Genomic DNA, 57,320 nt, shown 5'->3' on the forward strand with positions numbered 1-57,320 from the left:
GCAGTTCGGCTCCCGGGAGTGGGGGTACGGCCCGGACTTCGAGCGGCAGGCGGCGCAGATCGTCCGGCGGGCCGTCGAGCTGGGTGTGACGGTCTTCGACACCGCTGAGATCTACGGCTTCGGGCGCAGCGAACGCATCCTCGGCGCGGCCCTCGGCGACGACCGGCCGAAGGTCGTGATCGCCAGCAAGATCCTGCCGGTGCTGCCGGTGGCCGCTGTGGTGCAGCAGCGGGCGGTCGCCTCGGCGGCCCGGCTCGGCGTCACCAGCATCGACCTGTACCAGGTGCACCAGCACAACCCGCTGGTCGCCGACCACAACACGATGCGCGGCATGCGGACCCTTCAGGACGTCGGGCTGATCAGCGACGTCGGCGTGAGCAACTACGGGCTGCGCCGCTGGCAGATCGCCGAAGCCGCGCTCGGCCGGCGGGTGCTCAGCAACCAGGTCCGCTACAGCATGCTGGACCGCGCCCCCGAGCAGGACCTGCTGCCGTACGCGCGGCAGGCCGGCCGGGTGGTCATCGCGTACAGCCCACTGGCGCAGGGCTTCCTCTCCGGCCGCTACGACGCCAGGAACCCGCCGACCGGTGCGGTCCGGCGTGCCAACCCGTACTTCCTGCCGGAAAACCTTGAGCGCGGCGCAGCCCTGATCGACACGCTGCGTCAGGTCGCCGACGCCCACGACGCCACCCCCAGCCAGATCGCGCTGGCCTACCTGCTGCGCCACCCGAACGTGCTGGCCATCCCCGGGGCGTCCGGGGTCGAGCAGATGGAACGCAACGCCGCCGCCGCCGACATCGACCTCGCCGACGACGAGTACACGGCCCTGGCTGAGGCGGCGAAACGCTTCCGCCCGATCACCGGGCTCGCCGCGATGCCGGCGATGCTGCGTGCCCGGTTCGGCAACCCAACCGGAAAGTGAGCACAGTGGACGACATCACCGCACTGATCCTGGACGACCACGCCACTTTCCGGCGTGGCTTCGCCCGCCTCGACGACGCCCGCGACGAGCAGGAGATGCTCGCCATCTGGGACGCTCTCGCCCTGCACCTGGACATCCACGCCGAGGCGGAAGAGGCGATTCTCTACCCGCACCTGGTCAAGCACGGCGACGACGGCGAGGACGAGACCGCCGACGCGATCGGCGACCACAACAAGATCCGCGACGCCATCGCCGAGGCGAAACTGCACCCGGTCGGCTCGGACCAGTGGTGGGAGGCGGTCGGCAACGCCCGCCGGGAGAACAGCGAACACCTGGCCGAGGAAGAGGACGAGGCGCTGCCCGACTTCCGCCGGCACGCCAGCACCGAACTCCGCGCCGAGCTGGGCCAACGCTGGCTGACCTTCTACGGCGAGCACAAGAATGGCCGCAACCTGCCGTTCCGCGACAAGGATCCGCAGCAGTACGTCGCCGACCACCGCTGACATCTCCCCGACGCGGGGGAGTCGGCGGGACCCGTCCGGGCAGCAGAATGACGAGGTGACCCTCCGAGCGGCGCTGGCCCCGCTGGTCGCCGGCACCACCTGGCGACGCGGCGTGTTCCTGCTGCTCGGCGGCGTGCTGGCACTGCCGTACGGGCTGCTCGCGGTGACCTTCGCCCAACTGCTCGCCGACTCGGCGATCCCCCGTCCAATGGTCTACGTCCTGCTGGTCATCGCCGCACTGATCGCCGTCGTCCCGTTGCTGCTGGACGGCAGCCGGGCCTTGGAGATCGCCGCCGTCCGGGCCCTGCTCGGCGTCGACCTGCCCGACCCCGCGCCCGGGCACCACGGCGACCGGGAGACCCGGCTGCGCAGCGCGCTCTGGATCGCCACCCACCTCATCGTCGGCGCGCTGGTGATGATCGGGTTGTTCAGCGCCCTGCCGATGGCACTGGCGTTCATCGCCCAACAGTTCGGCATCGGCACCGAGGTGATCGGCCAGGAACAGTTCGGGCCACTGGACGGACAGGACAGCGGCTGGCTGACAGTGACCGGGGTGCTCCTGCTGGTCGTCCTCGGCTACGCCGTCGCCGGTCTCGGCGCGCTCGCCGGATCCATGGCACCGGTGCTGCTCGGCCCGGCCCAGGCGGAGCGGATCGCCGCCCTCGAAGCACGGGCCGCCCAGCTCGCCGAACGCAACCGGCTGGCCCGGGAGCTGCACGACTCCGTCGGCCACGCGCTGACAGTGGCCACCCTCCAGGCCGGGGCCGCCCGTGAGGTCCTCGACACCGACCCCGAGTTCGTCCGGCGGGCGCTCACCGCCATCGAGGACGTCGGGCGGACCGCGATGGACGACCTCGATCACGTTCTCGGGCTGCTCCGGGAGAACGGACGCGACCGGCCCGTGGTGGCGCCGCAGCGTACCCTCGCCGACCTGGACCGGCTGGTCACCGACGCGCGCGCGGCCGGCCTGGCCGTGCACGCGCAACGCGCCGGCGACCCGGCCCGGGTGCCCGCTGTGGTCTCCCGGGAGGGCTACCGGATCGTCCAGGAAGGACTGACCAACGCCGCCCGGCACGGCCGCGGGCCGGTGACGGTACGCCTGGACCTGCGCGGCGACGCGCTGGAGCTGGAGCTGACCAACGCGGTGCGCCACCCCGACCAGGGCCGGCCGGGGCGGGGCGGTCGAGGCCTGGACGGCATGCGGGAGCGGGTGCTGCTGCTCGGCGGCCGGCTGACCGTGGGCCCGGACGGCGACCAATGGCTGATCCGGGCCCGCCTGCCGTACGAGGAGACGACATGACCACCGGAGTGCTGATCGTCGACGACGACGAGCTGATCCGGGTGGGGCTGCGGGCCATCATCGACGCCCAACCCGACCTGCGCGTGCTCGCCGAAGCCGCCGACGGGGCCGAGGTGCCGCCGCTGGTCGCCCGGCACCGGCCCGACGTGGTGCTGATGGACGTACGGATGCCCGGCATCGACGGCATCCAGGCCACCCGGCACCTGATGGCCACCTCCGCCGACCCGCCCCGGGTGCTGGTGGTCACCACCTTCGCCAACGACGAGTACGTCTACGAGGCGCTACGCGCCGGCGCCTCGGGGTTCCTGCTCAAACGGGCCCGGCCCGCCGAGGTGGTCGAGGCGGTCCGGGTGGTCGCGGCCGGCGAGTCGCTGCTCTTCCCAGCCGCGATCCGCCAACTGGTCGGGGCGTACGGGCCGGCGGGCGGCGACCGGTTGAGCACCGCCCGGCTCACCGAACGGGAGGCCGAGGTGCTGCGGTTGATGACCACCGGCCGGTCCAACCCGGAGATCGCCGCGCACCTGGTGGTCGGGGTGGAGACGGTCAAGACGCACGTCGGCAACGTGCTGGCCAAGCTGGGGGTCCGCGACCGCACGCAGGCGGTCATCGCCGCCTACGAGTCCGGCTTCGTCACCCCGTCCGGCTGATCGGTCCCTCCACCGGGGGAGGGGGTTCACCGCCGGCCGGGAGGGAATCCGGCGGCTGCAAGTCGAGGCTGAGAGCATGACGACGATCACTGCCTCTCTGCCCCGTACCGACTCCCGCTGGCCGGATCGGCTGGCCCCACTGGCCGCCGGTTGGCTCGGCCTGTGGGGCGTGCTCGCCCTGCTCGGCACGCTCACCAACGCCGGCTACCCGTTCGGCCCGAACGACCCCCACGGCGGCGACGTGAGCCTGCTCCGCCTGGTGCCGGTGGAGGTGGCCACCCCGCTCTTCGCCGGTGTGCTGCTCACCGCCGCGGTGGCCGCCCTGGCCATGAGCCGCCTGGCGGCGCGATCACCCGGCCCGCTGCGGGCGCTGCTCGCCGGCTACGGCTGGGCGGTCGCGTTCGTCCTTGTCCTGGTCGTGCCGGACGTCCGAGTGCTGATCGTCCTCGGCTACCTGCCGATACTCATCGTCGGGGCGCCGTTCGGCTGGCCGCCGATCGACTACTCCGATGTCTTCAACTGGGCGCTGTTCGCCCGGTTCGCGGCGCTGGCCGGCGGGCTGCTGCTGGTCGGGGCGGTACTCGCCTGGCAGCGCCGTACCGCCGGGGCCTGCGTCGGCTGCGGCCGCGCCGACACCGGCAAGGGGTGGACCACCCCGGCCGCCGCCACCCGCTGGGGCCGGTGGGCCGCCGGCATCGCCGCGGTGATCCCCCTGACGTACGCGGTGACCCGGTTCGCCTGGGCGGCCGGCATCCCGCTCGGCATCTCCCGCGAGTTCCTGACCGAGATGCAGGACACCGGGCTGGTCTGGGCCGGGCTCGGGTTGGGCGCTTTCGCCAGCGTCGGCGCGATCCTCACCCTGGGACTGGTGCAGCGCTGGGGCGAGCGTTTCCCGCGCTGGATGCTCGGCCTGGCCGGCCGTCGGGTGCCGGTGAAGCTGGCCGTGGTGCCGGCCACCCTGGTCGCCATCTCCGTGACCGCGGCCTCGCTGGGGCTGCTCAGCAATCCCGAGTTCTGGCGGCTGACCGGCGGGTTCAGCATGACCGGGGCGCCGATGCTGCTCTGGCCGCTGTGGGGCGTGGCCCTCGGCGTCGCCACGTACGCCTACCACCTGCGCCGTCGCGGTGCCTGCCGGGGTTGCGACAGGGGCTGAGGGTGGGAGCGGGGGCCCCTGATGCCCGGGGCGCCCCCGCGAATGTGAGCTAGCGTGGGTCGGGTGACTGCGCCTACCCCGGTAATCCCGGTTCCACCGGCCGACCTGCCCGGCACGCTCGGCGCGCTACGGGCGGCCGGTCACCAGTACCGCACCGTCAAGCAGGAACTCCGCGACAATCTCCTCGCCCGGATGCGCTCCGGCGAGACCCGTTTCCCCGGCATCGTCGGCTACGACGACACAGTGCTGCCCGAGGTCGAGCGGGCCCTGCTCGCCGGGCACGACATGGTGCTGCTCGGTGAGCGCGGCCAGGGCAAGACCCGGCTGATCCGCTCACTGGGCGCGTTGCTCGACGAGTGGACCCCCGTTCTGCCCGGCTCGGTGCTCAACGAGCACCCGATGCACCCGCTCACCCCGGCGTCGGTCGCCCAGGTCGCCGAGGCCGGTGACGACCTGCCGATCGGCTGGCTGCACCGCTCGATGCGGTACGGCGAGAAGTTGGCCACCCCGGACACCAGCGTCGGGGACCTGATCGGCGACGTCGACCCGATCCGCATCGCCCAGGGTCGTACCCTCGGCGACCCGGAGACCATCCACTTCGGGTTGGTGCCGCGCACCAACCGGGGCATCTTCGCCGTCAACGAGCTGCCCGACCTGGCCGAGCGGATCCAGGTGGCCCTGCTCAACGTGCTGGAGGAGCGCGACATCCAGGTTCGCGGCTACCAGCTGCGCCTGCCGCTGGACCTGCTCCTGGTGGCGAGCGCCAACCCGGAGGACTACACCAACCGGGGCCGGATCATCACTCCCCTCAAGGACCGTTTCGGCGCGGAGATCCGCACCCACTACCCGGTCGAGCTGGAGCTGGAGCTGGCGCTGATCCGCCAGGAGGCCGACCTGTTCGCCGAGGTGCCGGAACACGTGCTGGAGGTGCTGGCCCGCTTCGCCCGCGCCGTCCGGGAGTCGCCGTCGGTGGACCCGCGCTCCGGTGTCTCCGCCCGCTTCGCCATCGCCGCCGCCGAGACGGTCGCCGGTGCCGCGCTGCGTCGCGCCGGTCTGCTCGCCGCCTCCGACACCCCGGACGGACGCCCCGAGGCCGCCGTCGCCCGCGTCGGTGACGCGGTGTCGGTGACGAGCACGCTGCGCGGCAAGGTCGAGTTCGAGAGCGGCGAGGAGGGCCGGGAGACCGAGATCCTCGCGCACCTGCTGCGTACGGCGACCGCCGAGACGTTCCGGGCCCGCCTGGCCGGGCTGGACCTGTCCGGGTTCACCGCCCTGGTCGAGGACGGCGCCGCGATCGAGACCGGCGAGTTGGTCAGCGCCGCCGAGCTGCTGCGCCAGGTCGGCACCGTACCCGGGCTGGCGAAGGTCATGGACCGGCTCGACCTGGGCGACGCGCCCACCTCGGAGGAGGCCGCTGCCGCCGTCGAGTTCGTGCTGGAGGGGCTGCACCTGACCCGCCGGCTCGGCAAGGACGTCACCGACTCGGGGCGCACCGTCTACGGCGGCCGGGGCTGACAGTGGCCGGCAACCGGTTCCGTTACGGGCAGTGGAACGGCGGGCCCGACCCGCTCGCACCCCCGTACGACGTGCGCGAGGCGGTGGACGCGGTCGGTGCCGAGGTGCTGGCCGGCGGCAGCCTGCGGGAGGCGCTGCGTGACCTGCTGCGCCGTGGCCCGCAGGGACGGGGTGGCCTGGACGACCTGGCCGCCCGGGCTCGGCGGCTACGCCGGGAGGCGTTGCGCAGGGGCGACCTGGACGGGGCGGTGACCCGGGCCCAGGCCCTGCTCGACCAGGCCCTCGCCGCCGAGCGGGACGAGCTGCGGGGTCGCGACGACGACGCCGCGCGGTTCGCCGAGGCGGTGCTGGACAATCTGCCGCGCTCGACGGCGCGGGCGGTGGAGGAGCTGTCCGGCTACCGGTGGGCCAGCGACGATGCCCGCCGCGCGTACCAGCAGATCCTCGACCAACTCCGCGACGACGTGCTCGGCCAGCGCTTCGCCGGGATGCGCGACGCGGTGCGCGCCTCCGCCGACCCGGCCGCCCAGCAGCGGCTCGCCGAGATGATGGGCGATCTGAACGACCTGCTGGCCCGGCACGGTCGCGCGGAGGACACCACCGACGCGTTCGCCGAGTTCATGCGCCGACATGGCGACTTCTTCCCGGAGAAGCCGGAGAACGTCGACGAGTTGATCGATGTGCTGGCCCGCCGGGCGGCGGCCGGTGAGCGGCTGATGAACTCGCTCTCCGAGCGGCAGCGCGCCGAGCTGGCTGGCCTCATGCAGCAGTCGCTCGGCGACCGCCTCGCGGGGGAGTTGTCAGCGCTCGACGCGAACCTGCGCGCGCTGCGACCCGATCTGCGCTGGGGGCGCGGCGAGCGGGTCCGTGGCGACCAGCCGCTGGACTACGCCGACGCGGCCGGCGCGCTGGGTGAGATCGGCGACCTGGACGACCTGCTGGACCAGCTCGACCAGGAACACCCGGGGGCGACCCTCGACGACGTGGACGTCGACGCGGTGGCGCGCACATTGGGCCGGGACGCGGCCGATGACGTTCGCCGTCTGCGTGACCTGGAGCGGGAGTTGCGCCGCCAGGGGTGGGTCAGCCGGGACGCGGAGGGGCTCACGCTGAGCCCGAAGGCGCTGCGCCGGCTCGGCGGGACCGCGCTGCGGCAGGTCTTCGCGGAGCTGACCGCCGGGCCGCGTGGCCAGCACGACCTGCGCTCGGCCGGTGCGGCGGGCGAGGTCAGCGGCGGGTCCAGGCCCTGGCAGTACGGCGACGAGCAACCGTTGGACGTGGTCCGCACGTTGACCCGGGCGGTCAGTCGGGCCGGGCCGACGGTCCCGGTGCAGCTCGCGGTGGACGACTTCGAGGTGGTGGAGACCGAGAGGCGCGCCTCGGCCGCTGTGGTGCTCTGCGTCGACCTGTCGTACTCGATGATCTCGCAGGGTCGTTGGGGGCCGATGAAGCAGACGGCGCTGGCGTTGGCGCACCTGATGGAGACGCGCTTCCCACAGGACGCTTTGCAGATCGTGGGCTTCGGCCGGGAGGCGATGACGCTCACCCAGCAGGAGTTGGCGGCCGTGGAGCCGGACATGGAGCAGGGCACCAACCTCCAGCACGCGCTGCGGTTGGCGGGCCGGCACCTGCGCCGGCACCCGGACGCCGAGCCGATCGTGCTGGTGGTCACCGACGGCGAGCCGACCGCGCACCTGGATCCGGACGACGGGGAGGCGCTGTTCCACTGGCCGCCGCTGCCGGAGACGATCGAGGCGACGGTCCGCGAGGTGGACCGGCTGAGCCGTTACGGTGCCACGCTCAACCTGTTCATGCTCGGTGACGATCCGGGCCTGCGACGCTTCGTCGACGCGGTGGCCCGCCGCAGCCGGGGTCGCATGTTCACGCCGGACACCGACGACCTGGGCGAGTACGTGGTCAGCGACTACCTCCGCTCCCGCCAATCCCGCCGCTAACTCCCGCCGCGGCGGGTTGACTGGGGGGATGGAGAGCGGGGGATTGCGGCGGGCTTACGGTGCCCTGTTCGCGGAGGTCGACGCTGGAGGGTTCGGTCCGGCTCCGGAGGGGCAGCTCAGTGCCGAGCAGATCGTCGCGCATCTGGTCGCCAACGACGAGCTGATGATCCACGCCACCGAGGCGTTGCTGGCCGGGTCGCCGTTCGCCTACTACGAGTTGGAGGAGGACGTGCACCGCCCGCAGCTCGACGCGCTCGCCGCCGAGCAGGGTGGCCTGCGTGGCCTGACCGCGCTGCTGCACGGCACCAGCGACCGGCTGTGCGGGCTGGTCGACCAGCTCGGCCTGGCAGCGGAGACGCCGGTCGAGACGCACCTCCGCGAGGGCTTCGACCTCGTCGTCGACGAGCCACTGCCCTGGTCCCGCACCCTGGACCTGCACACCCGGGTGCACCTGCCGAAGCACCAGTCCCAACTGCACCTGCTCCGGTCCTGAACGGCGGCGGCTGATCAGTGCGACCTGGCACGGGTGCCGTGGTCCGTTGAGCGTGATGTCTGTGGGTCATCTTCATGACCCACAGACATCACGCCCGCCCAGCCCTACCCGTCCCCTGCCCCCGGCTCCACGCGATCTTGCACTTTCTGTCCCAGCAATTAGGGCAAACCGTGCATACGGGCGACCGGAAGTGCAAGATCGCGGGGGCGCAGCGCGGGGGTGCGGGGGCGCGGTCAGGTTTTGATCAGTTCGGGGCGGGGGTGGAAGGTGCGGCGGTAGGTGGACGGGGCCACGCCGATGCGTTGGTGCAGTTGCTGGCGTAGGGCGGCGGTGGTGCCGAAACCGCAGCGGTGGGCGATCTGGTCGACGGTGAGGTCGGTCGTCTCCAGCAGCAGTCTCGCGTGGTCGGTGCGCTGGTGCAGCAGCCACTGCGCCGGGCTGAGGCCGGTCTCCGAACGGAAGCGTCGGGTGAAGGTGCGCACGCTCATCCGCGCCTGCTCGGCCAGGTCGCGCAGCGCGATCGGTTCGTGCAACCGCTGCCGCGCCCACTCCCGGGCTCCCGCCGTGCTGGTGTCGGTCGCCTTCGGCACCGGCTGCTCGATGTACTGCGCCTGACCGCCGTCGCGCCACGGCGGCATCACGCAGCGGCGGGCCGCCCGGTTGGCCACCTCGCTGCCGTGGTCGAGGCGGATGACGTGCAGGCAGAGGTCGATGCCGGCGGCGACTCCGGCCGAGGTGAGCACCCGGTCGTCGCCGATGAAGAGCACGCCCGGGTCGAGGTCCACCCGGTCGTGCAGGCGGCGGAACTGCTCGGCGTACGCCCAGTGGGTGGTCGCCCGCCGCCCGTCGAGGAGCCCGGCGGCGGCGAGCACGAACGCGCCGGTGCAGATCGACATGATCCGGGCACCCCGCTCGTACGCCGCGCGCAGCGCCTCGGTCACGTCCGGCTCGACGATGCCCGAGGACAGGACGGTGTCGTCGTGGATGCCGGGGACGATCACCGTGTCGGCGGTGTCGAGCAACTCCAGCCCGTGGTCGGGGAGCACCTGGAAGCCCGCGGTGCTACGGACCGGCTGCCCGCCGGGAGTGCACACCAGGACGTCGTAGTAGTGCGTCTCGTCGGTGGCGCGGGCGGTGCTGAAGACCTGGGCCGGGGTGCCGAGGTCCAGGCCGACCACGTGGTCGAGGGCGAGTACGGCGATGTTGTGCGGGCGTACGGACATGGCCCGATTATTGCGCACGATGGCTTTCCGGCCACTCGTCGCCGTCAACGGCCCCGCTCAGACTTGTCGCGTGACCAAGAACCGCCGTCTGCATCCCGCCTGGTTGGTCGCCGCCGTTGCCTTCGTGGCGCTGGTCGGCGCGGCCGGCTTCCGTGCCACCCCGTCGGTGCTGCTGCACCCGCTGCACGAGGAGTTCGGCTGGCCGCTGGCCACGATCTCCGCGGCCGTCTCGGTCAACCTGCTGCTCTACGGGCTCACCGCGCCGTTCGCGGCCGCCCTGATGGACCGGTTCGGCATCCGCCGGGTGGTCTCGGTGGCGTTGCTGCTGGTCGCCGCGGGCAGCGGTCTGACGGTCTTCATGACCGCCAGTTGGCAGCTCCTGCTCTGCTGGGGTGTGCTGGTGGGGCTGGGCACCGGCTCGATGGCGCTGGCGTTCGTGGCCACCGTCACCGGCCGTTGGTTCGTGCACCGGCGGGGCCTGGTCACCGGAGTGCTGACCGCCGGCGGGGCGGCCGGGCAACTGGTGTTCCTGCCACTGATCGCCATCCTGGTACGCGATCACGGCTGGCGTACCGCCGCACTCGTGGTGGCCGCGGCAGCGCTGGCGGTCGTACCCCTGGTGGTGTGGCTGCTGCGCGAGCACCCGGCGGATCTCGGCCTGCCCGCCTACGGGGCGACCGCTGTCGTCGCGGCGCCGCCGGCGACCGGCGGCGCGGCGGCCCGGGCGATCGGCGCGCTGGCCACCGCGGCCCGGACCCGACCGTTCTGGCTGCTGGCCGGAGGCTTCGCGATCTGCGGGGCGACCACGAACGGCCTGGTCGGTACCCATTTCGTGCCGGCCGCGCACGACCACGGCATGTCCCAGACCACGGCGGCCGGGTTGCTCGCCCTGGTGGGGCTCTTCGACATCGTCGGCACCATCGCCTCCGGCTGGCTCACCGACCGGGTGGACAGCCGGCTGCTGCTCGGCTTGTACTACGCGCTGCGCGGGTTGTCCCTGCTGGTGCTGCCGAGCCTCTTCTCCGGCACCGCCGAGCCGAGCATGCTGGTGTTCATCGTCTTCTACGGCCTCGACTGGGTGGCCACGGTGCCGCCGACGGTGGCGCTGTGCCGGGAGTATTTCGGTGGCGCCGGAGCTGTGGTGTTCGGCTGGGTGTTCGCCGCGCACCAACTGGGCGCGGCGGTCGCCGCCACCGGCGCGGGGCTGGTCCGGGACCGGCTGGGCGACTACGCGATGGCCTGGTACGTGGCGGGTGCGCTGTCGATCGGCGCCGCCGGGCTGTCGTTGCTGCTGCGCCGCCGACCGGGCCGAGCGGTGCCGGAGGCCGTGCTGGTCGCCGCGACCGCGCCCAGGGCGTGGAGGTTCCGGGGTTGAACCGCGCTGAACCTGACGGCCGCACGGGACGTGCGACGCGTCGGCCGGTCAGCTCACTGTCCACTGCTGGGCCGGCCAGCCGTCGCACTGTCGCTGCCGGATGTCATCGCCCGCCTCGACGGCGTCGTCGTCGGCCTGGGCGCACCTGTTGCTGTGCGCGGCGATGAGCAGGACCGCGCTGGTGTCGGTCCCGCCGAACCGCCACTGCTGGTTGGCCCCACCGTGGCAGGGGAACTGCAGCAACCGCGCGCCGTCGTCCTGACTGCCACCCTCGACGTCGAGGCACTGCCCGTACGCGGCGTTCGTCAACGACAGCACGCCCGCGCCGGCCGGCCTGACCACCCACTGCTGCTCCGGGGCGCCGGTGCACACGACCAACTCGGCCCCGGCCTCCTTGCCGTCACCGTCGAGCCCCAGGCAGAGGCCCGAGGTGGCGCGCAGCACCCGGGGCCCGGTGGGCGGGGCGGCCGGCGTGCTGGCTGACGGGGTCGGCGACGGCTCGGCCGGTGCGGTCGGGCTCGGCTCGCCGGTCGGCGCGCTGGGCTGCGCCGCGCTGGACGGTGAACCGACCGACGCCGGCACCGACGGCCCGCCGTCACCGTCGAGCAGCCCGGTGGCGAAGACGACCCCCAGGAGTACGCCGACGGCCCCGACCGCCACCGCGACCCGCAGCAACGGATCGGCCAGCGGGCCGGAGCGCGGTGCCCGGTGCCCGCCGTAGACGGTGCCGGCGGGATCGGGGCGTTCCTCGGGCGCTGACATACGCGCCATCCTCACCCACGACGTCGCGCCGGAGCCAGCCCGGCGGTGCGGGGGTCGGCGAGGCTCAGCGGGTGGGCTGCTCGTCGGTGACGTCGGCCACCGTGGCGTCGAGGGCGGCGATCGCGGCGTCGGCGTCGATCGCGATGGCGAGACCCCGCTCGCCGGCGCCAAGGGTGATCTCCCGGCCGCGCAGCCGCTCGTCGGCGACCACCGGCCAGGCGGTGCTCGCGCCGAACGGGGTGATGGTGCCGCGTTCGTAGCCGGTGGCGGCCAGTGCGCCCGCCGCGTCCGGCATGGAGAGCCGGTGCACCCCGAGCAGGGCGCGCAGCTTGGGCCAGGAGATGACCCGGTCGCCGGGGGTGAGCACGAACAGGTGATCGTCTTCGCCGCGCCGGACCACGATTGTCTTGACCACGTCGGGGACGGTCACGCCCCGGGCGGCGGCGGCCTCCGCGAGGCTGCCGACGGCACCGTGGCTGACCAGCCGATACGGCAGTTGGGCGGCGTCCAGGGCGGTGATCGCTGGCGATGGCATGCCCGCCACGGTAGCCGTCGGGCCTGCCAGCGGACGGGAAACTGCCACCGCCGACATCCCACGGTTTCCAAAAGGCGAGCGTAAGGTGATCACATGCGCGCTGAGCGTGTGGATCACCCAATTGACCATGATCAAGCGGTGGACACGCTGCGGCGGTCGTACGCCGCGGTGCCCACTGGCGAGCCTGTCCGGCTGGCCAAACGCACCTCCAACCTGTTCCGCCCCCGGTCCGCTCCCCGGACTCCGGGGCTCGACGTGAGTGGCCTGAACGGCGTGCTGTCGGTCGACCCGGCCGGCCGCACCGCCGACGTGCAGGGCATGTGCACCTACGAGGACCTGGTCGACGCGACGCTGCCGCACGGCCTGATGCCGCTCGTGGTGCCGCAGTTGCGCACCATCACGCTGGGCGGCGCGGTGACCGGCCTCGGGATCGAGTCGACCTCGTTCCGCAACGGACTGCCGCACGAGTCCGTCCAGGAGTTGGACGTGCTCACCGGCTCCGGCGAGATCATCACCGCCCGACCCGACGGCGAGCACGCCGACCTGTTCACCGCGTTCCCCAACTCGCTGGGCAGCCTCGGGTACGCCACCCGGCTGCGCATCGAGCTGCAACCGGTCGGCCGGTACGTGGCGTTGCGCAACGTCCGGTTCACCCAGCTGGAGGCGCTGACCGACGCGATCGCGGAGGTGACCGCCACCCGGTCCTGGGCCGGCGAACCGGTGGACGCGATGGACGGGGTGATGTTCAGCCCCGGCGAGGCGTACCTGGTCTTCGCCACGTTCACCGACGGGGCCGACCCGCCCAGCGACTACACCGGTCAGTCGATCTACTACCGGTCGCTGCGCCAGCGCACCCGCGACGTGCTCACCGCGTACGACTATCTGTGGCGCTGGGACACCGACTGGTTCTGGTGCTCGTCGGCGTTCGGCGCGCAGCACCCGGTCGTGCGCAGGCTCTGGCCGGCGCGTTACCGGCGCAGCGACTTCTACCACCGACTGGTCCGGTTGGAGCACCGCCACCAGGTGGCGGCCCGGATCGACCGGCTGCGCGGGCAGCCGGCCCGGGAGCGGGTCGTGCAGGACGTGGAGATCCCGCTGGACCGTACGGCCGACTTCCTGCGCTGGTTCGCAGGCAGGGTGGGAATGAACCCGGTGTGGCTGTGTCCGTTGCGACTGCGTGAGCCGGCGGGGCCCGGTTCGGCGCGGTCCTGGCCGCTGTATCCGCTGCGGCCCGGGCAGGACTACGTCAACATCGGGTTCTGGGGGAGCGTGCCGATCGCGCCGGGCGCCGCCGACGGCGACGTCAACCGCACGATCGAACGCAGGGTGTCGGAGTCGGGCGGGCACAAGTCGCTCTACTCCGATGCGTACTACGACCGGGACGCCTTCGATCGCCTCTACGGCGGCGACACGTGGCGCGCGGTGAAAGACCGCTACGACCCGGACCACCGGCTGACGGGACTGTACGAAAAGGCGGTAGCACGAGCATGAGCCTGACCGACAGAGATCAGGGGGCGGCGAGCGTTCCCGCCACCCCGCCGGCGGGGGGCCGGCAGACGGGTCCGACCGTCGCGGATGTCATCCGCGCGGTCACCACGGGGCCGTTGCCGGTGCGGATCACCGGGTACGACGGCAGCGCCGTCGGCCCGTCCGACGCCGGCATCACCCTGGCGATCCATTCCGAGCGTGGGCTTTCGTACCTGCTCACGGCGCCCGGCGACCTGGGCATGGCCCGTGCGTACGTCAGTGGTGACCTGGCGTTGCAGGGCGTGCACCCGGGTGACCCGTACGAGGCGTTGCGGGTGCTCAAGGACGAGCTGCGGTTACGCCCACCGTCGCTGGCCGAGGGGTTGGCGCTGGTCCGTGGGCTGGGCTGGGAGCGGCTGATGCCGCCGCCGGCACCGCCGCAGGAGGCGCAGCCCCGCTGGAAGCGGGTGATGAACGGGATGCGGCACTCGCGGGTGCGGGACAGCACAGCCATCTCGCACCACTACGACGTGTCGAACGCCTTCTACGAGAAGGTGCTGGGTCCGTCGATGACGTACACCTGCGCGGTGTTCCGGTCCCCGGATGACACGCTGGAGCAGGCCCAGGCGGCGAAGTACGACCTGGTCGCGGGCAAGCTGGCGCTGAAGAAGGGGATGCGGCTGCTGGATGTCGGGTGCGGCTGGGGTGGCATGGTGCGTCATGCGGCCCGCGAGTACGGCGTCAAGGCGCTCGGGGTGACCCTGTCGAAGGCGCAGGCGCAGTGGGCGCAGGCCGCGATCGAGCGGGAGGGGTTGACCGAGCTGGCGGAGGTGCGATACCTCGACTACCGGGACGCGCCGGCCGAGCAGTTCGACGCCATCTCCTCCATCGGGTTGACCGAGCACATCGGGGTGCGCAACTACCCGGCCTACTTCGGGTCGCTGCGCAGTCGGCTGCGGCAGGGCGGGCGACTGCTCAACCACTGCATCACCCGCGCTGACAACCGGGCGCCGCACCGCTCGGGCGCGTTCATCGACCGGTACGTCTTCCCGGACGGTGAGCTGGCCGGTCCGGGCCGGTTGATCAGTGAGGTGCACGATGCCGGGTTCGAGGTGCACCACGAGGAGAACCTGCGCCAGCACTACGCGCTGACGCTGGCCGCCTGGTGTCGCAACCTGGTCGAGCACTGGGACTTCTGCGTCTCGGAGGTGGGCGCGGGCACCGCCCGGGTGTGGGGGCTCTACATGGCCGGGTCGCGGATGGCGTTCGAGCGCAACGGCATTCAGCTGCACCAGGTGTTGGCCACCCACAACGGCCCGAACGGCGTGAGCGGCTACCCGCTGCGACCGGACTGGTTGCCCTGATCACCTGCTGACCGTCGCCTGAAGCCGCGTCGAAAGAAGTCGGCGCGGCTTCTCGCGAAGCGATTGACAAAGAAGTTTTGTACGTACAAACTGATTTTGCCATGAGAGATGTCCTGTACCTGGAGCAGATCGAGCAGGCCGAAGTCCTGCTCAAGCCGCATCGCGTCGAGGTGCTGCGGCAACTGGCCGAGCCGCGCACCTGCACCGAGGTCGCGGCCCGACTCGACCAGACGCCACAGCGCGTCTACTACCACGTCAAGCAGCTCGTCGCGGCTGGCCTCGTCGAGCTGGTCAACGAACGCAAGGTCCGCGGCATCACCGAAGGCATCTACCAGGCCGCCGCCCGCTCCTACTGGCTCTCCCCGCGACTCGTCGGCCGGATCGGCCTGCGACGGGCCCGCGACGAACTGAGCCTGGGCTACCTGCTCGACCTGATGGAGGAGGTCCAGGCCGACATCGCCGGCCTGGACCGGGCGGCACCAGAGCTGCCCTCGATCGGGGTCTCCGGCGAGATCCGGGTGCCGGCCGAGCAGCGTCAGCAGTTCCTGCACGACCTGCAAACCGCGCTTCAAGACCTGTTCACCCGCTACGGCGGCAGCGAAGGAGATGCCTTCAAGCTGGCCGTCGCCTGCTATCCGAAAGGGAACGACAATGAGTGAGCCGATGAAGGTCAAGGCCCGTCTCTCCGCGCCCGTCGGGCGCGTCCGCCAGGCCCTGACCGACCCGGCCGAGCTGCGTCTCTGGCTGGCCGAGCACGCCGAGGTCGAGCTGCCCCGGCGGTACGAGTTCTGGGGCCGTTACACGCCCGAGGGCGACGCCCCGCACCAGCGGCTGCTGCACGCCGACGACGACACGCTGCGCTTCGGCTGGCTGCTCGACGGCGTGGAGACCACCACCGAGTTCCAGTTGACCGCCGAGGGCGCCGACAGCACGGTGCTCACGCTGATCCAGAGCCACTTCGACTTCGCCGAGGCGATGAGCGGCTCCACCATCCGGGGCGTGCTCCAGACGTACTGGGCGCTGTCCATCGCCAACCTGGCCGCCCACCTGGAGGGCAAGCCACTGCTGCCCCGCACCGACTTCACCTCCGCCGACCTGCGGGGCGAGCTGGTCATCGCCGCCCCCGCCGACAAGGTGTGGGAGTCGCTGACCGACTCCGAGCAGGCCAGCGCCTGGTTCGGCTACCCGATCGGCATCGAGCCCTGGGTCGGCGGCCGGTACGCCATGGGCGGCTTCGAGACCGGTTACGCGGCCAAGGTCGTCGGCCTGGAGCCCGGCCGCCGGATGTCCGTCGACTGGGGTCCGACCGGCGTGACGAGCTGGGAGCTGGCCGAGTCCGGTGGCCGGACCACGCTGACCTTCGTGCAGAGCGGCTTCGACGAGGCCAACCCGCCGTACGGGGCCTGGAGCGGGTCGGTTGCCGGGCTGTTCGAGCTGCGCCGCTTCCACGAGATGCGGAACTGGCAGTCGATCTGGCTCTCCGAGGAGATCCCCGGCCTGGAGCCCGCGCCGGCAGGCTGACAGCCGCACGGTGGTCGCGTCACCGTGATCGTCATGCGTTGATCGCCTGCCTTGATCGTGCTCGATCAGGGATGTAGTGGCCTCGTTCGCCCCGGAGGCCACTACATCCAGGATCGAGCACGATCTTGTACGTCCGTCGCCCGGCTTTCCCTGATCTGCTGCCGGGATCTGGTGACTTTTCGCGGTTGGGTGGGTACTGGCTGGCGATGTTCTTCATCTTTGGTCTGCGTACCAAGGTCGACCGGTCCGGTGTCGTGCAGCAGGTCTGCCGCCACTGCGGCAACCAGGCCGCGCAGGTGATCACCCGCCGCTCGACGAAATTCACAGTCTTCTTCATTCCCCTCATCCCGATCCGCACCCGGTACGCGCAGCAGTGCACGTTCTGCGGGGCGGAGTACGAGGTTGCCAGGTCCGACGCCGAGCGCCTCCCGGTCGGCTGATCCGACGATGGAACGCTTCCTCTGCTGGCTGATCGGTCGACAGACGTCCTCGGTCGACGTGGCTGTGCACACCGTTGCCCGCCCGCCCTGCACCCCCGGCCGGCGTAGACGCCGCCGCGCACGCCGTCCGTTGGCCGGCACCGCCTTGCCCCGTTCACCCTGGAACCGATCTGCTGGCCGCTGACCGGAGGCCGGAGCCGCAGCGGGGTGAACGTTCGGCTCTGGCGGCCTTTCTGGGCGCTGGTTAGGCTTTCGGGGTTTGCCGTGGACCGGCGCCGCCGAGGGTGCACGCACGACGAAAGAGCCGGAGCGACCGTGTCCCGACAGGACGGAAAGCAGGCTGCGGGGACGCTGAACCCCGCCGGTGCTTTCGTCGCGGCTGCCGTCATCCTGCTGGAGGCGGGTTGGCTGTTTGCCGCGTTGCCCGGTGCCGCGCTGGTCAGTGACCTCGGTGGGATGCTGGTGGCCGGCTGGGCGACACTCGCGTGCGTCGGGGTGGCCCGTCGGCATCCTGCGCCGCTGCGCCGGTTCTGGACGCTGCTCGCTCTCACCATGGGGCTGGCCGCGATCGGTCGGGCGATCTGGACGGCGCAGCGGCTCGTCGGCGGTGACCTGCCGCACACGCCGGTGGTCGGGGTGGTCTTCACCGCCGGCATCCTCACCGGCACTGCCGCGCTGCTCAGCTCGCCGTCCGCACCGAGGACCGCGGTGGGGCGGGCCCGTACGTTGCTGGACGGGGTGATCGTCGCCCTGGCCCTGGTGCCGATCGGTTGGGTGCTGGTCTTCCGTGGGGTCGCCGCCGCCGAGCTGGCCGACCCGGCGCGCACGCTGGGGCTGCTCTACCCGATGTTCGACCTGATGCAGCTCACCATCCTGGTCGCGGTCTCCGGGCCGGCCCGGCCGATGTGGCGGCCGATGACGATCCTCGCGGCGAGCCTCACCCTGCGGGTCGTCGCCGACGTCGTCTACGTGTCGCTGGTCGCCCGCGCCGACTACACCGCCGGTCACCCGATCGACCTGTGCTGGCCGTTGAGCTACCTGCTGATCGGCCTGGCCACCCGGAACCCGCCGCCACCGGATTGCGACGGCACCGACGACACCGCCGAGTCGCCGCTGCCGCCCTGGTGGCGGGTGGCGCTGCCGTACCTGCCGGTGGGTGGGGCGATCTTCGCGGTGGTGCTGGCCCGTCGGCCCACCGGGCAGACCCCGCAGCTGGTGTTCGTGACCATGATGGTGTTGCTGGCCGCCCTCGCCGTCCGGCAGGGGCTGGCGGCCAACGAGAACCTGCGGTTGGTGGCCCGGCTGCGCCGGCTCGCGTACGGCGACCAGCTCACCGGGCTGCCCAACCGGCTGTTGTTCAACCGGCGGCTGCGCCTGGCCCTGCGCGACGGGCGACCGGTGGCGGTGCTGCTGCTCGACCTGGACGGGTTCAAGCAGGTCAACGACCGGTTCGGGCATGCCACCGGTGACACCCTGCTGACCGGGCTGGCGGCCCGGATGCACACTGCCGTGGACGGTGACGGCACCATCGCCCGGCTCGGTGGTGACGAGTTCGCCGTGCTTGTCGACGGCGACCGGCCGGTGTCACCCGAACGGCTCGCCGAGCGGCTGCTGGACGCGTTGCGGCCCTCCGACGACGAGGAGGACGTCGGGGTGCACCCGTCGGCGAGCATCGGTATCGCCGAGTACGGCCCGCAGCACGCCTCCCACAGCGACCTGCTGCGCGACGCCGACATCGCCATGTACGCGGCCAAGGCGGCCGGGAAGTCCGCGTACCGCACGTGCACGGCGGCGTTGCGCGAGTCGGCCGTCTCCCGCGCTGAGTTGATTGCCGACCTGCGCCGCGCTGTCGACGAGGACCAGTTGCACCTGGAGTTCCAACCCATCGTCGACCTGACCACCGGCGCGGTGCGCAGCGCCGAGGCGCTGGTGCGCTGGCGGCACCCCCGGCTGGGGATGTTGTCGCCGTCGAGGTTCCTGCCGCTGGCCGAGGAGACCGGGCTGATCCTGCCGATCGACCGTTGGGTGATCCACGAGGCGTGCCGGGCCGCCGCCACCTGGCGGGGCCGGATGCCGGAGGCGACGGTCGCGGTGAACATCGCCGCCGCGCACCTGCGCCGGCCGGATCTGATCGCCACGGTCACCGCGGCGACCAGCGCCGCCGGGTTGGCACCACGGGCGTTGACCCTGGAGTTGACCGAGTCGGCGTTGATCGAGGGCACCGAGGCGGTGCTGGAGCGGCTGCACCAACTGCGGGAGTTGGGCATCCGGATCGCCATCGACGACTTCGGCACCGGCTACTCGTCGTTGAGCTACCTGCACCGCATCCCGGCCACCGAGCTGAAGATCGACAGGTCGTTCGTGGCCCGACTGGGCACCGACGACCGGGCGTACGCGACGGTGGAGATGGTCACCCGCCTGGCCGGCGCGTTCGACCTGGCGGTGGTCGCCGAGGGGGTGGAGACCGAGCGTCAGCACGAGGCGGTCACCGCGATCGGCTGCCCGCGAGGCCAGGGCTATCTGTACGGGCGGCCGGACGGCCCCGCCATGGTGGGCCAGAATCAGAGTTGACTCTCACGTAGCGGCAGGCAGGAGCCTGGTTCCCGGAAGGGAGGGGGACCATGGCGTACACGGTGGGTCAGGTGGCGAAGGTGGCCGGCGTGACGGTGCGGACGCTGCACCACTACGACGAGATCGGGTTGCTCTCGCCCAGCGGGCGCACCTCGGCGGGTTACCGCCGCTACGACGACGCGGACCTGCAACGGCTGCAACTCGTCCTGTACTACCGGGAGCTTGGTTTCCCGCTTGAGGAGATCACCGCGATCATCGACGACCCGGCGGCCGATCCGGCCGCGCACCTGCGCCGGCAGCACGAACTGCTGACGGTACGGCTCAAACGGTTGCAGGAGATGGTCACGGCGATCGAGTTCGCGATGGAGGCGAGCAGGATGAACATTCAACTCACGCCGGAGGAGCGGTTCGAGGTCTTCGGGGACTTCGACCCGGAGGAGCACCGGGCCGAGGCGGAGCAGCGCTGGGGTGACACCGACGCGTACCGGGAGTCGAACCGGCGGGCCTCCCGCTACGGCAAGGAGGACTGGCTACGGATCAAGGCGGAGAACGAGGACTGGGGTCGACGGATCGTCGCGGTGATGGCCTCGGGTGCCCCGGCCGACGGCCCGGAGGCGATGGAGTTGGCCGAGGAGCACCGGCAGATCATCAGCCGCTGGTTCTACGAGTGCTCGTACGAGATGCAGACCGGGTTGGCCGACATGTACCTGGCCGACGAGCGGTTCACCGCGCACTACGAGAACATTTCGCCGGGGCTGGCCGCGTATCTGCACGAGGCCATCCACGCCAACGCGATCAGCCGGGCGTGACGACGGGCGGTCCGGCTAGTCTGGCCGGACCGCACCGCCCGGGGGAGATGACAGTGCCGAAACCGAAGCTGATCGCCGTTGTCGCAGTGCTCGTGGTGGCGGTCGGTGCCGGGGCGTGGGCGCTGGTCGCCGCCGGCGACGACGACCCGGGCCCGGGTCGTCCGGCGGCGTCGGCGAGCGCCGACCCGGTCGGTGTGTTGAAGGCCGCCGCCGCGAAGGCCGACGAGCAGCCGTACAAGCTGACGGTCGGCACCGGCGGCACGGACGGGGACGCGACTGTGCTGCTCTGGGACCCGAAGGCGAAGCGTGGTCTGGAGACCACCTCGCTGAAGGTGCCTACCGGTGTGGTGAAGATCGAGCGGTTGACCACCGGGCCGGACGTGTACGTGCGGGTCACCGCCCCGGACCGCCGCGTCCCGGTTTGGGACGGCAAGACCTGGTGGCACGTCGGCAGAGCGGGTGCCCCGGCGGCCAAGCAGGGCCTGGACAACACCCGGCTGGCCAGCACGCTGGACGCACCGACGGGGGTCCGGCTGACCGCCGAGCGGGAGTACGCGGGCACGCTGGACCTGCGCGAGAGCGGCGCGGTGCTGGGCAGCGGCGTCGGCAATGTGCTGGGTGACCGGGCGGGGGCGGTCCCGTTCACCGCCGCCGTGGACGAGCAGGGTCGGCTGGTCCGCTACCGCATCGAGTTGGCCAGCGAGCAGTCGCAGACCGCCCAGCTCGACCTGACGTACTCGGATTTCGGGCTGCCGGTGTCGGCGGACCCGCCGGCGGCCGACCTGGTGGGCGAGGACCCGCCGGCGAACATTCCCGGCGCCTGAGGGCGGCTCATTCCTCGACCGCCCCCTCGGTGGGGGTGACCAGGAAGTCGTAGACGGTGCGGGCCATCCGCCGGACCGTCTCGTCGCCGGTGGCCATAGGGCCGGCGGTGAGGAACGCGACGGCGGTCTCGGTGCCGGGGATCAGGTAGTAGCCGACGTCGTGTGAGGCGTCCGGCAGGTCACCGGTCTTGTGAGCCACCGGCACGCCGGGCGGCAACGCCGCCGGGATCTTCGTGTTCAGGGTCTGCTCCCGCATGAAGCCGATCATCAGGTCGCGGGAGGCGGGGGTGAGGATCTCGCCGTCCCAGACCGCGCCGAGCAGTGACACCACGTCGTCCGGGCTGGTGTAGTTCTCCTCGCCGCGTTGCGCCGCCGCGCTGTCGAGCATCCGCCGGGCCAGGATGGTGGACCGCTGGTTCATCGAGTCGATCAGCGCGTTGACCGGGGCGAACCCACCCAGGTAGGTGATCAGCACGTTCGCGGCCACGTTGTCGCTGTACTTGATCAGGTACTGGGCGAGCCGGTGCACTGTGACCACCTGCGGGAACGTCTCGAACTGCAGTTGGCCGGTTCCGCCGACCACGTCCTCCGGGGAGACCAGCACACCGTCGTCGAGGAATACCTGTCCACAGTCGACCCGACGTAGCAGCTCGACGAGGATCCACAGCTTGATGACGCTTGCCGCCTTGGGGCGCAGCGAGCCGTTGACGGCGATCTGCTGGTCGCCGTAGCGGCCGGACAGGTCGCGCACCGTGACCCCGGCCGGGTTGAGGCTCGCGTCGGCGACGACCCGGGCGAGCTGGCCGCTGAGCGGGAACAGCCGGGCCCCGGCGACCGGGTCGGTGGGTGGCTGCGGGCTGGTCACCACCACTCCGGTCAGCGTCGTCGGCGGGCGGTGCCGCTGGATCACCTCCAGCGTGCCCTCGCTGCGCCCAACCAGCGGCACCCGGTAGCGGTAGGCGGTGCCTCCGACGACGACAGCGCCGCTGGCCACCCCGGCGGCGACCCGCATGCCCGGGTCGGCGACCCGACCGGTGTCGCCGTCGCAGGCGCGGTAGCGCACCGTGTGCCCGAGCGAGTCCACTGCGAACACCCCGCCGGGAAACGACAGCCAGGACACCTCACTGGTCGGCGGGCGCTCCGGCGTCGGGTCCACCCCGGGTTCGTGGCTCTGACCGTCGCCGGGCTCCACCCCGTACCCCGGCTCGGTCGTCTGCGCGGGGTCCGCGACGGGCGCGCGGCCCGGGCCGTCCGCGGTGGCCGGCCCGGTCGTCGCGAGCACCGCGAGCGCGACCGCCGCCGTCAACACCTTCAGGGGTACGCGGGCAGAGTTCCCCAGCAGGGAAGATGAGCGCCTCTTGTCGCTTTTTCTCACGTTTGCACGATATGAAGCGCCGGGGGCGGGTGGGACCGGCGGGACCGGCGTCACCCGTCCGGGCGGCAATGTCCCCCTCCGCGGTGGCCCGCAGGTATAACTGTGACCCACAGGTAATCACCGCTTTGCTCTGCACCCGCCGATGCGCCGGTTGCGGACCGTGCCTGGCGCACGGGCGGGTGCAGAGCAAAGGTCAGCCACTCAGCCACTCACCCCGGAGGACCCGTGCTGATCATCGCCGGCAGCCTGACTGTCGAACCGGCCACCCGCGAGGCGTACCTGTCCGACTGCGAACAGGTCATCGCGCGGGCGCGCGCCACCGCCGGCTGCCTCGACTTCCTGCTGGCGGCCGACCCGTTGGAGCCCGGCCGGATCCACGTCTACGAACGCTGGGAGTCACCAGAGCAGTTGGCCGCGTTCCGGGGCTCCGGGCCGGACGACGCGCAGGAGGTCGCCATCCTCGACGCCGACGTGCGGCGCTACCTGATCTCCGGGGTCGAGGCGCCCTGACCCGGCACCCGGTCACGCCGACGGTTCGGGGCTGGTGGGCAGGCCGGGTGCCATCCGGCGGATCGAGGTGAAGGTCGGCGTGAGGGCCTCGTACAGCTCGGCGAAGAGCGGCAGCAGCGCCGCGTAGGTGGCCGCGGCGGCCGGGTCGGGGCGGACCGTCTCCTCGATCCGCACCAGGTCGGCGGCGAGGTCGATGCTGGGGATCAGCCCGAGCGCCTCCATGCCGAGCAGCGCCGCTCCGAAGCTCGACCCCTCGTGCGCGGCCGGGAAGCTCACCGGCAGGCCGAGGGCGTCGGCCAGCATCTGCCGCCACAGGCCGCTGCGGGCGAAGCCGCCACCGGCCCGGACCTCCCGGACCTCGTTGCCGGCCGCGCGTACCGAGCTGAGCACCAGCGCGAGCTGTTGGCAGACGCCCTCCAACGCGGCCCGCACCAGGTGCTCGCGGCGGTGGGCGTGGGTCAGCCCCACGTACGCTCCGCGCGGCAGGGCGCTCCAGTGTGGTGCCCGTTCGCTGTGCAGGTACGGCAACATGATGAGCCCGCCCGAGCCGACCGGCGCGCGGGCCGCCAGGGCGACCAGGTCCTCCTCGGAGTGCTCGCCCAGGTCCGGGGCGAGCGCCGCGCCGGCCCACTTGAGCACGATGCCGCCGTTGTTGATCGCGCCACCGACCGCCCAGCGGTGCTCGGTCAGCGCGTAGCAGAACACCCCGCCGAGCGGGTCGACGCCGGGCCGCTCGACCATCACCCGCATCGCGCCGCTGGTGCCGATCGAACAGGCCACCATGCCGGGGTGCACGGCTCCCAGACCCAGGTTCGCCAGTGGCCCGTCGCCAGCGCCGACCACCACCGGGGTGCGCTGCGGCAGGCCGGTCTCGGCCGCGGCCTGCGGGGTGAGGTTCGGCAGCACGGCGGTGGTGGCGACGAGCTGCGGGAGCTGTTCCTGGGTGATGCCGGCGATGGTCAGCGCCTCGTGATCCCACTTCAGCTCGTGGATGTCGAGCAGGCCGGTGGCCGAGGCGATCGAGTGGTCGGTGACCAGCACGCCGCAGAGCCGCAGCAGCACCCACTCCTTGATGCCCACCCAGTGCGCCACCCGCTCGAAGAGTTTCGGCTCCTGCTCGGCGAACCAGAGCAGCTTGGGCAGCGGCGACATCGGATGCATCGGCGTGCCGGTGCGCCGGTGCAGGGCCAACCCCGACGGCACCGCCCGCAACCGCTCGGCCTGCCGGGTGGACCGCGAGTCGGCCCAGGTCACCGACGGGGTGAGCGGATTGCCGTCCCGGTCCAACCCGATCAGGCTGTGCATCGCGGAGCCGAACGACAGCCCGGCCACCGGCTGGACCAGCTCCGCCACGACCATGCTGATCGACTTGAGCACCGCGTCGAGGATGAGTTGTGGGTCCTGCTCGGCGTAGCCGGGTTGCGGGTTGTCCAGCGGGTAGCCGACCAGGTGACTGCCGAGCTGCCGCCCGTCGGTGTCGTACGCGACGGCCTTCGTGCTGGTGGTGCCGATGTCGACCCCGATCACGACCCCGGGCAGCGTGACTGCCGGCACGACCGTCACCCCCTCGGAGAACATGAACGTCGGCATCAGTATCCCCCTATCGTGCTGGTTGCTCCGCCGATCGGGTAGTTCGCCCGTTTCGGCGTTTCCGGGTGCCGCGCCGCACCTGTTAAACCGTGTGACACCCCAGATTGGTGGCCTGCGCGGCGAAGGAGTCGGCGTGGCGAAGACTGATTCGACGGGTTCCACTTGGCGGTACCGGTGGGCGCACCGGCAGAACGTGCGGCGGGTCAGCACGTACCGCGGCGCTGAGACGGCGTGGCGGCGACGCGACGACGAGTTACGGCGGCTACGCGCCCTGGCCGCCGACTTCCAGGGCTCGGCCGCCGCCGGCGCCGGGCTGGCATTGGAGTTGGCCGCCGACGAGGTGGTGCTCTGGGTGCTACCCGCGGCGCAACTGGTCGAGGTACGGCACACCGCGGTACTGCCCGCGCCGGACCTCACCGTCGCCCCGGGAACCGGGCCGCTGCGCCCGCGCCGCCCGGACGGCGTACGCGTCACCGACGCCGGCATGGCCGTGATCACCAGCCGTAGACTCGTGCTGCTCGGCGGGCGGGGCCGGCGCGACTGGGCGTACGGCCGGATAACCGGCCTGTCCCACGACCCGGCGGCCCCGGTCAGCCTGATCCAGGTGCTGGACCGGCGGCGTATCTCCGGGTTGTTGCTGCCCACCGACGCCGCGCCGGACTTCCGGTTCAAGCTCACCCTGGCCTTCGCCGACGCGATCGAACAGCGCGCGGCGGTGATCGCCCAACTCGACGAGTTGATCGCCGAGCACGCCCAGCTCAAGCCGTTCCGGCCGGCCGCGGCCACCCCCGGGCAGGCGCGACTGTCGTCGTTCGTGCCCGGCGGCCGCAGGAGCATCGCTGTGGCGGCGGCCATCGCGCTGCTGGTGCCGGCGGCACTCATCGAGTCGAACCCGTCCGACCCGAGAGGTGGCGCGGAGGTTGCCGCCGCAGCCACCCCGGCGCCCACCGTCAGCGCCGCACCCGCGCGGATCGGCCCGGCGCTCGCCCTGAAATCCCCGCCGCCGAAGCCGACAAAGTCACCACGCCCGTCGCCCAGCGCGACCCAGAGCTCCCGCTGCGGAGCACCGGAAAACCCGCTGGGGTACGACTTCTGCGGTGGCACGCGGATCCGCAAGCCGGCCGTCGAGGTGTGCGACTGGTTCGACTGCGTACCCCAGTTCTGGGCCGGACGCGGTTACCTCGTGCAGTGCCGCGACGGTTCGGTGAGCCTGGCCGGTGGCCGGTCCAACGCCTGCGCCGGGCACCAGGGCGTGCGGCGGACCATCACGAAGTGACCGATTCGGGGCCTGAAGTCCGCTTCGCTCGGCCAGAATGATCGAGTGGAGATCCGGTCTGACGATGGCGCTCGGGTGCGGGTACGCCCCGTGGGCTACCAGCCCGGCATCGACCCGCCCGACGACCTGGACGGGGCCACGCCCGGCTGGCACGACTGGCTGCTCATCGAGGTGGACGCCCGCACCGCCGACGGCCAGACCTGGTCACACCACTACCCGAGCCTCATGGTCGAGGAGGCCCGCGCGCTCGGCGGCTGGCTGCACGGGCAGGCCACCGCCGCCCTCGGGCTGAGCGCGCCACCGGCGACGGTCCGCTTCACCGAACCCAACCTGGCCCTGCGCAGCCGGGTGCTGCGCCGCCGCCGGCTGGAGCTGACAGTGGAGTTCTCCGCCGAGTCACTGCCACCGTGGATGCGCCGGCCGTCCAGCGCCATCTACCCGCTGATCCTCACCGTCTCCGCTGACGCCCTGGCCACCGCCGCCGAACACTGGGTCGAGCACTGCGAGGCGTACCCACCGCGTACCCAGTCGCGGTTCCCGACCCACGGCCCGCAGCCGTACCGCCGACGAGCCGGCTGATCACCGTCCGGTACGGTGATCGTCGTCAGCCACGAGAGGAGGTGAGCCCGGTGACCATCCACCGTCATTCCTGGGCGCTCCTCTCCGCCGTCCCCCTCAGCTGACCTCTCGCGTCGGGGAGCGCCCTCCTTTTCCGGAGGACCAATGTCTGTCTCTTCATTCCGCATCGACGTCTCCGATGCGGTTCTCGACGACCTGCGGGCTCGACTGGCCCGTACCCGCTTCACCGACCGCAGCGGCACCCAACCGTGGCAGGGCGGCGTCGATCCCGACTACCTGCGGGACCTGGTGTCCTACTGGCACGACGGCTTCGACTGGCGGGCTCGGGAAGCCGGGCTCAACGCGTACCCCCAGCACCTGGCCCTCGTCGGCGGCCGGAAGCTGCACTTCCTGCACGTCCGGGCCGCGCGCCCGGCCGGCGCGCCAGCGCCGTTGCCGTTGATCCTCAGCCACGGCTGGCCCAGCAGCTTCGTCGAGATGCTGCCGCTGGTCGATCGACTGACCGACCCCGACCGGCCCGGCGGCGCGTTCGACGTGGTGGTGCCCTCACTGCCCGGCTTCGGTTTCTCGGAGGCGCCGAACGAGCCGGTGACCCGGGCGCTGCTGGCTCGGACCCTGCACGAGTTGATGACCGACGTGCTCGGCTACCAGCGCTACGGTGCCTTCGGCGGCGACGTCGGTGGAGTGGTCACCGGCTGGCTCGGTGCCCTGTACCCGGAGCAGGTGGCCGGCATCCACATGATCCATCCACCGTTCCCGGCCAGCTTCGACGCCCGTCCGTTGTCGCCGGCCGAGCAGGCGTTCCTGGACGCCGAAGCCGCGTACGACGAGACCGACGGCGGCTACAGCGCCATCATGGGCACCCGCCCGGACACCCTGGCGGCGGCGCTGGCCGACTCGCCCGCCGGGCTGGCCGCGTGGATCGTCGACAAGTACCGGGACTGGAGCGACAACCACGGCGACCTGGCAAACAGCATCGACCGGGACACCCTGCTCACCATCATCACGCTGTACTGGGTGTCGGGCACCGTCGGCTCGTCGTTCCGGCAGTACGCCGACTTCGACCACAACACACCACGACCCGACATCACCGTGCCCGCCGCGTTCACGGTGAGCACCGAACCCGCGCAGGCAAACTTCCCCCGCTCGATCGCGGAGCGGGCCTGCACCGACATCCGGCACTGGAGCGAACCGGGCCGGGGCGGGCACTTCATGCCGTTGGAGGAGCCGGATCTGCTCGCCGGTGAGCTGAGGGAGTTCTTCACCTCGCTGCGCCCGTAGTCATCGCCCCGGCCTCGTAGCGTCCGGCCTGGCCGGCGGCTGTTCGGGTGCCCACCCGGACAGCCGTCGGCACGGACTACGCGCCGATCGACGCCTTGGCGGCGTCGATGGCGTCGGACAACTCCTCGGTGTACGAAAAGCCGTCCTCGACGATGGCCATGTCGACCCCGCACTCGCGCTGCCGCGCTCGCAGTAGCGTCTCCTCCAGCGGGGCCACCGGGAAGGCCAGCGGGTCGAGGTCGGGAGCGGAGTCCAGGTCGCGGACCAGGAGCCACTTGCTCTGCTCGTCGTAGACGACCACCCCGGCGGCGATTCCCCTGGTCCATTGTTCGAAGAGGGTGGCCAGGCTGGTGGCGGCGCGAACCGAGTCCCAGGCGTCGGGTGAGATCTCGTAGCGCCAGATCTCACCCTCGTGGTCGCCGGCCAGCACGAACGTGTAGAGAACGACATCGAAGAAGAACAATGGCAGTTGGTGCCGCCAGGGAAACGGCGTGCCGATCGACAACCCCAGATAGTGGAGCGCGTCCCCGTCCTCCGGCCATGGCATCAGCCACCCCACGTCGGGCAGCACCTGCCGGTCGGGCCAGCGCTGCGCGTGCAACCAGGTCAACTGCTCCGCGATATGATCCACGCCGAAAATCCGCGTGACCTGCGCCGGTGGCTGCCCGGCGGGCGACTCGCCGTAGTCCGGCCAGTCGAGGCCGGCAGCCGTCGCCGCCAGGCGATAGTCGCGTACCGCCGCCCGCAGCACGCGCATGTCATCGAGCACCAGGAAGCTCCTCCGCTGTTAGGGATCACGCGCAGGCTAGCCCGGCAACGGGGGCTTCGGTGCCCGTCAATTCTCTCCTTTCGGGCGCAACGGGATGCATCGATCCCGGTCGCGTTGCCTGTCACGTACGTGAGCGGTTGTACCGCGTGTGACCGTGACCTCTGTGGCCCACGCCCCCTGGCGGATCGCCTGGGCCGAGCGCGAGAACGAGCGCCGGCAGCGCGCGTACCGCGACGCCACCGACGCCTGGCGGCACCGCGGCGACCACCTGGCGCGGCTCCGCATCGAAGCCGCCAGCTTCCTCGGGTGTACGCAGCCCCGCACCGGCCTACCGGTGGAGCTCGACGACGACGAACTCGTCTTCCGCGTCCTCCCCGTCGCCACGCTGGTAGAGGCGGAGGCACGGCACGTCCCCGGCCTGCCCAGGCCGGGCGGCTCCTGTTCCTTCGCTGAGCCCTCTTCCGAGGACCTGCCGCCGGGACTGCGGATCGTCGACAGCGGCATGGCCGTGGTGACCAGTCGACGCGTCGCCTTCGGCGGCCGGGAGCACCGGCGCGAATGGCGGTACGCCGATTTGATCGGCCCCGCCCACCACCCCGATGTGCCGGTCACCCTGCTGCCGGACCGCTGTCGACTTGACGGGCTGCTGGTCCCGGCCGGTGCCGTGGTGAACTTCCGCTTCTATCTCACCCTCGCGGCTGCCAACGATCGCGCTGCCGTCATCGCGCAGATGGACGCGCTGCTGGCCGCGCACCGGGCGGCTCCGCCCGCGCCTCCTCTGCTGGTGGACCCCGACGACGCGCCGCTGACGGCGGTACGCCCCGACCGGCGGGCGCTCGGCGCTGCCGCCGTCGCCGCCGTGGTGGTCGTGACGCTCGGCCCGGGTGCTCTGGGGCCCAATGCTCTGGGGCCTGGCGCATGGGGTCCTCGCGGGCCGGTGCCCTCGGCGGAGATCATCGCCTTGGACGTGCCGACGGCTGGGACGGTTCTTGTTCCGACCGGTCCGGTGGCACCCAGGTCGAGGGTCGGTTCGGCCGACAGCGCCGTGTGGAACCCGCAGTCCGTCCCGGCTGTCCGGCCGTCTGCCCCGGCAGAGGTCTCCACAGTGCCGTCACCGGTGGTGGCGGTGGCCCTGCCGCCGGCCGCTACGCCGTCCGTCGTGCCGACCCCGTCGGCCACTTCGGTGCCGACGACAGCCCCGCCCGTTTCGGCTCCTCCTACGCCGCCCGTCGCGTCGGCCTCGCCGGTGCCAACTGCGACCGCAACGCCGACGGCTACGCCTACGCCCTCGCCGGATCCGGGATTGCTGGCTATCTGCCTGGACCCTGTTCAGCTACCGGTGCTGGACCCGCTGCTCTGCCCGTCTCCGGCGCCCTGATCGACGTCTCCGCCTCCCGTCTGCTCAGTTCGTGGCGCTGAAGTCGGGGACGGTGAGGGAGCCGTCCTCCGCGAGGGTGAAGCCGGGGTTCCAGGCGATCTCCCAGAGGTGGCCGTCCGGGTCGGCGAAGTAGCCGGCGTAGCCGCCGTAGAAGGTCTCCCGAGCTGGCTTGGTCACCGTCGCGCCGGCCTTGGTCGCCGTGGCGATCACCTCGTCGACCTCTGCTTGGGAGCGGACGTTCTGGGCGAGGGTCATCGCGCCGGTGCCCGGACCTTCGATGCCCGCGTCCTCGGCTAGCTTGTCGCGGCCCCAGAGGACGAGAGCCAGGCCGCCGGCCTGGAAGAAGACCGTCTCCTCGACCTCCTGGCCTCGCCAGCCGAGCTGCTCGTAGAAGGCTTTCGCGCGGGCCACGTCCGCGACTCCCAGGGTGATCAGGCTGATCCGCTGCTCCATGGTCTTCAACCTAACGCCCAGCCGTTCAGGGACGTGGTAGGCGGCCTCGACGTCGTTGCCGCCTCAGGCGCGGCAAGAGCACCGCCGAAGTCATCGCCGACACGCGTTCGATGAAGTTCGGTGGGAACGATCCAACCCATAGCATCGTTGCTATGGGTTGGGGTAGCGTGGAGCTGGAACCAGAGGTTCGAGACTGGCTGGAGGAACTGCCAACTGCCGACTTCGCCCGAGCGGCGTTCTACATCGATCTATTGGCTGGCCGAGGTGTGTTGCTCGGAGAGCCGCACAGCAGACAGCTCGACGGCAAGTTGCGTGAGCTGCGGTTTTATCTAGAGCGCGACGCGGTCCGCGTGACGTACTGGATAGCCTCTGACCGGAGAATCATCCTGCTCACGGTGTTCCGCAAGACGCGAATGCGGGAGGACCGGGAAGTCGAGCGGGCTCGCCGCGCATTCGAGCGGTGCGTGGCAGAGCGGCACATCGTGAACGAGGGGGCAGAGCGATGAGTGATCGCCTGGACTGGAACGACCTGCGTGAGCGCCGGATGGCGGAGCCAGGGGCGGCCGAGACCTACGAGGCCACCCGGATCGCCTTCGAGCTCGGGCAGGAGGTGCGCCACCTGCGCGAAGGGCACGGCTGGAGTCAGAGCCAGTTGGCCCGCGCCGCCGGCATGACTCAGTCCGCGGTGGCTCGCTTCGAGGCAGGCGGGACCGTACCGACCTTGCCGGTCCTGGAGCGCTTGGCCCGTGCCCTGGATCGGAGGCTGGACGTCAGGTTCGCCTCGAACGCGGATGCGGCTTGACCACATCCGATGCCTGTCCCGATCAACGGGAGACGTGTTCGCGCAACGGTAGCCGGCGGTCGTTGATCTAGGATGCCAGGTCATGCGGGAGTTCTTCGCGGTCGGCGGTCGGAGGCTCTCGTATCTGGACTTTGGCGGTCCGGGTCAGCCCCTTCTGGCTCTGCACGGGCACTACAACGAAGCTTCGACGTTCGCGCCGCTGGCCGATGCGTTGGCACCGCAATGGCGGGTGATCGCGCTCGACCAGCGTGGGCATGGCGAGTCCGACCGTGCCGAAAGCTATGAGCGGGACGACAACGTTGCCGACGTCGCCGCGCTCCACCAGCATCTGAAGGCTGGTCCCGCTGCGGGCTGGGGCACACACTAGGCGGGGCGAACGCCTACCAGTACTCCAGCCGGCATGCAAACCGGGTCACCGCGCTGATCGTCGAGGACATCGGCGCGGTGGTGGACTGCGACTGGTCGTTCACCACAAGCCTCCCTCGCCGCGCGCCAACCCGCGACGCGCTGGCCTCGGCTCTGGGTGTGGCGGCTCCCTATCTCGAGTGCTCCTTTCGTCAGTCGGAAGACGGCTGGGGCTTCTCGTTCGACATCGATGACACGGTGGCGTCCCAGAAAACGCTCAACGGCGACCACTGGACGGACTGCGTCGCGGTGTCCTGCCCCACCCTTCTGATCCGTGGTACGCGCAGCGACTAGTTGGCGGCCGATCACGCTCGCGAGATGATCGCCCGTCGCCCCGGCCCGGCTTGTCGAGCTGCAGCAGGTCACTTGTGCATCACGATGCCGAAGCGCAGTTCGCCGCTGCGGTCAGCGCCTTTCTGTCCGAGTCGGGTCGGCAACCGTAGACGTCTTCGATCTCCGGACCTGTCTCGGCCGGAACTCGGCCGCTCAACCACTTATTCGACTGCCGGTAGCGCCTTTCCAGCACTCGCTCCCTGGTGGTTCCAGAGATCTGTGGCCCATCTCAGATGAGCCAACAAATACTCCTTACGTGGACGGACCTGAGGCGGGATGGCTAGTTGCCTTCCACCGAGCTGAGCCAGATCTGGAAACGCGTCGAGAGAAGGGCTCAGACGCACAGTCCAATTCGAGGGATCGATGGCGAGAAGAAGGCAGTCGTAGAGCGAGTGAAGATCTCGGCGGAGGAGGACGCCGCCGGCGATATCATGCTTCGGCGTGTCGCAGTAGCGGTATAGGTGAGCCGCTTCGATGGCTTGCGGGGGTTGCGGTCCGGTTATGAGACAGCGGTCCCCGAATCGTTGGCGCAGTACCTGACGAAACTGAGCTTGACCGATGCGAACCTGGCCCAGCCGGGATCGATGTCCAGCCGGTAGCCGTGGGTCTGTGGCTTCGACCCACCATCGGAGGCCGGGGTCATAGGCCTTTTCGAGCAGCCGGGTGATCAGTTCGGGGTGCAGTGGCCGTATCGACTGCTGAGCCGATCGATTGAGATATGCAGACGCTATATCCATCACACGAAGGTCTGCTGTCGGCCTCCAAGTGCGAGTGTAGTCGCACACATGAACGGTGACATTTATCTGTTCCTGAGCGGGTTCGTCGAACAGATACTGGCAGGGTGAGCACTTGTAGCGTGGGGTCAACTCCTTTCGTGTCTTGAAGGCGGTGTTGCCGCAGCGGGGGCAGCGACGCCTTACCTTCGTAGCCGCCTCGGTCTGGATGTCGTCGATCCAGCCGACGCCGAGCACATGGCCACTGTTGCGCAGGACGGCCAAATCACCAGGTTGAACAGCGCGGTGGTTCGGGACCGTGCTGTCCCAAGCGTACGTGCTGCCGAGAACGTCGGTGTACCCAAGGTTTCCAGCGAACTGCCGCTCCGACTCGTCGATGGTCAGACTCCACGCACGGCTCATGGCAGAGGTTTCTACAGCAACCGCACCAGCGCCGCTGCCCCTCAATGCTGACTCACGGGGCGCTTCGGGCAGTCGATCGGCGACCCGGTGATTTCGGTGCACGTGCCCGAGGGCATCCGGCAGGACCTCACCACCTGTGGCGACGTCGAGGTCGCCCGAGGCCGAGGCTCTGGTCGCATGGGTTGCAGCGATCGTCACCGATTCCGCGTACGCCGGCCGGACCATCTGCGTGGTCAACCTGCTCAGCACCAGTGACAAACTCTCTACCTGCTCACCCGGATCCGCGAGACCGTCAGCGAGGAGGAGATGAAACGCAGCCGGCTGCGCGTCGGTACTGCGAACGGGGTCGCGTGGATCTGCTAGCCGAGGCGGTGGTTCCACATCCGCAGTTCCGATCGCTCTTCACCGCCGAGGAATTGGCTGTTGCCAGCAGCCGGGTGGCAGATGCGTCTTCCAACCGCTTGTGACCGGGTGCCGAGGCGGCCGTCACCTCCACCCTTCGGATGGGGGTCACGGCCGCCTCGGTCGTCTCGAACATTCAGCGAACGGGCCGTCAGCGGCCCTTCACATCCTCGCTGTCAGCCCTCTGCCTCCGCAGTTACGCGCGCAGGAGTCGGGTCGTGCTCCTGTAACGTTCGGCCGCCGCGCTTCCCGGCCGGAAATACTCGACGAGGCCCGTGATCGTTTCATCAGGGCCGAGAATTGGCACCGAACGCTCCTCGACCGCCGCCTGGGTGATGCTGAACGCTTCATGCTCGCGGATCCAGCAGACGATCCGCTCCCCATGCGTCCGGGACCGGACCACCGTGACGTTCGCGCGGAACTTCGAGGCGTCAATAGAGCTGTCATCGACGTACCTGGCCCAGCCCGTGATTTTTTCGCCGTCGTGCACGGGAACATCGGCGTGCAGTTGGTAGGCCAGCACAGCCGCCTCCGCCTCGTGCGGCCGAACCCAACCGACACTGCGATAGCCCGTCGGCACCGGCACCCAGCCCACCAGGAGCTGATCGTCGTCCTGATCCGCGGATTCGCTCTCGGTCAGTTCGTCCGTGTCGGTACTGTTGTTGTCCAGGTCGTTATGGGCAGTTGTCTCGTTCTCGCTATCGGCCTCGCCGGGTTCGTTCTGCCCTGTCTCGGCAGCGATATGATCGACAACCTCCGCCTGGTTCACCCATTGATGCCGAGGGCGCGTCCACACCTGCTCCAGGAGCCCCGCGATGTCATCGTCCCCGCGCTGCCGATAGGCCGCGAGAATCTGCCGCGGCTTCGCATCGAGTGGAAGACCAACTGAATAGGCGAGCGCCATCGTCGCCTCTTCAGGGGTCCCGACCCCCTCGGCGCCGATTAAGGACACGGCCTGATCCAGCTGGTCCGCCTCCAGGGCGACCCGATCATCGATCGAGAGGTTGAACCGCCCGTACGGACCGAACTCGAGGAAGGCGGTCTGTCCCTCCCGGGCCTCAAGTCGATCCAGGAACCTCTTGATGGTGCCGCTCGCAGGCTGCAGTCCTGTCCATCGGATGCTCTGAGTGCCCAGATCCGACTCCAACTCGACCACCTCCCCTTGCGAGCATCCGACGAGGTTCGCTACGCCAGAGGGGACAGGGAAGCCCGAACCTCGGAGGTGATCGCGGGTGATGGTGATGCGGAATTTCCACCAGTCACCATGTCGGAAGAGGCGGCGGGTGGCGGTCGGGGCCTTGCGCGGTGCCACCGGCGATTCTCGACGTCGCACGACGCCCTGCGCGATCTCGTAGTCGCCGTTGCCGGCATAGGCCTGGACACTGCTGGACGACACGTCGAAACGGCTGGTGATGGAATCGATCAGCCGGGCGATTTCAATCTGGCCTCCCGCTGCGGCAAGTTCCAAGCCGATCTGCTGCCGGATGGACGTGTACTCCTCCATCTTCCAGCTGGCTAGCCCCCACGTCGCCCGGTCGGTCCTGACGAAGCGCTCATCCTCGCCGAGTTGGTTGGCGAGGCTACGGATGCTGTTGTCGCGGCCCATCTGCAGCTGCAGCTCGTCGATGTGGAGGGGCTCGCCCGTCGCTGCCAGTAACCCTGCCGCGTGATCGCTGAGCGATCGGATGCGGGTCAGGACCTGGTTGTTGTGAAGCGTATAGCCGCACCAGGTCAACCATTCGAGCAATTCGGTCCTGGGCATGGCGGTGGCTGCGGTGACCGCGGCGAGGTCAACAAGACCGTGCTCAGTCGCGAAGTCCTCAAGAAGCGTTCGCGTCTGCTCGCGGGCTGCATTCACGTCAGGCGCCGCAGCCCACCCGTCGGTGACCTCGAAGTAGTCGTCGAGGCGGTCGAGCACCAGCCACAGCGGCACGTCGACGCCGGGAACGTCACGGGCGAGATCAGGATGCAGTGTGATCAGGCGGTTCAGCGCGGCGATCGGTTGGATCTCAGCTCGGAGACTGGCGAGGAGATTGCCGATGCTGGTGCCGAAGTGGAAGGTCCCGGCGAGCAGCTCCCTGATCTTGTTTTCGATCTGACGGACACGCTCGCGCGAAACATCGAACTCGTTCGCGAGTTGAGCAAGCTTCTTCGGAGGTCTGCCGAGGAACCTGTCCCGCAGAATGCGCAATTGTCGATCATCGAAATCGGACAAAAGTGCGGTGAATTCGAGGACGGGATCGGACGTAAGGATACTTCCGGCGATGTCTCCGGCGGTCAAGGAGTTCAGCCGGAGCGCCACCTCCTGGATCTGCTCGGGCGCTCCGTCGTCGATGACGACCTTGAGCAGAGGCTGCTCGCCGCGTTGTCGGATATGGCGCCACGCCGCCAGTTGCCCAAGGTCCTCCAACAACTGTGCCTGCGCCGGAGGCAGCGCTGCCGTCGACGCAGACTCCGCTAGATCTTCGCTGTCGGGGAAAAACCCGTCGTTCAGATCGCCGGGCCGCACGATGGCGGCGGACACGAGCGCGGAGATGACCTCCTCGACCGTGCCCTGCCCCGTGCCGCGCACGTCATACAGGTCCCTGACGGACATCGACTCAAGATCAGCTACGGTCTGCACCAGAAGCCTCTGGAACGCGGTCCTGGCGCGGGCTCCTGTCGAAAGGGTGGACAGGGGCAGGCTGCGGGAGACCGTCGGGAAACTGGGTCCGAAGGCATCCTCCGAGTGCCGCACCAGGAAGAGTCGGGCGAGGTGACGACAAAGAGCCTCGTGGTCGGCCGTCATCGTCGTGACCGCAGGGGACTCCGTGAGCCACCAGTCGGGCGATGGAGTGAGTTCGGTGAGTTCCCGTGCAGTTGCGGGAGTGTGATGAGTGAGCCAGGGCAGCACCTGGATCCAGGACGCGTCCTGATACGCCTCGGGAGGGAGATCCGCAAATACTGCGCTGGTCACACTGTTCCCTTCATGCTCGTGCGATGCGCCATCACATCAGGGCGCGCTCTTGAATCCGAGCCGCTGTGCCTCGGCCCTGACCCGCAGTGCCTGGGATGCCTGCTTTTCGACGATCGGCCAGTTGTTGTTGATGTAGCGGCCGACAGTCTCAGCGAGCTGTCGCTGCCAGGGTTGGAGGTTCCTCGTCTCCTTGGCCCATCTGGCCAGAGCAAACCATTCGAGGGCGGAAACGGCCATCACCAGAGCGACATCGCCTCCGGTGGTGTCATCCGGGTCCGGCGGAGCACTGTCATCGAGCGGCTGTTCCGTCAACTCCGTCAAGAGATCGTCGGGAACGGTCCACGGGATGGCGAGCACCGCCTCCCAGCAGTCCGGGCGCTTCGCCCACTCGCCGATGTTGGTCCCTCCCCTGGACGGATTGACGATCACCTCACGCACGGGTGCACACAGATCGTCGAGGGCGGCGGCGAGCGCAGGTGACAGGCCCTGTTCCCGCCATAGGCGGTCCAGGTCGACGCGCCGGTTGGTGGCCTCCGCCAGTCGGGCGATCGAGTACGAAGTGATGTTGATCTTGTATCCGCCGAAGTCCCTCGCCGCGACGATCTTGTCAGTGGCCTTGAACAAGATCGCCTTGCCGAGCAGACGTTGTGCGTAGCTGACGTTGACAGCTGGGGCATTCTCGCCCATCCGCATCATGAGCTCGCGGAAGTTCTTCTCGGCCCCTCGGCTTACCAGGTAGGGAAGACCGGCCCAGGAATGGATGAACTTGGCCGCGTCAGCCTTGGTGAACTTTTGGCCGGTCGGATGCAGGCTCTTGAACCTGCGCTGGTTCGCGGGGGTGCGTTCGCGGGCCAAGGCGTCGGTGTACTGCCCTCGGGCGCGCTCGTAGAACCACTTCGTCTCCTGGCCGCTTCCGTCCGCTGCCGGCGCCCAGAGCGATCGCGTGACCTGCTCGATGGCCACGTGGAACGGGTGGTTGGAGCTGAAGTCAACGACCGTGACCTTGTTCTGGGTGTTCGAGTACTTGGAGATCTCCGGAACGATCTCCGGCAGGCGATCGGGGGAGACCCGGGTCAGCTTCATCTGTACGTGGACGCGGCTGAGATCCGCCTTGTCACGCGTGTGCGCGTAGTGGATCGAGGCCGTGGTCTGACCGCCGTTGACAATCTGCAGATCGTGGATCTTGCTGATCGCCTGGCCGCCCTCGGGCAGTTCGGTGAAATCGACGGTCGAAGCAGTGGCGGTGATGCCGTTGTTGTAGGCCAGAAAACGGTCCGGGTTGTGCAGAAGTGTGTCCCGGATGCCCTTGTTGACCCCACCCTTGGTCTGCAGGAACGACCGGACATTCAGCTCCAGCAACCGTGTGCCGTGCCGGCCGTAAAGGTCAGCCAGATCCTGTCCTCGAATGATCGCCAGGAAGACCGAGTAGTTGCGGTCGGTTTCGGGCGTGGCGAGGCAGGGGAGCGGTGGATCGAATTCGACCGCGATCGGCTCGCTGAGCGTTCCCGAGGAAGCCAACCGGTGGAGCCGGGTGAGGTCCCAGACCTCATGGGTAACGGTGAGACCGTCCAGCTCGCCGGGTGGCAGCGTCGAGACTGCGCTTACGGTGTCCGTCAGGAGGAACAGTCGGATCCGTGGAGCATTGGGCAGAGCCTTCTCGACCGCGACGCACATGTCATGCACGTCCGACGACTCATCGATGTCCCTGGCTAGACCGTCACGGCACTTGCGCACGAAGGTCAGCAGCCGCTTGAAGTTCGCCTCGGCCTGGCTCCGAGTCAGGCGACCCTCCTCCGGCTGAAGGCTGAACTGGGTGATGAACAGATCCAGGGTCCCGAGGGACTCGTTCATGCCGTAGCCGTTGACCTCAAGACCGAGGGCCTTGTGGTACGCGGTGAAGGTGTTTTCCACCTCGCCGGCCTGCTCCAGCTCATCCAGCACCCGTCGGGTGAAGGTGTCCGGAGCGGTGGCGTTCTCTGCTTCCGCTGTGGCGAGCACGTCGGCGACGAGCTCCTGTGCGTAGGCCGACAGGCTGGTCTGGCTCATGCCTCCCCCTTGACAATGCTGGCTGTCCGCTCGGCGGAGAGACCGTACTGATCTAGGCCAATTGTGCTGATTCGGTAGCGGCAACCCCCTACCCCTGGCCGTAGGTCAGCCTCCGTGATGCGCGGGAAGTCGCCGGTGACGTGCCAGAAGTCCGTTCCCCGGACGGTGTAGCGGAGCTCGTCGTACAGATGCCGGTGTTCGGAGAGGTAGCCGGCACTGATGAGCAGATCATCCAGTTCTGCTCGCACCGCCGCTAGCGACGCCTCCCTCAGCGAGCCGACGATGGCGTTGAGCGACTCGCCCGAGCCGCCCCGACGCTCGTCCAGCGAGAGATGGGCCAGCAGCAGAAGATCGGTCCCGGTGTCATCGAGCTGACGCTCGCTCGCGATGACGATGCTCCGAGGGTTTCTTCCCGTCCCGGTCTTGACCTCGATGGCACAGGTCGCCAGTTCGAAGTCCTGATTCGCTCCCATCGGCCCGCGCCAGGCCGCCACCGCCTCCCGAGGCGGCAGGACCGGACAAAGGTGGTCGCGTAGGACGAGTAGTTCCCCGAAGAGACCTCGTCGTGCCTCTTCACTGAGCCCTGTGTCGCGGATGGACTGGAGGAGATGACGCCAGTGTTCGAACCGTTCGATGGCCGCAGTCAGAGCCTCAACGGGGCCCTCCGCTGCGGATGCGGTCGTGGCCACGTCGGCGATCAGCGGATTGAAGACCTCGCGCCGCTCGTCCGCAGTGAGGACGACCCGAAGCTCGGTGCTCCCGTCAGGAGCCGCCGCGAACTCGATCGCAAGACCTCGGGTGTTGGGCAACGATGGATACCGTTCGACGATCGCCTGACCGGCAGATGCCGGCACCCGCAGAAGGAGCACCCGCCTCCCCGTTGGCTGCTGAACCGCCAGAAACATGTCGTGCCGTGATCGCGGAAACAGGCGTCGAGCGACGATGCCGTACGAGTGATGCTCAGCCTCGAGAGACGCCCAGTCTTCTTCTCGGATCCTCACTCGTCCGGATCCTCGTCGTCGAAGAAATCGATCTCCAGCTGCCTCCAGACGTCATTGACCACGTACTCGGTCTCGGTCGGATGCTCCGAGAACGGGAAGCTGATCGCGAAGCCGACCAACGGAGGAGGGTTGGGGTCGTTTTCAGCCGCGGGGTGTTCGATCGGGTAGATCAGGAGTAGCGGCTCCTGCACGGGCCGGAACCTCCGGAGCGGCTGCCCGGTGGGGATGGTCGGCTCCTTGAACTCCTTACCCTTGCGGTCGGCTTCGAGCCGACGCGCTGCGCTCGTCGCTTCCAGCGCGCGTATCCGGAGTTCACCGGAGAGATCCCTGCTCTCGTCCGCTGGACTGAGCACGCGCTTGATGGTGTGCCGTCCTTCTTCCGGTTCCAAGCCGTCCGGACGGGAACGGGTCACGAGGCGAAGTCGCTGAGTGCCAATGTTGCGCGGCGTTCCGGTGGGCGTGCCCACCAGTCTCACCGTCCAACGCGACAGCTCGCCCACCGCGAGGCAGCCACGGATGTACTGCGCAATGAGCGCCGGGCGCACCCGATAGGAGCCGCGGTCGGAGATGTATCCGTCGAGAAAACCGTCGATGATCTCGGTTGGTGCCACACCTCGCCAGACCAGGCTGGTCCCGTCGATTAGAGGAGTACTGTGCTCGTCCAAGCCGGTGATGAAGCGTTCGAGGATGTCGAAGTTCCGCCGGACAGCCTCGGCATGCAGACTGAAGACAGTCGTCTCGGGAAGCTCGCCGGAGTAGCTGAGCCGCACCTTGACGCCGCGTCGCATCTTGTTGGCGGCGGTGACCGCCAGGCCGGCCGGAGAAGCGCGAACGCGCAGTCCGAAACTCTCCGGCGTCTGGCCCAGACGCGCCATCTCCGCGAAGTCCTGACGGAGCTCGTTGTCCGCTGCAGTGATCTCCCCGTAGGAGTTGAAGAGCTCCGTCGTCGTGTACAGCCGGCACAGGTCCTCGTAGCCAGGGCGGTAGCCGAACCAGCGGCCCATCTGCAGCAGCGTGTCGTACATACTCGACGCGCGCAGGTAGTAGCTGACGCTGAGGCCCTCCAGCGTCAGGCCGCGGGAAAGTTTGTCCGCACCCACGGCGATGACGGACAGACCGGCCTTGCGGTTCTCGTAGTACTCGAGCGCGTCGCGGGAGGTGCCGTTGACGGCCCGGACATCGATCTTCCGGAGAGCTGGTCGCAGTTCCTTCTCAACGTCGGTCCACTGGATCCGCGAGGCTTCCTCCGCCGAGAACGACGCGCTGGTGGTGGCGAAGTCCCTCTCCCACAGGAGCCGGAGTTGAGCGAGCACATGGGCGGCTTCGCTGCCCATGCCATCGCGGAGTCGGTCACGCGTCAGGCTGACGTACTCGTCGATCTGGTCACGGATCCGGTTCTGCACACTGACGAACCGTGTGACGTGGATGAGCATCGAGTTGTGCTGGGTGCCCTGTCCCCGCACTCGACGGGCAGCGCAGGTCAGGATGAAGGCATCGATCGCTTGGCGGAGCGACGGGGGAAGCTCCTCGGGCGGCACCCATTCCTTCTTGTGCCGCGGAGGCATCCAAGCCTCGTGGCCATGAACGGGGCGGAAGATCGGAAGAGCTCTGATGCCGTCGTCATCCGGGTCTGTCGCGTTCAGCCCGAACACGCGCTCCGGTCCAAGGTAGTTGGAAGGCGCAGGCAGACTCTCGATGAAGCTCTCGGGGAACAGGTCGAGCCCGAACGTGTCGTGGTCCGCCTTCGGCTTGATGTAGATGTTGGCGAAGGGGGTCGCGGTGTATCCGACGTACGCAGCTTTGTCGAAGCTGTTGAGCAGGTGTCTGATCGACCGGTTGATCGTCGAGGGGTCGGTGTCATCGTCCTTGGTCGTGTCCACGGATGCGTGATCCGCCTCATCGTCGATGACGAGGAGTGGAATGTCCCGCACAACCTTGGACTTACCGTTCCCGACGGGCACGCCCTCAACCTCGACGATCCACTTGCGTACGTTCTCGAGGATGCTCTTGTGCTTCTTGATCACGAGAACGACGGGGTAGTCACCGATCGGCAGGTTGAGGTTCCTGGCTATCTGCTGCTTGAAATCCCCGCCCTCCGCGCTGTTCGTCAATGATGCAATCTTCAGCCGCGTCACGCCGGGCATCACTCCGACGCCGATGCGTGCGGTGTTCGTGGTCTCGTCGTAGCGCTGCTGGTACTGCGTGTCGAAGCCGAGCAGGCCCTCATCCACCCGGAGCTGGGTCTGACTCCGGAGGCTGTTGTGGATGCCGGCCAGAATCACGATGAGCTTGTAACCGGCGTCGGCCGCCTTGCTGGCGAAGCCGATGTAGTTGCCGGTCTTGCCCGACTGCACCTGGCCGACCACGAGGCCGGTACGGCGCCATGCGCCTGGACGCCGCGGGTCCTCGATCTGGCGCAGGATGCGGTCTGTGCTCTGGTCCAGTCGGCGGACGACCCGCGGTGGCATCAGGCGGACATCCTCAAGATACCGACGGTAGCGGTCCCAGAAGTCCCAGCTGCGCTCCAGCTGAGCCTCGGTGAGCCATTCGATGTGGTTGCGATCGTCCCTCAGACCGACCGAGTCGTCCTGCCACACCGCAACCCGCGACTCGATCTCCTTGAGCAGGACTTTCCGGTCGAGCAATTGACCGCGGGACTGCTGCATAACCCAGATCGGATCGACGCTCTCCGCGATCTCGTCGTGCGTTGCCTGACGGTCCTGAGGAAGCAGTGCGAGCACGAGCCGGATCGCCTGCTGCATCGCGTCATGGTTGTCCTGCGTCTGCGCGGTCATGTGGCCCTCCCCGTTGATCTGATGTGCGGTCGGCGGCGGTAGGGCCGTCAGCGTTGTTGCCAGAAGCCATCGAACTGGTCGAAGGGCGGCATGAGCGCGAGGCGCTCCTTCGCCTCGCGAGGGGTGCGGCCCTGGGCGACGAACGCGGCGTAGATGCGGTTCGCCACGTCGCCTACTTCCTTGGGTGCCGCTCCGATAAAAGGCTCGGGATCGTCCGCCACGTCACCGTCGTGCATGACCCGCAGCGCGGCCACCGGAACGGTCTCTTCAAGCAGCCTGATCAGCGCACGGGCGTCGGCGGCCGAATCGGGGCCGCCCTGCATCACCTCCCGAACCAGCGGATGATCGCGGTTGATGCGGCACCGGATGCTGCCGTCGCGCTTGTCCACCCGCCAGGCATAGATGAACTCGGCGCCGTGCTCCCGGGCAGCGATCCGACCACGATGGCTGAGCACCTCGGCGGCCCTGCTGCGGGTCGCTGTGCCGATGCGCTGGAGATGGCGCCGAACACCTACCGGAGGCACTGCCGTCGACTTCCGCACGTCGATGGCCCATTCGGCGTCCGCCTCAGCCGGGACGTCCACCACGATCCGTGCCAGGTTGTACCGCTCGTCGCGTCGGAAACCGCGGATGCCGAGCCAATCGCCCGCGAGGATCAGCCGGTCTCTTCGGTAGACGTAGAACCCCTGCTGGTCGAGCCAGCCGGCTGGACCGGCGGCCTGTTCCTGCTGCTCGGAGTCGAGCTTCTTGGGATGGGGCAGGATGAACGGCTCGATGCGCACGGTGTGCGAACCGACGGGCAACTCCTCGGTGGGAAGTCGCTGAACCGAGGGATGGCCGCTCAGAAACGGATCCCACGCTTTTATCGGAGTGCCGTTGACCGTCATCGTGATCCGGTTCCGGCCGCTCAGGAAACGGGCGAAGACCATGCCGAGGTGCTCCTCGACGCGGGTTGCCTCCGTGTAGAACTGCTTCTGCGCTCGGGTGTCCTCCACCGCCAGGCCGTCGACGGCGAACCGGTGCAACCCTCGCCAAATCACGGTTGTGCCGACACCCCCGCCCCGTCGCAGCCGGGCCAGAATGTCAGCGGTTTCGTCATCGGTGCCGTGCAGCAGGCGCCACTCGCTGGTGGCGGACACGACCGCCAAATCCCAGGTGCGGACAGCCTCACCTGCGCCGGCCTCGGGGCTTGTCGCAACCGTGAGTCGGGCGGCCTGCGAGAACGATGCGCTCTTCAGGCCCATGCCGAACCGGCCCAGATCCTCAGATGCTCGTGCCTTGAAGGAGCCGCGGGCGGCGATCGTCATCGCGCTGACAAGGCCCTCGGTCGTCATGCCTCTGCCGTCATCCACGACCGCCACCCATGAGGCAGGGCCCGCCCAGGTGAAGTGGACGTCGATTCGTCGGGCGCCGGACGAGACACTGTTGTCGACGAGGTCTGCCACGGCGGCCTCGACGCTGTACCCGAAGGACCGCAGAGAGGTGATGGTTCCGGCGGGATCCGGGCTGGCGATGTCGTAACTCAAAGCAGGTCGCTCCAGTCGGGCACGCCGTACAGTTTGCGTTCGTTTCTGTCGGACCTGATCAGCGCACACCGATCTGGGTGCAACGTTGGATTCGGTGCGGACAGCGCGAGTATAGGGAGGTGACGCTCCTCTCACGCGATACGTCGAGATCGTTTATTGTGCTTGCGAGTGTTACATACCGTTTGTCCGCGATGCTTCCACCCGTACGGATGGTTGGTGGTCAGGTCAACGGGCGGGTTGACAGCAGGACGCATTGAGTAGCGGTGTGTCGGGATGGGCGATCGTCGACACAGGCGGCCTAGCGGTAACCTGCCTGATCGTGACCACTGAAGACCAGCCCACCATCGCCCCTGTTCGTCGCCGTGGGTACGGGGTCAAGCTGGTCCGCGGTCCTTTCCTTCGCCTCGCTCCTCACCCTGACGCCTGCTCTGAGCCCGAGGAGTTTGTCGCCTTGGCATCAAGGCTCCGGGCTGGCGGCGGCCGTTTGGCCGCCGACTTGTTCAGCGGTGCTGGCGGTCTCAGCCTGGGACTCGAAGCCGCTGGATACCAGGTCGTGATCGCGGTCGACCATGACGAGGAAGCAATCGAGACCCACCGACATCATCACGGCGGGATGAGCGTCAACTGGGACCTAGGGGATCCAGAGCGGGTTCGGCAGGTGGCTGAACTGATCAAGGCTGCGGGAGTGGAGCTCCTCGCTGGCGGTCCTCCCTGCCAGCCGTTTTCGAAGGCTGGACGCTCGAAGATCAGGCACCGGGTCCGTCACGGGCTGCGTGACCCGTACGACGAGCGGCGGGACCTGTGGCGTTCCTACCTTGAGATCGCCCGCATCGCACGTCCTCAGGCTGTTCTCATGGAGAACGTGCCGGACATGGCGCTGGACAAGGAGATGTTCATCCTCCGGACCATGGTCCATGAGCTGGAGTCGATCGGTTACTCGGTCGAGGAACGCTCGGTGGAAACCTTCCGCTACGGCGTTCCGCAGTTCCGGCAACGGCTCATCCTGGTAGCGCTCCGCGACGGCGCGGCCTTCACCTGGCCGCAGGAACAGCGCGAGCGGGTGACGGTCTGGAACGCCATCGGCGACCTGCCGGAAGTGGAAGGCGGATGGCGGCCGACAGGCGGCGCGGAAGGCTGGACCGACTACGACCGGCCGCAGAGCGAGTTCCAACGGCGTATGCGGAAGTCGGTGCCTGCGGACGACGCAAACAAGATCTTCGATCACATCACGCGGCCCGTCCGTGAAGATGACGCTCGCGCCTTCGAAGCGATGGACGCCACGACTCGGTACCGGGATCTGCCAGACGAGGTCAAGCGATACCGCGAGGACATCTTCGACGACAAGTACAAGCGGCTCGACGAAAACAATTTGTCTCGTACGATCACGGCACACATCGCCAAGGACGGCTACTGGTACATCCATCCGCGGCAGAACCGCACCATCACGGTTCGCGAGGCGGCGCGGCTTCAGACGTTCCCGGACTGGTTCCGCTTCGCCGGGCCACCATCTGCAGCGTTTCGCCAAATCGGTAACGCCGTTCCCCCGCTGTTGGGGGAGCATCTCGCTGGCGCGGTACGCGTGGCTCTGGACAATCCGCGACCGGTGCCTGCGACGACGCAGGACATCGCCGCGCTTCTCGCTGCCTGGTTCGACAGCGCGGCGGTCCGCGGCCTCCCGTGGCTGAGGGCGGAAACCCGCTGGCAGGTGATTCAGGCCGAAATGCTTCTGGACCGAGCGCCCGCCGATGTGGTGCGCTTTATCTGGCCACTACTGGCCCGCTGGCGTCAGCCGCAGGAGACTGTCCTCGCGGAGGCTGAGCTGCTGGAGATTAGTAAGTGGGCTGGGCGGCCTGGGCGAGCCGGGGCGATTCTTGAACTGGCCGGCCGGCTCGCCGACAACCCGGAGCTGCTCCACAACGACGACCAGCTCCGCCATGTCCCGGGGCTCACCGAAGCGGTGGCCGATCTCGCGATTCTCGTGGTGCCTGCACACAGCGAAGAGGAGTCCGAGGAGCCTGTTCTTGTGACAAAGGGCGTACTCCGGGTTGCCGCCCGTTTCAGCGGTGATCCTGTCGATCGTCGGAACCGGCTCACAGACGGCCGCTTGGAGATCGCCCGAATGATCGGCGGTGATTCGGACGCCCGGCGAGCCCACCTGGGTCTGGTCGAGCTGGCCAACAGCCTTTGCCGACCGATGGAACCGGAATGCAACGCCTGCCCGCTCCAGAAGCTCTGCTCGGAGTCGCGCGCGGACCCGCTACGGCTCTTCTGAGCCGGGTTCGTCAGCGGCTCAGGGCTCCAATCCCAACGACTGGGCGATCTCCGGGGCGTCCTTGCGCAGAGACGCGGCGATTCGTTGCCAGGCGGCCCACTCGCCGGACTGCATCGCCGCCGCTCGCAAGGCGAGGCCGGTGGTCGTCGCCGCCTGCGCGGCGGACCGGACGTCGGCGGAAGCGTTTAGGTCTTGCGGCAAGGGCTTTGCCTTCGCCCGGGCGCTCTTACGGTAGGCGTCGTTGGCGTAGCCGCACAGCTCGTTGACCGGCGCCTCGAGCATCTGACGCAACTGGGCCGGTAGCGACACCCGCATCTTCGCGACGTTGATATTGAAGGCGGAGTCGAGGTCCGTGCTGAAGTCGAGCGAAGCCCGGGCCATCTTGGTGTGCTCGTCGATCCCGCGGATGGCACTCCAGCCGCCCCACTGAACCAGTCGGTCGGCCCGGTAGACGTAGAGACCCTGTTGTCGGTTCCAGTTCAACGGTCCCGACATTCGCTCGAACTCGCTCGGACTTGAGAATCTGTCACGGGACGGCAGGATGAAACGGCGAAGGTCAACATGGCCCGAGACATCACCGGCGGCGATCTCAAAGCGCTGCGCGGGCAGTTCGGAAAGGCCGCCCTCCTCGGGAGCGAACGGGTTCCATGCCCGCACCTTTTGACCATTGACAGTGATGACAAGCGGAGTGCGCCCGCCGACGCCTTCGAGGAATCGATGAAATACGATTCCAAGGTGTTCCGCCGTCTTTGTTGCCAGCGCTTCCAGCCGCCGGCGTGCCCAACCCCCCTCGGGGCGCTTATCGGGAAGCACCCGGTCGAGGCTGCGCCAGAGGACGACAGTCCCAGTGCTCTCGGCCAGCCACTGACGGGCTCTGGCGATATCCGGATCCGTGCCGGGATCAATCACGATCCACTGATCCCATTCCTCGACCACGTCAAGGTCGAGGACTCGGGCTGAGGTCCGCACAACGTCGGGGGTGCTGCGGGAAATCACTGCAACCGAACGGCACTGCGACAGCGACGCGGTCTTGAGACCCAACCCGTAGCGGCCGAGATCCCCTGTCTTGTAGGAGCGACGTGTGCCAAGTCGGAGCCCCTCGAGCAGCGCACCGGGAGACATGCCGCGTCCGTCGTCGGCGATGTAGACCCGGGTCTTCGACCCGGCAAATTCGATCATCACCTCCACCCGTGACGCGCCGGCGGCGACGCTGTTGTCCACGATGTCGGCCACTGCGGTCGGGAAGTCATAACCGATGTCACGAAGCGAGTTGGTCAAGCGTGCAGCCGAGGGTGCGACGTCGAACCACGCCTTGCCGGGCATCTGCCCACCTCCGTCAGCTCGTCCCTGATGACGACCAGGATGTCACAACCTATGTCGTGATCTTGAAACAGGCGCCGGCGGTGTCCGTAGAAGTCGCCATGCCCGCTCCACCTCATCGGCCACGGCCACCGGGTCCTCGTGTTCCCAGAAATGCCGAACCTGCCAACCCAGCGTCGTCAGTGCAGCGTCCTTCTCTCTGTCCCGTTCGACGTTCCGACGCAGCTTTGCCTGCCACCACTCACGGTTGTTTTTCGGCATCACCCCGTGCTTCGGGCACTGGTGCCAGAAGCACCCGTCAACAAAGACGGCCAGACGTGCTCTGGTGAAGGCGATGTCAGGTCGTCCCGGCAGTTCGGGGTGGTTGATCCGGAACCTCAGGCCGCGGTGGTGCAGTTCTCGGCGGATAAGTAGTTCGGGCTTAGTGGAGGACCGGCGCATGCGCTTCATCTGGTTGGAGACCGCGTCACTCAACGGAGCTGGCCGAGGAACTGCCGGCCCCCCAGAGCTTCCGGTCATCGCCGTGCCCCCTCGCGCCCCGTCACAGCTGCCAGACTGTCAGTGCGCCACCCGACTGCCTGCCGCCGTGCAACCTCACCCTTCGCCTGCCGCCGGGCGGACAGCCCAACCTCTATCTGAGTGCCTCATCACCCCGGCCTACGACGGTCACTGGCGAAGATCACGTTGGCGCGGTGGCCAACAGTCGAGCTGCCTTGCCTCAAAATCTGTAGCCAATCGGATGAGGGCGGGTCTCTGCAGTGCGCAGCAGCACATCGAAGACTGGAGCATTCTCCCAGATCGGTCGCAGCTTGGTGACCTTGCTCCAGCCCCAAGAGCGGTATGCCGTTTGAGCAGCAACATTGTCGGGGTAGACCAAGAGCGTGGCTCGCGGCTCAGCCCGGCCCGCGACCAACTCGTCATGCAGCGCCGCCGCGATGCCCTGACGTCGCCAGGCGGGGTGTACCAGCAGCTCGCTGAGCGCGAAGGTGCGTTTGCCGTCCTCCTCCGTGAACCCTGGCGGCACGGGCTCGTGGATCCCATCCCACCATCGCGTCTGTCGGGGGAGTGGAAAGCCGTAGATGTAGCCGACCGAGGCTCCGTTGACGGTTGCGGTGACCAAATCCCACCCAACTCGCTGCATGTGTAGCTCGAGCTGGCGCCGGTAGCGGTCCTCGCTGTAGAACTCGCCGCCACCCGCGTAGACCTCCAGGTAGAGGTCCACGAGCTGATCGAGGATCGCCTTGGCCTCGTCAGCGCTGTAATGGCGAAGCTGCAAACCCTCGATCACAAGCTCACCGCCTGGTCGTAGGCGTCGACGAACTGACGGGTTGTCGTGGTCGCTTGCCGGGGCGCGGCCAAGCTTCCGCGCACCTGCGCGAGATGCTGACTTACCCGCTTCGAGTTGATCTGGCGCACGGCAGGCAGGACGTCCAGAGCGATACGTGCCGCCTCGTTGATGTCGCCCTGCTGGTACAGGGCCTCGGAGAGCCGCACGGTGTAGTAGACCTGGTTGCGTCGATGACCAGGCGAGGGGTTGGCAGTGATCGAGCGCAATGACTGAACAGCGCGCTCAGATCTGCCAAGGGCAAGGTAGGAGAGCCCTTCGATCCCGTTCAGCTCCTGGGCATTCACGAAGTGCACGAAACTCTGGTCATCCTCGTGAGGGCCGCGGTCCAACTCACGGCGGGCCTTGGTGATCTCGCGACTGAATCCGCTGGCATCTCCGAGGACGGCGTAGGCAGGTGCCCTGCGTAGGTGCAGCAACGTGGTGAGTCGAGGTGTGGCCCACCCGGCGGAGATCCGTAGGGCTGCTTCGGCGCAGTGCAGCGACTCGCCAGGCTGACTCTCGCGGATCAGCAGGGACAGGTGCGTGAGGGCGCGAACTTCCGCCTGTAGGTCGTCGGCGATTCGGGCACGGGTGATCGCCTCATGCAGGTACGGCCGCGCCTCAGACCGGCGATCTGCGTCGATGGCGAGCCAGGCGGCCTCGATGGACAGATCGGCCAGGGCGCTTTGAAGCGCGTCACCGACCTCACGGCTGTAGCTTGCCCGCGCTGCCCAGGCTGACAGCCTGCTGTGCGCTTGCATGGCGACGTCGCAGAGCAGGTCGGCCCCGACGGCCGCATCAACCCGTCGGAGATCGTCGACCAGGGAACTGGCGAGCCGTACCTGCTCCATGCCGATGCTTCCCGGCACCTCCGCAGACGGTCCGGGGAGCAGGTATGTGTGACCGCCTGCGGCGAGTCCCGCGAGTGCGGCCAGGACGTTGAAGCGTCGGCGGTCCGTAACGCCACCCCCTTGGCTCGATGCCTGCTCCACGTTAACCGCCACGGCTGCCGGATCGCCTTGCTCGACCACCTGATCCTCGCCATATGCACCACTTGTTTCGCCACCCATAGGGCTTTCATCGGCCCAGCGGTGCTGGCCAGGAAGGCGGAACCAGAGGCAGGAAGCGGGTATCCCGAGAAGCTGCGCCCAGTGCGCCAGGCGGTCCAGGTGCACCAGCGGCGGGCCGTTCTCCACCCGACTCAACTGCGCCTGCGTGATCCCCAACCACCCCGCCACCACGGACTGCGGCAGGGCAACCCGCCCGTGATACGGATGGCACCGGTACGCCCGGATCACCCGCCCCAGATGCCGCTCGGCCAGCGCGAGTCGCACCGGCTCGTGCTCCCAGAAGCTCGCCGGCACCTTCGGTGGGGCGCTCAACCGGTCACGCTCGGCGGCCTGGCACGGCGTACACCGTCCGCTGTCGTTGTCCCGGGCCAGCCGTCCGCCGCACCGAGGGCAGTTCGCGTGGGTCACCGGCGGCTCCGTCCATCTCGCCTCATCGAGCCTGTCCATTGAACACGCTGCGTGGAGCACTGGTATACGCGCGACGCATATCGTCAAAGGACCGCGAAATAAGCAGCGACCGTTCAGGACGGGCGCGCCGTCCGCAGCGCCTCGATGACCACGCCCCAACGCCCCGGCCCGTTCATCGAGTCCAGCGGCTTTCCGTCGGCCACGACCACGCCGGCAGCACGCAGCACCTCCAGGTGGCCCGCATAGGCGGGATGCGCAGCCAATTCCGCCTTGGTGTGCGGGAACGCGATGATCGGCAGCCCAGCCCCCAGCGACTCGTTGAGGACGCCGAGCGCCAGCGTGTCGTTGATGCCCAGCGCCCACTTCGTCACCGTGTTGAACGTGACCGGGGCGGCCACCACCACATCGGCGGGTGGGTGCGGCTCGGGGTCGCCGGGCATCCGCCACTCCACGCGTACCAGATAGCCGGTCTTGTCGTGTAACGCTGCCCGGTCGAGCCACGGCGCGGCGGTGGGGCTGACGATCATGCAGACCCGCCACCCGTCGGCGATCAGGAGGTCGACCAGCTCGTCGATGTGTTCCGCCGGTCCCGCGGCGCAGACGACCAGATACAGCACCGGGCGTTCCGTCATGCCCGCAGTCTGCCCGATGCGATCGTCGCGGCGTGGAGCGCATACCGATCGTGTATGCCGCCAACGATCACCGCGACATGCCGTTGTGCCTGTTCAGCCGCGACAGTCGACGCATGGCCCGGGGCGGGTGTTCGGCCTCGGAGTTGCGCCGGCCCTCAACGGCGCAGCGCCTCCCGCCCCGGTGCCAGCCAACGAGTCGACTTGGAGCCGGGATGCCCACCGTGAACGACGACCACCCGGCTCGCGTGGGCCTGGCCGCCGCCTGGGAGTCGATCGACGTGCGGGCCGCGGCTGACTTCTGGTGCACTGTCGAGGACCGCCGGGCGGGGCTGCTCCCGCAGCGCGACGCGCCGCTGTTCTTCACCGCGCTGGGCCGCCTCCTGGTCGACGGCGACCCGGCGAGTCGGGCGGCGCTGCTGCGGGTGCTCGGCCGCGCGTACCGTCACTTCGACCTGCTCCCGCACGCCACCACCATCGGCGACGCGTTGCTCGCCACCGTCGCCCGCCACGCGCGACCACTGTGGACGCCGCAGCTCACCGTCACCGCCGAGCGCGCCCTGCACCGCGCCGCGCACGCCATCCGCCGCGCCGCCGCCGAGGCCGGCGACGGCCGGGCCTGGTGGCACGTCGAGGTCATCGGCCATGACCGGCCGTCGCCCGACATCGCCATCCTGACGGTACGTCCCTGGCGGCGACTGCCCTTCCAGCCAGGTCAGGCCGTGCCGGTCTGCACACCGCACCTGCCGGGTCACTGGCGCTGGCTCTCGCCGGCCAACGCCCCACGCGCGGACGGCACCGTCGAGCTGCACGTCCGCGCCGTACCCGCCGGCACCGTCTCCCACCGCCTGGTCCATCGGGTACGCCCCGGCGAGCTGCTCTGGCTCGGCCCACCCGTCGACACCGGCCTGAGCCTCGACCAGGCGAGCACGAACGATCTGCTGCTCGTCGCCGGTGGCACCGGCCTGGCGCCGCTGCGCGCCCTGGTCGAACAGGTCGCCGCCGGACCGGACGGCCGGCGGGTGACGCTGATTGTCGGCGCGCGCACCTTCACCGACCTGTACGACCCGATCGCCCTCGACAAGTTGCAGTGCGCCCACGACTGGCTGACCGTCGTGCCGGCCCTCTCCGGCGACCCCTGCGCCAACCCGGCCGAGCGGGGCGACGCCCTGACCATCGCCCTCGACCATCACCAGCCGGATCAGGACATCTATCTCTGCGGCCCACCCGCGATGCTGGCCGACGCGCGATCACGGCTGCGCGCCCTCGGCATCCCCGCCGCGCGCATCCACCTGCCCAGGGGCTTCACCTGCTGATGGTGTGCCTACCGGCTGAACTCTGATCGGCCCTCGTACGCCCGTCGATCACCAGTTGGCACTGAGCTGCGTGACGGCCTGGCGGAAGCGCCGCGGCGGCAGGACGGCCCGGAGCTTGTCGGCAGCGTCAGCGAAGTCCGAGATCGTGGTGACGCAGCCGTGGCCGAGGTGGGCGAGCCGGATGACGCCGAACCTCTCCACCACGAGTGCCTGGGACAGCGGGACGGTGTGCACGTTCCCGTCGCCATCCACTGTCGAAATCGCGTCGATGCCGAGGACCAGCTTGGCCTTGTTGTGGATCCGCTTGGAGAGCGGCGGCCTGACAACCTCACCTGCCGGCACGAAACGGGTGGTCCGGCAGGAGTCCTCGGTGGCGCGAGGAAGGTTGGGTTTCGACCCGTACGGTACGACGATCATGGCGCTTGAGAGCCAGCCCGACACGATGTCCCGCGTCGCGTGCGGAGTAAGCCCAGTCAGCTCATCGAGTGATTCCGAGCCGTAGATCTCAGCCGTGCCGAGCAGCTCCTGGTGGGTCAAGGGTTGAAGGTCGCTGATCGACTGCATCCATTCGATGTCGCCCTCCATGGCCATGCGTCCCGTTGGCACCCGGTCAGCGAGCTCCTCTCGATCAATCCCATCGGCGGCAAGCCGTTGCAGCTCGGCCCAGAGCAGCTCCGCCGCGACGGTGGCGTCGAACTTCTTGGCTTTCTTGCCGAAGTCTGGCGTGACCCTCAACCCGAGCTCGTGCCGCGTACTGTCGACGACCTCGCACATGAATTCCGCACCAATGGCCACCCCGGCCTCGTCTACCGCCTCAGCGACTCGCGACCGCAGTGCCCACATCAGATCGACCGCTTCCGCGCTGGGTTCGACACCGACCATCAGCGCGACACCACGGACCTCGTCGGCGTACCAGATCGGTCCCATCTGGTTGTTGACGAGTGGCGTGCTGCGGGTGACTCGCGGGCCGGCGGGCAGCGGGAGTCGCATCGCCTGAGGCGGTTCGCCCGTCACTGTGAGAACCGCGTTTCCGCTGGTGAAGAACCTCTCGACGTACCGTCGGATCTCGTCCGCCGTGAAGAGCCGGTAGTCCACTGCGGGCCAGCGCGACAGGCCGTGTCCGTTCGGCCCGAAACGCCGCGACAGCAGCGCTCCCCACGGGTCGCGTAGCCCTTCTTCGATGTTCGACATGTACCGGCTGTCCGCATCGAGGCCCTCGACCGCGTCGGACAGATCCTCCGGCGGAAGATTGCTGATAGCCGAGCAGATGGTGGCGAAATGCCTCACGACCTGATCAGGTGGGCCGCCTGCGAGGAATGACGTGTCGTTCATCCATATGTTGTCCTGGTGGTTCTCCGCGACGTGGTCCTCGGTCCAGTCCACCAGGTGCTGGACGAGATGGGTCAGGCCGATGGAGTCGATCTCTTCGTCGCGGGCGCCGCACCCGAAGGTCAACGACGCGGCCAGGGTGCCAGGCACATTGCGTTGGATGACAGTAACTCCGTCTATCTCCTCACGCCGCATGAGCGGATCGTAAGGTGACCGGTCAAGCCACTGGCTGAGGCGTTCGACCGTCCGAGCAGGCGGTGCCGTTGGGTCAACTGTTGGTGTCGCCGAACTCGCGTACCCCGTCGACGTCCAGCGTGATCCGCCCGTTCTCGGTCCACTGGCCGGTAGCGGCGAGCCAGCTCGGGTCGTCGCGCTCGTCGATGGTGCTCCAACTGTGCCGGTGGTGCCGTAGCTGGATCGGCCCGGTCGACTGACCCGGCGCGAGCGTGCCGTCGGTGAAGGTCAGCTCCACCCAGCCGGGGACCGGCGTGCCCGGCGGGGGATAAGGCGGCGCCGGCGTCGACAACACGGACGGCCCACCCGGGGGTACGAAGAACTGCACGGTCTGCCGGACCCGGTCACAACCCAGCGCCGCCCAGTCGCAGTTCGGCACCAGCGAGGTGTTGCCGCCCTCGAAACGCAGGTGGTAGCGGAGCTGCACGGTGCTCAGGTCGAGCGGCCCGGTGCCGGTGTTGGTGACCTTCAAGAGGTGCTGGATCTGGTTGTTCGTCGGTGACCAGTCGAGGTTGAGGTAGCTGACCGTCGCGCGTCCGCTGGCAGTGCGCACAGTGGTGGCGGGTGAGGTGTCCGAGTAGCCGCCGAGCGCGCGGGCGGCAATCGCGATCCGGTACGTCGTGCCGGGTGCCAGGTCGGTCAGCGTGATCGTGGTGTCCGTGGTGGAGCCGAGGAAACGGTACGTGTTCGGCCCCAGCGGCACCTGCACCTCGTAGTTGATCGGCTGCTCCGCACCGGGCTCGACCCAGGCGGAGGGCGTCCAGGTGAGCGTGAGCTGATGTGGTTCGTTGGCGACCACGGTCGGGGTGCCCGGGGTGCTGATCGCTGGGCCGTCGGCACGGGCGGCGTTGACGGCGAGCAGGCTCGCCAGCGCGGCGAGGGCGATGGTGGCGGTGACGCGGCGAGCAGGCATAGCGAATGGTAGGCACAGGCATCGACAGCCATGTATCGTCCGTCGGTCCAGCGGCGCCAGACGATAAGTCCAGTCCGTTACGCGACGTAGTCGGTTTGGAGATAATGCGGCCGGTGCGGTGCTCGCCCCGCCTCACGGATTCCAGTAGACGAGGACGCGGGCCTGGTCGAAGCGTCGCTCCTTCAGATCGGCACGCTGGATCACCCAGTGGATGCTGGCGCCGCCTGGTCTGCCGCCGTGGAACTCGGCCAACACCACCCAGTCGCCATGGTCGGCTGGCCCGCCAACCCCTCGCACCGACCCGTCCTGGCCGGACCGGCCCGAGGGGTTGGCGCCCAACCACGCGGGGTTGAAACCGTTGCAGTCAGTGCCGTAGCCGCCCAACAGCAGCGGCGTCGTCCAGCCTCCATAGGAGAAGGCCCCGTCCGGCACCTTGGCCAGGACTTCCTTCCACACATCGGTCAGCTCTTCGAACGGGGGATCTCCCGGCAGCGGCGGAGACCACGGGGGCCCCGGGATCGTCTTGACGTAGGGCAGAGAGATGTCGACCGTGAGGTGTAGATCGCCCTGGGGGATTTCGTAATAGACCTCGGCGAACTCGTCGTCGTCCGGAGGGAAGTCAGGCGGATATTGCTCTCGCTCCTCGACCGCCACGCCTGCCGGCACGTACCTGACCTCGCCCCAGCCGCTTTCTTCGGGCCAGCCGAACAGCAGCAGTTGGCCGTCGGACGGCAGTGGAAGGTCGGTCACGTCTGCCGGAAGAGCAGCGCAGTCGATGGTGGCAATCAAGGGGAACTCGGGGTCCTCGGCGTCGGCCGGAAGCATCACGGGCCCACGGATGGCGCCCACGACCGGCCCGTCACCCCCCTGTGTCAGCAGGGCGGACGGGCGGGCGAGCCCCAACCAGCGCTCCACGTCGGCAGCGGGGATGTCGCGGCGCAGCGCCTCGGCGCGGACCTGATCGAGGATCTTCACGTTTCGGGGAAGCACGGGAGCACCGTAGGTCAACCGTGCGACGTTCTCGACCCCGCCGGATGCTGGCTGCCCGGAAGACAGGCGCCAATGCGGTCGATACCGCGATTTGCCGTCGGCGGGCGGTGTGTGGGAGCGCCCGGCCATAGCGTCCGAACCACGGAGTTCCGCGAGCGCGCGCTCCGAGGGAGGCGACGATGCAGACGACCAAAGGTGTGGAGTTACCGGGCGAGCGAGCGCCGTGCACGGTGCGGGTGGACCGTTGGCGGGCGGGGCTACCACCGGACGCGTGGCCCGAGGGCTTTCCGGCGACCGGCGAGGTCTGGCGGCGTGACGTCTTCGCGGTGGCCGAGGCGTACCGGGCGGGGTCCGCGAGCCCCCGCCAACTGCTGACCGCCGTGCTGGCCTGGGCTTACGGACCCATCGGGTACGGCCCGTGGCGCGCCGCCAGGTCGCTCGACGCCGACCCCGAGGGCAAACGCCTGGCGTACGCGCTGGAAGAGGTGTCCACGCCCGCGCCCGACGAGGAGGCGTTGCGGACGGCGTACCGCCGCTTCCGCGACCCCGCCCACGCTCGTCTGCCCTGGTTGGGGCCGGGCCTGTTCACGAAGGTCCTCTACTTCGTCGGCTACCGGCGCGGGGTGGGCGGCGTGCAGCCCCTGATCCTCGACCGTGTCGTGGCCGGCCAACTCCCCGCCGAGGCGGGCGTCGGCCGGCGCAACGGCTGGTCGTCCGAGGAGTGGTTGGCCTATCTGCGGTGGGCGGCCGGGCAGGCTCGGGTCAGGGGAGTGGAGCCGGACGCGGTGGAAGTGGCGGTCGCGCCCGACCGGTGAGGTGGCTATCGAGCGGCGCGCAGGCGGGTGTCGAGCGCGTCGAGGTCGGGGACGAACCAGACTTGCCCACCCTGGTTCGACTCGTGCACCAGCGCGCGCAACGCGGAGCTCTCCGCGAGCTGCGCCGAGATGTCGCCGACGACGGCCAGCCGCACCCGGTAGTTGACGAACTTCTGCATCACGTCGCCGGCGAAGCGGGTGCCCAGCGAGAAGAAGCGTTCGTCGAGTCGGTTGGCCGGCACGGCGACCACCTGGGCGCCGAGGAACGCCGCCCCGATCAGGTCCAGCGCGTCCTGCTCGGTGGCCACCGGCGGGCCGTCGGGGTCGCAGACCAGCACGGGCACTCCGGCGCGTTCCTGGATCTCGTCAGGCATCGTGGACCTCCCGGTCGAGCAGGCCGTTGTCGGCGTTGAGTACGGCGTCGAGCAGGTGCAGCAACTCGGCGGTGGCGGCAGGGTCGCCCAGGATGATGATCTTCATGCGATGGCGTTGCTCGTCGTACACGGTCTGCACCCGCAGCGGGTTGGCCTGGTCGTGGCCGGTGTTGGCGCTGGTGAGCACGAGCGTGCCGAGCCGGTCGGCGGCGGCCCTGTCGACACCGTCGACCTGGACGATGCTCGACACTTCCGCCTGCCTGGCGACGCCGGGCGCGGCCGGGGCCTGGCCGGTGAGCGCGTCGAGGTCGCCGGCGGCGATCCGGTACTG

General features: G+C 69.2%; 52 protein-coding genes (2 of these 52 only partly in view). 29 read left to right on the forward strand and 23 right to left on the reverse strand.

Going from position 1 to position 57,320, the window contains the following annotated elements; translation table 11 throughout:
- The 8 genes from ACFYPG_RS24725 to ACFYPG_RS24760 form a co-directional block, all read left to right on the forward strand.
- Positions 1-922 carry the 3' portion of an aldo/keto reductase gene (locus ACFYPG_RS24725; protein WP_387354022.1) on the forward strand. 59 nt of this gene lie to the left of the window's left edge, so the window shows 922 of its 981 coding nt (coding positions 60-981); its start codon lies beyond the left edge, outside the window; its stop codon occupies positions 920-922.
- A 5-nt stretch (positions 923-927) separates the two neighbouring features.
- Entirely contained in the window at positions 928-1,425 is a 498-nt protein-coding gene (locus ACFYPG_RS24730) for a hemerythrin domain-containing protein (protein ID WP_387354023.1), read from the forward strand.
- 55 nt (positions 1,426-1,480) lie between these two features.
- Positions 1,481-2,725, forward strand: a complete 1,245-nt coding sequence (locus ACFYPG_RS24735; RefSeq protein ID WP_387354024.1) for a sensor histidine kinase — start codon at positions 1,481-1,483, stop codon at positions 2,723-2,725.
- The gene (locus tag ACFYPG_RS24740; RefSeq protein WP_355005536.1) at positions 2,722-3,372 is read left to right on the forward strand and encodes a response regulator transcription factor; all 651 of its coding nucleotides are present in this window, start codon (positions 2,722-2,724) and stop codon (positions 3,370-3,372) included. The genes ACFYPG_RS24735 and ACFYPG_RS24740 overlap by 4 nt, the downstream gene beginning before the upstream one ends.
- A gap of 76 nt (positions 3,373-3,448) precedes the next feature.
- On the forward strand, positions 3,449-4,525 hold the full coding sequence (locus ACFYPG_RS24745; RefSeq protein ID WP_387354025.1) for a hypothetical protein: 1,077 nt from the start codon (positions 3,449-3,451) through the stop codon (positions 4,523-4,525).
- 54 nt (positions 4,526-4,579) lie between these two features.
- The gene (locus tag ACFYPG_RS24750; protein WP_355005534.1) at positions 4,580-6,040 is read left to right on the forward strand and encodes a sigma 54-interacting transcriptional regulator; all 1,461 of its coding nucleotides are present in this window, start codon (positions 4,580-4,582) and stop codon (positions 6,038-6,040) included.
- 2 nt (positions 6,041-6,042) lie between these two features.
- A complete protein-coding gene (locus ACFYPG_RS24755; RefSeq protein ID WP_387354026.1) occupies positions 6,043-7,995 on the forward strand; it encodes a VWA domain-containing protein in 1,953 nt (650 codons plus the stop codon).
- A 28-nt stretch (positions 7,996-8,023) separates the two neighbouring features.
- Positions 8,024-8,488 carry a hypothetical protein gene (locus tag ACFYPG_RS24760; RefSeq protein ID WP_355005532.1) on the forward strand — a complete coding sequence of 155 codons (465 nt, stop codon included), beginning with the start codon at positions 8,024-8,026 and terminating at the stop codon, positions 8,486-8,488.
- Between the two features lie 233 nt (positions 8,489-8,721).
- On the opposite strand, the gene ACFYPG_RS24765 is transcribed toward ACFYPG_RS24760, so the two are convergent.
- Positions 8,722-9,711, reverse strand: coding sequence for a GlxA family transcriptional regulator (locus ACFYPG_RS24765; protein WP_387354027.1), 990 nt, complete (start codon positions 9,709-9,711; stop codon positions 8,722-8,724).
- Positions 9,712-9,730: 19 nt separating this feature from the next.
- Between ACFYPG_RS24765 and ACFYPG_RS24770 the strand changes: the two genes are divergently transcribed.
- Complete coding sequence (locus tag ACFYPG_RS24770; RefSeq protein ID WP_387354028.1) at positions 9,731-11,086, forward strand: MFS transporter; 1,356 nt, start codon at positions 9,731-9,733, stop codon at positions 11,084-11,086.
- A 48-nt stretch (positions 11,087-11,134) separates the two neighbouring features.
- On the opposite strand, the gene ACFYPG_RS24775 is transcribed toward ACFYPG_RS24770, so the two are convergent.
- Positions 11,135-11,848: an RICIN domain-containing protein gene (locus ACFYPG_RS24775; RefSeq protein WP_387354029.1), complete on the reverse strand. Its 714-nt coding sequence runs from the start codon at positions 11,846-11,848 to the stop codon at positions 11,135-11,137.
- A gap of 64 nt (positions 11,849-11,912) precedes the next feature.
- On the reverse strand, positions 11,913-12,383 hold the full coding sequence (locus tag ACFYPG_RS24780) for a YbaK/EbsC family protein (protein ID WP_355005528.1): 471 nt from the start codon (positions 12,381-12,383) through the stop codon (positions 11,913-11,915).
- A 93-nt stretch (positions 12,384-12,476) separates the two neighbouring features.
- On the opposite strand from ACFYPG_RS24780, the gene ACFYPG_RS24785 reads away from it, so the two are divergent.
- The 8 genes from ACFYPG_RS24785 to ACFYPG_RS24820 all read left to right on the forward strand — a co-directional run bounded on the left by ACFYPG_RS24785 (position 12,477) and on the right by ACFYPG_RS24820 (position 21,379).
- Positions 12,477-13,874 (forward strand): FAD-binding oxidoreductase, encoded by a 1,398-nt coding sequence (locus ACFYPG_RS24785; RefSeq protein ID WP_387354030.1) that lies wholly within the window; start codon positions 12,477-12,479, stop codon positions 13,872-13,874.
- The gene (locus ACFYPG_RS24790; protein ID WP_355005526.1) at positions 13,871-15,214 is read left to right on the forward strand and encodes a class I SAM-dependent methyltransferase; all 1,344 of its coding nucleotides are present in this window, start codon (positions 13,871-13,873) and stop codon (positions 15,212-15,214) included. Before ACFYPG_RS24785 ends, ACFYPG_RS24790 begins: the two co-directional genes overlap by 4 nt.
- 101 nt (positions 15,215-15,315) lie before the next feature.
- On the forward strand, positions 15,316-15,873 hold the full coding sequence (locus tag ACFYPG_RS24795) for a helix-turn-helix domain-containing protein (protein ID WP_355005525.1): 558 nt from the start codon (positions 15,316-15,318) through the stop codon (positions 15,871-15,873).
- Positions 15,866-16,735, forward strand: a complete 870-nt coding sequence (locus tag ACFYPG_RS24800) for an SRPBCC family protein (RefSeq protein WP_387354031.1) — start codon at positions 15,866-15,868, stop codon at positions 16,733-16,735. Before ACFYPG_RS24795 ends, ACFYPG_RS24800 begins: the two co-directional genes overlap by 8 nt.
- A gap of 206 nt (positions 16,736-16,941) precedes the next feature.
- Positions 16,942-17,175, forward strand: a complete 234-nt coding sequence (locus tag ACFYPG_RS24805) for a zinc-ribbon domain-containing protein (protein WP_355005523.1) — start codon at positions 16,942-16,944, stop codon at positions 17,173-17,175.
- 315 nt (positions 17,176-17,490) lie between these two features.
- A complete protein-coding gene (locus ACFYPG_RS24810; RefSeq protein WP_387354032.1) occupies positions 17,491-19,746 on the forward strand; it encodes a putative bifunctional diguanylate cyclase/phosphodiesterase in 2,256 nt (751 codons plus the stop codon).
- A 50-nt stretch (positions 19,747-19,796) separates the two neighbouring features.
- Positions 19,797-20,555 carry a MerR family transcriptional regulator gene (locus ACFYPG_RS24815; RefSeq protein ID WP_387354033.1) on the forward strand — a complete coding sequence of 253 codons (759 nt, stop codon included), beginning with the start codon at positions 19,797-19,799 and terminating at the stop codon, positions 20,553-20,555.
- 53 nt (positions 20,556-20,608) lie between these two features.
- Complete coding sequence (locus ACFYPG_RS24820; RefSeq protein WP_387354034.1) at positions 20,609-21,379, forward strand: hypothetical protein; 771 nt, start codon at positions 20,609-20,611, stop codon at positions 21,377-21,379.
- Positions 21,380-21,386: 7 nt separating this feature from the next.
- Here the strand turns inward: ACFYPG_RS24820 and ACFYPG_RS24825 are convergent, their stop codons facing one another.
- Entirely contained in the window at positions 21,387-22,754 is a 1,368-nt protein-coding gene (locus ACFYPG_RS24825) for a serine hydrolase (RefSeq protein ID WP_387354035.1), read from the reverse strand.
- A 225-nt stretch (positions 22,755-22,979) separates the two neighbouring features.
- Between ACFYPG_RS24825 and ACFYPG_RS24830 the strand changes: the two genes are divergently transcribed.
- Positions 22,980-23,264: a putative quinol monooxygenase gene (locus tag ACFYPG_RS24830; protein ID WP_387354036.1), complete on the forward strand. Its 285-nt coding sequence runs from the start codon at positions 22,980-22,982 to the stop codon at positions 23,262-23,264.
- A 12-nt stretch (positions 23,265-23,276) separates the two neighbouring features.
- Here the strand turns inward: ACFYPG_RS24830 and ACFYPG_RS24835 are convergent, their stop codons facing one another.
- Positions 23,277-24,854: a gluconokinase gene (locus tag ACFYPG_RS24835; RefSeq protein WP_355005517.1), complete on the reverse strand. Its 1,578-nt coding sequence runs from the start codon at positions 24,852-24,854 to the stop codon at positions 23,277-23,279.
- 133 nt (positions 24,855-24,987) lie between these two features.
- Here ACFYPG_RS24835 and ACFYPG_RS24840 point away from each other — a divergent pair, with 133 nt between their 5' ends.
- The 3 genes from ACFYPG_RS24840 to ACFYPG_RS24850 all read left to right on the forward strand — a co-directional run bounded on the left by ACFYPG_RS24840 (position 24,988) and on the right by ACFYPG_RS24850 (position 27,990).
- On the forward strand, positions 24,988-26,130 hold the full coding sequence (locus tag ACFYPG_RS24840; protein ID WP_387354037.1) for a hypothetical protein: 1,143 nt from the start codon (positions 24,988-24,990) through the stop codon (positions 26,128-26,130).
- 45 nt (positions 26,131-26,175) lie between these two features.
- Positions 26,176-26,709 carry a hypothetical protein gene (locus ACFYPG_RS24845; protein WP_355005515.1) on the forward strand — a complete coding sequence of 178 codons (534 nt, stop codon included), beginning with the start codon at positions 26,176-26,178 and terminating at the stop codon, positions 26,707-26,709.
- Between the two features lie 144 nt (positions 26,710-26,853).
- The gene (locus tag ACFYPG_RS24850; RefSeq protein WP_387354038.1) at positions 26,854-27,990 is read left to right on the forward strand and encodes an epoxide hydrolase family protein; all 1,137 of its coding nucleotides are present in this window, start codon (positions 26,854-26,856) and stop codon (positions 27,988-27,990) included.
- 76 nt (positions 27,991-28,066) lie between these two features.
- Here the strand turns inward: ACFYPG_RS24850 and ACFYPG_RS24855 are convergent, their stop codons facing one another.
- Positions 28,067-28,759: a hypothetical protein gene (locus tag ACFYPG_RS24855; protein WP_387354039.1), complete on the reverse strand. Its 693-nt coding sequence runs from the start codon at positions 28,757-28,759 to the stop codon at positions 28,067-28,069.
- Positions 28,760-28,913: 154 nt separating this feature from the next.
- Between ACFYPG_RS24855 and ACFYPG_RS24860 the strand changes: the two genes are divergently transcribed.
- Entirely contained in the window at positions 28,914-30,137 is a 1,224-nt protein-coding gene (locus ACFYPG_RS24860) for a hypothetical protein (protein WP_387354040.1), read from the forward strand.
- Between the two features lie 24 nt (positions 30,138-30,161).
- Here the strand turns inward: ACFYPG_RS24860 and ACFYPG_RS24865 are convergent, their stop codons facing one another.
- Positions 30,162-30,590: a VOC family protein gene (locus ACFYPG_RS24865; RefSeq protein ID WP_387354041.1), complete on the reverse strand. Its 429-nt coding sequence runs from the start codon at positions 30,588-30,590 to the stop codon at positions 30,162-30,164.
- Between the two features lie 167 nt (positions 30,591-30,757).
- Here ACFYPG_RS24865 and ACFYPG_RS24870 point away from each other — a divergent pair, with 167 nt between their 5' ends.
- From ACFYPG_RS24870 to ACFYPG_RS24885, 4 genes are all read left to right on the forward strand, one after another.
- Positions 30,758-31,096 (forward strand): type II toxin-antitoxin system RelE/ParE family toxin, encoded by a 339-nt coding sequence (locus ACFYPG_RS24870; protein WP_205780040.1) that lies wholly within the window; start codon positions 30,758-30,760, stop codon positions 31,094-31,096.
- Positions 31,093-31,392 carry a helix-turn-helix transcriptional regulator gene (locus ACFYPG_RS24875; RefSeq protein WP_112582320.1) on the forward strand — a complete coding sequence of 100 codons (300 nt, stop codon included), beginning with the start codon at positions 31,093-31,095 and terminating at the stop codon, positions 31,390-31,392. The genes ACFYPG_RS24870 and ACFYPG_RS24875 overlap by 4 nt, the downstream gene beginning before the upstream one ends.
- An 82-nt stretch (positions 31,393-31,474) precedes the next feature.
- Positions 31,475-31,759, forward strand: coding sequence for an alpha/beta fold hydrolase (locus ACFYPG_RS24880; protein WP_387354042.1), 285 nt, complete (start codon positions 31,475-31,477; stop codon positions 31,757-31,759).
- A gap of 77 nt (positions 31,760-31,836) precedes the next feature.
- The gene (locus ACFYPG_RS24885) at positions 31,837-32,091 is read left to right on the forward strand and encodes a hypothetical protein (protein WP_387354043.1); all 255 of its coding nucleotides are present in this window, start codon (positions 31,837-31,839) and stop codon (positions 32,089-32,091) included.
- 200 nt (positions 32,092-32,291) lie between these two features.
- On the opposite strand, the gene ACFYPG_RS24890 is transcribed toward ACFYPG_RS24885, so the two are convergent.
- The 6 genes from ACFYPG_RS24890 to ACFYPG_RS24915 all read right to left on the reverse strand — a co-directional run bounded on the left by ACFYPG_RS24890 (position 32,292) and on the right by ACFYPG_RS24915 (position 43,992).
- Positions 32,292-33,515: an HNH endonuclease gene (locus tag ACFYPG_RS24890; RefSeq protein ID WP_387354238.1), complete on the reverse strand. Its 1,224-nt coding sequence runs from the start codon at positions 33,513-33,515 to the stop codon at positions 32,292-32,294.
- Between the two features lie 349 nt (positions 33,516-33,864).
- Positions 33,865-36,624, reverse strand: a complete 2,760-nt coding sequence (locus ACFYPG_RS24895) for a sigma factor-like helix-turn-helix DNA-binding protein (protein ID WP_387354044.1) — start codon at positions 36,622-36,624, stop codon at positions 33,865-33,867.
- A 36-nt stretch (positions 36,625-36,660) separates the two neighbouring features.
- Positions 36,661-38,670, reverse strand: a complete 2,010-nt coding sequence (locus tag ACFYPG_RS24900; RefSeq protein WP_387354045.1) for an AIPR family protein — start codon at positions 38,668-38,670, stop codon at positions 36,661-36,663.
- On the reverse strand, positions 38,667-39,671 hold the full coding sequence (locus tag ACFYPG_RS24905) for a PD-(D/E)XK motif protein (protein WP_387354046.1): 1,005 nt from the start codon (positions 39,669-39,671) through the stop codon (positions 38,667-38,669). The genes ACFYPG_RS24900 and ACFYPG_RS24905 overlap by 4 nt, the downstream gene beginning before the upstream one ends.
- Complete coding sequence (locus ACFYPG_RS24910; RefSeq protein WP_387354047.1) at positions 39,668-42,466, reverse strand: Z1 domain-containing protein; 2,799 nt, start codon at positions 42,464-42,466, stop codon at positions 39,668-39,670. Before ACFYPG_RS24910 ends, ACFYPG_RS24905 begins: the two co-directional genes overlap by 4 nt.
- Before the next feature lie 47 nt (positions 42,467-42,513).
- Positions 42,514-43,992, reverse strand: coding sequence for an ATP-binding protein (locus tag ACFYPG_RS24915; protein ID WP_387354048.1), 1,479 nt, complete (start codon positions 43,990-43,992; stop codon positions 42,514-42,516).
- A gap of 319 nt (positions 43,993-44,311) precedes the next feature.
- Here ACFYPG_RS24915 and ACFYPG_RS24920 point away from each other — a divergent pair, with 319 nt between their 5' ends.
- Positions 44,312-46,264 carry a DNA cytosine methyltransferase gene (locus ACFYPG_RS24920; RefSeq protein ID WP_387354049.1) on the forward strand — a complete coding sequence of 651 codons (1,953 nt, stop codon included), beginning with the start codon at positions 44,312-44,314 and terminating at the stop codon, positions 46,262-46,264.
- A gap of 18 nt (positions 46,265-46,282) precedes the next feature.
- Here ACFYPG_RS24920 and ACFYPG_RS24925 read toward each other — a convergent pair whose 3' ends face one another.
- The 5 genes from ACFYPG_RS24925 to ACFYPG_RS24945 form a co-directional block, all read right to left on the reverse strand.
- Positions 46,283-47,587 carry an ATP-binding protein gene (locus ACFYPG_RS24925; protein WP_387354050.1) on the reverse strand — a complete coding sequence of 435 codons (1,305 nt, stop codon included), beginning with the start codon at positions 47,585-47,587 and terminating at the stop codon, positions 46,283-46,285.
- Positions 47,588-47,629: 42 nt separating this feature from the next.
- Positions 47,630-48,103, reverse strand: a complete 474-nt coding sequence (locus ACFYPG_RS24930; protein WP_387354051.1) for a very short patch repair endonuclease — start codon at positions 48,101-48,103, stop codon at positions 47,630-47,632.
- A 199-nt stretch (positions 48,104-48,302) separates the two neighbouring features.
- Positions 48,303-48,872, reverse strand: coding sequence for a GNAT family N-acetyltransferase (locus tag ACFYPG_RS24935; protein ID WP_387354052.1), 570 nt, complete (start codon positions 48,870-48,872; stop codon positions 48,303-48,305).
- Positions 48,869-50,293 (reverse strand): helix-turn-helix domain-containing protein, encoded by a 1,425-nt coding sequence (locus tag ACFYPG_RS24940; protein WP_387354053.1) that lies wholly within the window; start codon positions 50,291-50,293, stop codon positions 48,869-48,871. The genes ACFYPG_RS24935 and ACFYPG_RS24940 overlap by 4 nt, the downstream gene beginning before the upstream one ends.
- A gap of 209 nt (positions 50,294-50,502) precedes the next feature.
- Positions 50,503-51,021, reverse strand: a complete 519-nt coding sequence (locus ACFYPG_RS24945; protein ID WP_355005503.1) for a flavoprotein — start codon at positions 51,019-51,021, stop codon at positions 50,503-50,505.
- A gap of 212 nt (positions 51,022-51,233) precedes the next feature.
- On the opposite strand from ACFYPG_RS24945, the gene ACFYPG_RS24950 reads away from it, so the two are divergent.
- Positions 51,234-52,334: an FAD-binding oxidoreductase gene (locus tag ACFYPG_RS24950; protein ID WP_387354054.1), complete on the forward strand. Its 1,101-nt coding sequence runs from the start codon at positions 51,234-51,236 to the stop codon at positions 52,332-52,334.
- 48 nt (positions 52,335-52,382) lie between these two features.
- Here the strand turns inward: ACFYPG_RS24950 and ACFYPG_RS24955 are convergent, their stop codons facing one another.
- From ACFYPG_RS24955 to ACFYPG_RS24965, 3 genes are all read right to left on the reverse strand, one after another.
- Complete coding sequence (locus ACFYPG_RS24955; protein ID WP_387354055.1) at positions 52,383-53,858, reverse strand: hypothetical protein; 1,476 nt, start codon at positions 53,856-53,858, stop codon at positions 52,383-52,385.
- 73 nt (positions 53,859-53,931) lie between these two features.
- On the reverse strand, positions 53,932-54,810 hold the full coding sequence (locus ACFYPG_RS24960) for a fibronectin type III domain-containing protein (protein WP_387354056.1): 879 nt from the start codon (positions 54,808-54,810) through the stop codon (positions 53,932-53,934).
- Positions 54,811-54,942: 132 nt separating this feature from the next.
- Entirely contained in the window at positions 54,943-55,800 is an 858-nt protein-coding gene (locus ACFYPG_RS24965) for a hypothetical protein (protein WP_387354057.1), read from the reverse strand.
- A 179-nt stretch (positions 55,801-55,979) separates the two neighbouring features.
- Between ACFYPG_RS24965 and ACFYPG_RS24970 the strand changes: the two genes are divergently transcribed.
- Positions 55,980-56,615: a hypothetical protein gene (locus ACFYPG_RS24970; RefSeq protein WP_387354058.1), complete on the forward strand. Its 636-nt coding sequence runs from the start codon at positions 55,980-55,982 to the stop codon at positions 56,613-56,615.
- Positions 56,616-56,620: 5 nt separating this feature from the next.
- Here ACFYPG_RS24970 and ACFYPG_RS24975 read toward each other — a convergent pair whose 3' ends face one another.
- Positions 56,621-56,989 (reverse strand): DUF4180 domain-containing protein, encoded by a 369-nt coding sequence (locus ACFYPG_RS24975; RefSeq protein ID WP_387354059.1) that lies wholly within the window; start codon positions 56,987-56,989, stop codon positions 56,621-56,623.
- A protein-coding gene (locus ACFYPG_RS24980; RefSeq protein WP_355005496.1) for a helix-turn-helix domain-containing protein crosses the window boundary here: on the reverse strand, positions 56,982-57,320 show its 3' portion. It continues 114 nt past the right edge of the window; only the last 339 of its 453 coding nucleotides appear in the window; its start codon lies beyond the right edge, outside the window — the gene reads right to left on this strand; its stop codon occupies positions 56,982-56,984. Before ACFYPG_RS24980 ends, ACFYPG_RS24975 begins: the two co-directional genes overlap by 8 nt.

Source organism: Micromonospora sp. NPDC005553 (assembly GCF_042871765.1).
Taxonomy (GTDB): Bacteria; Actinomycetota; Actinomycetes; order Mycobacteriales; family Micromonosporaceae; genus Micromonospora.

Coding starts and splice junctions, on each gene's coding strand:
- ACFYPG_RS24740 (WP_355005536.1), top strand. CDS start 2,722: ATGACCACCGGAGTGCTGATCGTCGACGACGACGAGCTGATCCGGGTG.
- ACFYPG_RS24745 (WP_387354025.1), top strand. CDS start 3,449: ATGACGACGATCACTGCCTCTCTGCCCCGTACCGACTCCCGCTGGCCG.
- ACFYPG_RS24760 (WP_355005532.1), top strand. CDS start 8,024: ATGGAGAGCGGGGGATTGCGGCGGGCTTACGGTGCCCTGTTCGCGGAG.
- ACFYPG_RS24765 (WP_387354027.1), bottom strand. CDS start 9,711: ATGTCCGTACGCCCGCACAACATCGCCGTACTCGCCCTCGACCACGTG.
- ACFYPG_RS24770 (WP_387354028.1), top strand. CDS start 9,731: ATGGCTTTCCGGCCACTCGTCGCCGTCAACGGCCCCGCTCAGACTTGT.
- ACFYPG_RS24775 (WP_387354029.1), bottom strand. CDS start 11,848: ATGTCAGCGCCCGAGGAACGCCCCGATCCCGCCGGCACCGTCTACGGC.
- ACFYPG_RS24780 (WP_355005528.1), bottom strand. CDS start 12,383: ATGCCATCGCCAGCGATCACCGCCCTGGACGCCGCCCAACTGCCGTAT.
- ACFYPG_RS24785 (WP_387354030.1), top strand. CDS start 12,477: ATGCGCGCTGAGCGTGTGGATCACCCAATTGACCATGATCAAGCGGTG.
- ACFYPG_RS24790 (WP_355005526.1), top strand. CDS start 13,871: ATGAGCCTGACCGACAGAGATCAGGGGGCGGCGAGCGTTCCCGCCACC.
- ACFYPG_RS24795 (WP_355005525.1), top strand. CDS start 15,316: ATGAGAGATGTCCTGTACCTGGAGCAGATCGAGCAGGCCGAAGTCCTG.
- ACFYPG_RS24800 (WP_387354031.1), top strand. CDS start 15,866: ATGAGTGAGCCGATGAAGGTCAAGGCCCGTCTCTCCGCGCCCGTCGGG.
- ACFYPG_RS24805 (WP_355005523.1), top strand. CDS start 16,942: ATGTTCTTCATCTTTGGTCTGCGTACCAAGGTCGACCGGTCCGGTGTC.
- ACFYPG_RS24815 (WP_387354033.1), top strand. CDS start 19,797: ATGGCGTACACGGTGGGTCAGGTGGCGAAGGTGGCCGGCGTGACGGTG.
- ACFYPG_RS24835 (WP_355005517.1), bottom strand. CDS start 24,854: ATGCCGACGTTCATGTTCTCCGAGGGGGTGACGGTCGTGCCGGCAGTC.
- ACFYPG_RS24850 (WP_387354038.1), top strand. CDS start 26,854: ATGTCTGTCTCTTCATTCCGCATCGACGTCTCCGATGCGGTTCTCGAC.
- ACFYPG_RS24865 (WP_387354041.1), bottom strand. CDS start 30,590: ATGGAGCAGCGGATCAGCCTGATCACCCTGGGAGTCGCGGACGTGGCC.
- ACFYPG_RS24875 (WP_112582320.1), top strand. CDS start 31,093: ATGAGTGATCGCCTGGACTGGAACGACCTGCGTGAGCGCCGGATGGCG.
- ACFYPG_RS24880 (WP_387354042.1), top strand. CDS start 31,475: ATGCGGGAGTTCTTCGCGGTCGGCGGTCGGAGGCTCTCGTATCTGGAC.
- ACFYPG_RS24900 (WP_387354045.1), bottom strand. CDS start 38,670: ATGAGCCAGACCAGCCTGTCGGCCTACGCACAGGAGCTCGTCGCCGAC.
- ACFYPG_RS24910 (WP_387354047.1), bottom strand. CDS start 42,466: ATGACCGCGCAGACGCAGGACAACCATGACGCGATGCAGCAGGCGATC.
- ACFYPG_RS24925 (WP_387354050.1), bottom strand. CDS start 47,587: ATGCCCGGCAAGGCGTGGTTCGACGTCGCACCCTCGGCTGCACGCTTG.
- ACFYPG_RS24930 (WP_387354051.1), bottom strand. CDS start 48,103: ATGACCGGAAGCTCTGGGGGGCCGGCAGTTCCTCGGCCAGCTCCGTTG.
- ACFYPG_RS24945 (WP_355005503.1), bottom strand. CDS start 51,021: ATGACGGAACGCCCGGTGCTGTATCTGGTCGTCTGCGCCGCGGGACCG.
- ACFYPG_RS24950 (WP_387354054.1), top strand. CDS start 51,234: ATGCCCACCGTGAACGACGACCACCCGGCTCGCGTGGGCCTGGCCGCC.
- ACFYPG_RS24955 (WP_387354055.1), bottom strand. CDS start 53,858: ATGCGGCGTGAGGAGATAGACGGAGTTACTGTCATCCAACGCAATGTG.
- ACFYPG_RS24960 (WP_387354056.1), bottom strand. CDS start 54,810: ATGCCTGCTCGCCGCGTCACCGCCACCATCGCCCTCGCCGCGCTGGCG.
- ACFYPG_RS24970 (WP_387354058.1), top strand. CDS start 55,980: ATGCAGACGACCAAAGGTGTGGAGTTACCGGGCGAGCGAGCGCCGTGC.
- ACFYPG_RS24975 (WP_387354059.1), bottom strand. CDS start 56,989: ATGCCTGACGAGATCCAGGAACGCGCCGGAGTGCCCGTGCTGGTCTGC.